Below are 56,305 nucleotides of genomic sequence, written 5' to 3' on the forward strand. Positions count from 1 at the left end.
GTGCGTGGTGGTCACCCCCAACCACACCCCCCACTGTTGGTTTGTGGGTTTCTTAGTCCCCCCCCCCCGGGGGGGGGGGGGGGGGGGGGGGCGCCCCCCGCGAGCGTAGCGAGCCAGAGGTAGAGCGCCGCCTTCGGCGGCTACCCACCCCCGGCCCCTCCCTAAAAGGAAGGGGAGAAGAACGGCCGCTTCCGGCCTCTCGCTTCGTCATCCCGGACTTGATCCGGATCCACTGCGGCGTCGAAGTCGTGGACCCCGGATCAAGTCCGGGGTGACGAAAAAGGTTAGGGAGTGGCCGATAATGGACATTTGAAATTTGTCCGTGCTGCCTAAGCCACTCTGGATTGCTTCGCTTCGCTCGCAATGACGGGAAGGCGGCTTACGCCGCCTGCTTCGCCCGCTCGGACATTTCCTGATTGAGCATTTCCGCCAGCAGGAAGGCGAGCTCCAGACTCTGCCCTGCATTCAAACGCGGATCGCAATGCGTGTGATAGCGGTCGGCCAAATCCATCTGGGTCACGTCCATCGCGCCGCCGGTGCACTCTGTGACATTCTGGCCGGTCATCTCGATATGGATGCCGCCGCCATGCGTGCCCTCGGCGCGGTGGACGGCGAAAAAGCCGCGCACTTCGGCGAGGATGCGCTCGAACGGACGCGTCTTGTAGCCGTTGGGCGTCTTGATGACATTGCCGTGCATCGGGTCGCACGACCAGACGACGGGGTGCCCCGACTCCTTCACCGCGCGAACGAGCTTGGGCAGGTGGGCTTCGATCTTGTCATGGCCGTAGCGGGTGATCAGCGTCATGCGGCCCGCGACATGGTTCGGGTTCAGCGTGTCCAGCAGGCGCAGCAGCGCGTCGGGGTCGAGGCTCGGGCCGCACTTCATGCCGACCGGATTGCCGATACCGCGGAGGTACTCGATGTGCGCGGATCCCTCGAAGCGGGTGCGGTCGCCGACCCACAGAAAGTGGCCCGACGTGTCGTACCAGCCGCCGGTCAGGCTGTCCTGCCGCGTCAGCGCCTGCTCATAGGGAAGCAACAGCGCCTCGTGGCTGGTGTAGAAGCTGGTGCCCTTGATCTGCGGCACCGTTTCGGGGGTGACCCCGCATGCTTCCATGAAGGCGAGCGCTTCGGAAATCCGCGCCGCGGTTTCCTGATATTTCTTCGCCCACGGGCTGCGGTCCATGAAGTCGTGTGTCCAGGCATTGACCTGCCGCAGGTTCGCATAGCCGCCGTTCGCGAAGGCGCGCAGCAGGTTCAGCGTCGCCGCCGACTGGTTATATGCCTTGACCATCCGCTGCGGATCGGGCGCGCGGCCCGCGGCTTCGAAGGCGATGTCGTTGATGATGTCGCCGCGATAGCTGGGCAGCGACACGCCATCGACATCTTCCATGTCGGCCGAGCGTGGTTTCGCAAACTGGCCCGCCATGCGGCCGAGCTTCACCACCGGCATCTTCGATGCGAAGGTCAGCACGACCGCCATCTGGAGCAGCACGCGGAAGGTGTCGCGGATGTTGTTCGGATGGAATTCGGCAAAGCTTTCGGCGCAATCGCCGCCCTGGAGCAGGAACGCCTTGCCCTCGGCGACGCGGCCGAGATCGGCCGTCAGGTCGCGCGCCTCACCGGCAAACACCAGCGGCGGATAATTGCTCAGCTCACGCTCGGCGGCCGCGAGCGCGGCGTCGTCGGAATAGGTCGGAAGCTGGCGGGCTTCGTGCGAACGCCAGCTATGCGGCTGCCATGGTTGCGTCATCTTGTTACGTCTTCTGTGTTTCCGAGCGCCAAAATCGACTCGCGCGCCGCCATGGCGCGAATGCACCCTGGAAGCAAGAAGGCGTAAAATTAGCATTATGGAACGATTTGCGCACCTGTGCTTTTCTTGATTGGCGGAAACTGGTAGTTTGCGCCGGTTTTGAATGGGCGCAGCCGGGAGCGCGTCCAAGGCGTTCGGTAATCGGTAACGTTATATAGCTAAGTGTCCCAACTGCGGGACCGCGACGCGAAACGACTTGGTTATGGCGAATTTCAATCCGGCTGTATTCGGTTATGGGGCATTGCTGCTGTTGCTCGCAGCCTCCTTTGCCGTACGCCTCGATCATTTCCGCCTCGGCGTCGCGGCGGCGGCGCTGCTTGCCCTTCCGCTCACCCTCTTCAGCCCGGGCGGTTTTGGTTATGCCGCGCTTGTCGCGGCCATTCTGCTCGTCAATCTCGGCCTCGCGGCGCGGATCTGGTTCGGCGAAGCCACGGTCCGTTTTTCGGCCGAGGAGCAGGCGCTTCGCCGCCAGCATTTCGAAGGGCTGAGCCCGTCCACGGCGCGGCGTCTGATCGATCAGGGGCACTGGATTTCGGCGCGCCGCGGCGAAGTGCTGATCCGGGAAAACCAGGCGGCACCCAGCCTTTTCCACCTTGCCGAGGGTGAAGCGCTGATCCAGCGCGACGGGATCGAGGTCGGCACCGTTTCCGACGGCACGCTGATCGGCGAAGCGACGGTGCTCGATGGCGGCCATGCCACGGGCACGGTGTCGCTCGCCACCAATTCGCGGCTGTGGTTCGTACCCGCCGCGTCGCTGCGCGCCTTCCTTGCCGCCAATCCCGATATTGCGGGCTCCCTCCATGAAGGTTTTGCGCGGGCGCTGCGCGGAAAGCTGGCCAATGCGAACGCCCGCATTGCCGACATGCCGCCGCTGACATAGGATTAGCGCTCTTTCGCCTCGAATATGTAACCGGCAAAGGCTATCCTCGGCATATGACACTGACACTCTACGGCATCCCGAACTGCGACACGGTGAAGAAGGCGCGGCGCTGGCTCGACGAGCATGGCATCGTGCATCGCTTCCACGATTTCCGGAAGGACGGGCTCGATCCCGGCCGGCTGCAGGGCTGGATCGACACGCTCGGCTGGGACAAGCTGCTCAACAAGAGCGGGACGACCTTTCGCAAGCTTCCCGATGATCAGAAGCAGGGGCTCGACGCCGCGACGGCCAAGGCGCTGATGCTCGATCAGCCGGCGATGATCCGCCGCCCCGTCGTCGAAACCGAGGATGGCCTTTCCGTCGGCTTTGCGGCCGATGACTGGCAAGCACGTTTTGCGGCATGACGTACCGGGTCGCGGCGCTGCTGGCGATGCTGCTGCCGCTCGGTTGCAGCGCTGACGTGGTGACCGCGCAGACCACCCTCGACGGGCGCCCGCCGATCGTCATCGCGCACCGCGGTGCGTCGGGCGAGCGTCCCGAACATACGCTGGCGAGCTACCAGCTCGCGATCGAGCTCGGTGCCGATTATATCGAGCCCGATCTGGTGCTGACCAAGGACGGCGTCCTCGTCGCGCGGCACGAGAATGAGATATCGGAAACCACCGACGTCGCCGATCATCCCGAATTCGCCAGCCGCAAGGCGACGAAGACGATCGACGGCCACGCCGTGACCGGCTGGTTCACCGAAGATTTCACGCTCGCCGAACTCAAGACGCTGCGTGCCCGCGAACGGCTGCCGAAGCTGCGTGGCACCGCATATGACGGGAAATACGAGATCCCGACCTTCGAGCAGATACTGACCCTGCTGGCGGAGGCGAACAAGGGACGGGCGGAGCCCGTCGGCGTCTATCCCGAGACCAAACATCCGGCCTATTTCGCGTCGATCGGGCTGCCGCACGAAGCGCCGCTGCTCGCGATTCTCGACAAATATGGCTATCGCGGGCGCCATGCGCCGGTTTTCATCCAGAGTTTCGAGGTCGGCAACCTCAAAGCGTTGCGCGCGAAGAGCGAACTGCCGCTGATCCAGTTGATGGACGCCGAGGGCGGTCCCGCCGACGATCCGGCGCTGAGCTATGCCGCCATGGCGTCACCCGCCGGGCTGAAAGCCGTCGCCGCCTATGCCGACGGCATCGGCCCGTTCAAGGAAATGGTCATTCCCCGCAGTGCGCTGGGCACGCTCGGCGCGCCGACCTCGCTCGTTCGCGACGCCCATGCGGCGGGGCTGAAAGTCCATCCCTGGACCTTTCGCCGCGAAAATTACTTCCTGCCGCTGGGCGACAAGGGCGGGATCAACCCGGCCGGGCATGGCGATCTGGCGGCGGAGATCGACGCCTATCTGAAGGCGGGCATCGACGGATTGTTCAGCGACAATCCGCGCGAGGCCGTGGCAACGGTGAAGAAAGGATCGACACGATGACCGAACGCGCCCTGGGCCACAGCGGCCTGTCGATCCGCCCCTTTGTCCTGGGCGGCAATGTGTTCGGCATGACCGCCGACCGGGCGGCGAGCTTTGCCATCCTCGACCGTTTCGTCGAACAGGGCGGCGGGATGATCGACACCGCCGACGTCTATTCGGCGTGGGTTCCGGGGCACAAGGGCGGCGAATCCGAGACGATGATGGGCGCGTGGCTGAAGGAAAGCGGCGCGCGCGAGCATATCATGGTCGCGACCAAGGTCGGGATGATGCCCGGCGGGTTGAAGCCCGACAGCATCCGCGCCGCGGTACAGGGATCGCTCGATCGGCTCGGCGTCGACGTCATCGACCTGTATTTCGCGCACAAGGACGATCCCGACGTGCCGCTCGACGAAGTGCTCGGCGCGTTCGGCGAGTTGATCGACGCGGGCACGGTGCGGTCGATCGGGGCGTCGAACTATAGCGCTGAGCGGCTCGCTGAGGCGCTGCGCGTTGCGGACGCCAAGGGTCTGCCGCGCTTCACCGCGATGCAACCCGAACTCAACCTGCTCGACCGCGACCAGTATGAAGGTGCGCTGCAACAGCTTTGCATCGACGAAGGGCTGGGGGTCGTCACCTATTTCAGCCTCGCATCGGGATATTTGTCGGGAAAATATCGCGGCGCCGGCGATCTGGGCAAGAGCCCGCGCGGCGCGCGCGCCAAGCCCTATATGGAGGGCAAGGGGCCGTCCGTGCTGGCGGTGATGGACCGGATCGCCGGAGAAACGGGTGCCAGCCTGTCGCAAATCGCGCTGGCGTGGGTCGCGGCGCAGCCCGGCGTCACCGCGCCGATCGCGAGCGCGACGTCGGTAGAGCAACTTGACGACATCCTCGCAAGCGAAGACCTGGCATTGACCGGCGACCAATTGGCGGCGCTGACGGAGGCTGGCGCCTAGAGCAAATCCCGCGCCGACGGGAAAGGCGGATAGCGTTGGCAATGGCGGGTGCGATGGGCTAAGCCCCCGGCCCATGTCTACACTCCCCAAAACGCTCACCTACGACGCGTCGACCAGCCGCGCCAATCCCACGCCGCAACCGATGAAGCGGCTGACCGTACCGCGGATTCGCCAGCGCAAGGGCGGCGAGCCGATCGTGATGCTGACTGCCTATACCGTGCGCATGGCGCAATTGCTCGACCCGCATTGCGACATGCTGCTCGTCGGCGATTCGCTGGCGCAGGTGATTTATGGTCTGCCGCACACGGTCGGTGTGACGATGGACATGATGGCGCTGCACGGCGCGGCGGTGGTTCGCGGCAGCTATCACGCCGCGGTGATCGTCGACATGCCTTTCGGCAGCTATGAAGGTAGCCCCGAACAGGCGTTCAATAACGCCGCGCGCCTGCTCAAGGAAACCGGCGCCGCGGCGGTGAAGGTCGAGGGCGGCAAGGTGCTGGCCCCGACGATCGAATTCCTCACCCAGCGCGGGATTCCCGTCATGGGCCATGTCGGGCTGACGCCGCAGGCGGTCAATATCCTCGGCGGCTATGGCGTGCGCGGCAAGAGCGAGGAAGAAGCGCGTTCGATCGTCGAGGATGCGGTCGCGGTCGCACAGGCTGGCGCCTTTTCGATCGTCATCGAGGGCGTGCTCGAATCGATCGCGATCGAGATCACGGGCAAGGTCGATTGCCCGACCATCGGCATCGGTGCGTCGGCCGAGTGCGACGGCCAGGTGCTGGTGACCGACGATATGCTGGGCATGTTCGAACGCGTGCCGAAGTTCGTCAAGCGCTTCGGTGACATGGCGGGCGTCGTCGATAGCGCGGTGAAGGACTATGCCGACGAGGTCAGGTCCCGTTCATTCCCCACCGCCGATCAGACCTACGCCGGTTGATGCCGCGCGGTGCCGACCGGCGCGCCAAGTGAATCGCTTGGCGTTTTTCGGTGTCGTCGCTAAAGGAAGCGACCGGCCCGGGGCCGCGAATATGTTATGGAGGTTTGATTGGCCCTGAGCCCGACGAACAACGCCGCGCTGTTGCAGGAAGTCGACGAGGCCGTCCGCAAGGATCGGCTCGATACGATCATGCAGCGCTATGGCCGCTGGATCATCGGTGCCGTCCTTGCCGGTCTGCTCGCCTTCGGCGGCTATCTTTACTGGTCGCACCGGCAGGATGTCGCGCGCGGCGAAAATGCCGAAATCCTGCTCGGGGCGCTCGACAAGGCCGGAACCAATCAGCCGCGTGCCGCGACGAGCGAGCTCAAGACGCTCGAAGCCGGCAACGCGCCCGCGTATCGCGCCGCGGCGCTGATCGAACAGGCGAATATGAAGGCGCAGACGGGCGACCTTAAAGCCGCCGCCGCCTTGATGGCCAAGGTCGCGGCCGACACGAAGCTCGACAAGGCGATGCGTGATCTCGCGCTGATTCGCCAGACCGCGTTCGAATTCGACACGCTGAAGTCCGAAACGGTGATCGCGCGCATGAAGCCGATGGTCGATGCCAAGGATCCGGCGTCGAGCTGGTTCGCAAGCGCCGCCGAACTGTCCGCCATCGCGCATTACCAGCTTGGTCATTATGATCAGGCGGGCGCGCTTTATGGCCGCATCGCCAAATCGCCGAACGCCGGCAAAACACTGCAATCGCGCAGCGTCCAGATGGCGGGCATGCTGGGCGTCGATGCGGTGACCGACGGAGCGGCCGCGAGCGCCGCAGCAGAAAAGAAGACGGCGGCGCAAAGCGCTGCCGGGGACCAGAAAGGCGAAGCCGCGCCCAAGGCAGCGGCTGCCGCAAAAGTTGAGGAAAAGAAATAATATGCTGAAAAGGCATTACGCACTTTATGCGGCGCTGTTCGCGCTGCCGCTGGCCGGCTGCGGCGTGTTCAAGGGCAATGGGGGCCCGAAGACTCCGACGGTCGGCGATCGCGTTTCGATCCTGTCGAACGACAATAGCGTCAAGGTCGATGCGGCCACCGAATCGATCGCCGTCGTCCTGCCCGAACCCGCGGTCAATGCGAACTGGAGCCAATCGGGCGGCAACGCGTCGAAATCGATGGGCCATCCGGCGCTCGCGGCGACGCGCAGCCAGATCTGGGAAGCCAGCATAGCCGGAGGCAACAAGAAGCAGCGCCTGGCGTCGTCGCCGGTGATCGCCGACAATCGCCTGTTCGTCGTCGGAACCGATGCCGTCGTCACCGCTTTCGCCGCCGACACCGGTGCGAAGCTGTGGAGCGCCTCGATCGGCAGCACGGGCAAGGATTATAAGGATTCGCTGTTCGGCGGCGGCGCCGGGGTCGATGGCGATGTGGTCTATGCCACCAGCGGCGCGGGTGATGTCGCGGCGCTGAAAGTTGCCGACGGATCGGTGATCTGGAAGGTGAAGCCGGCGGGGCCGCTGCGCGGCGCGCCGACGATCGCCTTCGGCGGCGTCTATGTCATCAGCCAGGACAATCAGATTTTCGCGCTGAACACCGCCAATGGCGCGGTGCAGTGGCAGGCGACCGCCTCGCTCGAAGCCGGCAGCATCTTCGGCGCCGGCTCGCCCGCGGCGGGGCAGGGGACGATCGTCGCCGGCTTCTCGTCGGGTGAAGTCCAGGCCTATCGCTACGAGAATGGGCGCGACCTGTGGGAAGATGCGCTGGCGCGCACCTCGATGGCGCTTTCGGTATCGACCTTGTCCGACGTCGATGCCGATCCGGTCGTCGATCGCGGCCGCGTTTTCGCGCTCGGTCAGGGCGGCCGCATGGCGAGCTATGAACTCGTCACCGGGCAGCGGAGCTGGGAAATCTCGATCGCCGGCATCTCGACGCCCTATGTGGTCGGCGAGTGGGTCTATGCGATGACCGACGACGGCAAGCTGCTGTGCGTCGCGCGCGGGACCGGCAAGGTTCGCTGGCTGCAGCAGCTGGCGCGTTTCCGCGTCGAAACCGAAAAGAAGAAGAAGGATCCGATTCGCTGGACCGGCCCGGTGCTCGCGGGCGGCCGTCTGATCGCGGTGAACAGCGAAGGCCAGCTTGTCGAATTTTCGCCGACCGACGGTTCGACGCTGGCGACGACCGAATTCAAGTCGCCGCTGTCGCAGTCGCCGGTGGTCGCGAACAATATTTTATATATTCTGGCAGACGACGGACGTCTCACGGCCTGGCGCTGACGAGATACAAACTCTTGATACCATTGGTCCTGAGGAGGGGCTGAGCTTGTCGAAGCCCCGTCTCGAAGGATGCGCAGCTTATCGCCCTTCGAGATGCCATTTCGGCAAGGTCAATGGCTCCTCGGGACAAACGGATGTATTGGGGTCGCGGTGACGCGAGACAATCATGCCGATTGGCGAAGGATAGGATAATAAAATGCCGCGATCCGCAACGATCGCCATTGTCGGCCGGCCGAATGTCGGCAAATCGACGCTGTTCAACCGGCTCGTCGGCAAGCGCCTCGCGCTCGTCGACGATCAGCCGGGGGTGACGCGCGACCGGCGCGAAGGCGACGGCAAGCTGCTCGGGCTCGAATTCCGTATCGTCGATACGGCGGGCTTCGAGGATTATGATGCCGCGACGCTGCCCGGCCGGATGCGCGTGCAGACCGAAAAGGCGGTACGCGAGGCCGATGCCGCGCTGTTCATGATCGACGGTCGCGCCGGGGTGACTCCGCTCGACGAGGAAATCGCGCGCTGGCTGCGCAGCGAGGACACGCCGATCATCCTCGTGGTCAACAAGGCCGAGGGCAAGCAGGGCGAAAACGGCCTGATGGAAAGCTATTCGCTCGGTTTCGACAATCCGATCGCGCTCAGCGCCGAGCATGGCGAGGGCGTGGTCGACCTGTTCGATGCGCTGCGTCCGATCGTTGAGGGCTATGATGCGGTCGATGCCGAGGCCTTGCCGTCGCTGGCGGAAGGCGAAGACGATGAGGACGCGCCGCTCGGCCCGATGAAGCTTGCAATCGTCGGCCGCCCGAATGCGGGCAAGTCGACGCTGATCAACCGCATGATCGGCGAGGATCGCCTGATCACCGGACCCGAGGCGGGCATCACCCGCGACTCGATCCGCGTCGACTGGCAATGGGACGACGGCGGCGAGGTTCACGAGATCCAGCTGTTCGACACCGCGGGGATGCGCAAGCGTGCCAAGGTACAGGACAAGCTGGAGAAATTGTCGGTCGCCGACGCGCTCCATGCAGTGGACTTCGCCGAGGTCGTCGTCCTTTTACTCGATGCCACGAAAGGGCTGGAGGCGCAGGACCTGCGCATCGCCGACCGGGTGCTGCAGGAAGGGCGCGCGCTGATCGTCGCGCTCAACAAATGGGACGTTGCCGAGAATCCGTCGTCGCTGTTCAACGGCGTGCGCGGGGCGCTCGACGATGGCTTGTCGCAGGTCAAGGGCGTGCCCGTGCTCAGCATTTCGGGCGCGACCGGAAAGGGCATCGATACGCTGGTACGCGTCGCGTTCGAACAGCGCGCGATCTGGACCAACCGCGTGTCGACCGCGCGGCTCAACCGCTGGTTCGAAGGCGCGGTCGATGCCAACCCGCCGCCGGCGCCCGGGGGCAAGCGGATCAAGCTGCGCTATATCACGCAGGCGCGTACGCGTCCGCCGACCTTCGTTGTCTTCGGCACCCGCACCGACGCGCTGCCGGGAAGCTATGAGCGTTACCTGGTCAATGGCATGCGCAAGGAATTGGGTTTTCAGGGCGTCCCCGTCCGGCTCAATTTCCGCAATTCGCGCAACCCTTATGACGAGTGATGCGATTGGAGACTGAGGGGACGCTGATCGTCGATGCGCGCGGCATGCGCTGTCCATGGCCAGCGCTGCGGCTGGCGCGCGCCATGCGGGAGAGGGTCGACGTCTTGCTGATTGCCGATGACCCGCAGGCAGGGCGCGAAATCGCGGCGCTTGCGGATGAGCATGGCTGGCAAATCGACTCCGAAATCGGTGTCGATGCCACGGATCGCTGGCGAATCCGTCGCGGCTGATCCAAATGGATGCGATTTTCGCGGCCGGGCACCGCGGTTGTAACCTCTTTTTTACCGACTTTGGCGCATGGGATATGGGGGCTCATGGACCAAATATTGCCAAGGAACGAAAGAGTGGACGAGATCCTGATCGATTGGGATGAGTTTCGCGCCACGCGTACCCAGTTGGGTGCCGCGTTCGTGCGGATTCTCGGCTATTTTCGCGAGGACGGTATCAAATCGGTCGCGGCGATCGAGGACGCGATGCGCGCCCGCGATGCAAGGGGACTCGTCATGCCGGCACACACGCTGAAAAGCGAAGCGCGGCAGTTCGGCGCCGAAAAGCTTGGCGCGCTGTCCGAGGATATCGAGATTTTCGCGCGCCACTGCCTCGAAAGCCAGATCAGTCCCGAGGAATATCTGCCGCGCGTCGTGACGCTGCGTCCGCTATTCGAAGAAACGCTCGCCGCGCTCGAACGCGAAGCCAATCCGCTGGTCCAGCGCCGGACGACCGGTTTCGGCCGCGCCGTCGGTTACTGAGCGGGCGCCCGCCGCCGCCGCATCGGCTGCAACGACCCGCGCGCGCAGCTGCGCCACAGCCATTCGAGCGGACCATAATGAAAACGCTCGAGCCACGGTTTCGACCACAGCAGCATCAGCCCCCAGGCGCCGACGCACAGCAGGTAGAGCGTCCAGCGGTCGACCGATCCGAACAATCCCAAGCCATAGCCGTAAAAGATCGTCGTCATCAAAATGCTGGTGCCGAGATAATTTGAAAAGGCCGCGCGGCCCGCCGCTGCGACGCGGGCCAGCCACGCGCTCCCGCGGGCGCGATCGATCAGCAGCACGAGCAGGGCGGCATAGGCGATCGTCATCAACAACCGCCCCGGCTGCGCCCAAGCCGTAAAGGCGTTCATCGTGACGATATAGTCGAAGCCTGAATCCCACTGGAGCCAGGCGACAAACAGCGTGAAGAGCAGCCCCGGCGGCAGGCAGAAGAGCGCGACGCGCCGGTAGTCACGGGCCGTCCACGCCCCGGTCAGGAAGCCGTTTTTGAACAACGCCATGCCGAGCATCATCAGCGGCAGCGTTTCGAGCAGAGACATCAGCACCCCGATGAAGGGGTTGGCGGCATGGTCCAGCCGGGCATCGAGCATCGGCAGATAGTTTCCGCGGTAGAGTGCCAGTTCGTCGGCGACCTCATCGTCGATCGCGGCATATTCGCCGCGCAATTCCTGACCGGCCGCAGCGAACGGCGATGCGGGATCATCGGAAAAGCTGGCGAGGGCAAGCTGGCTGCCGAAGAAGAGCGACGTCAGCAGCACGCCGAGCGTGAACAGGCTGATCGCCCATCGGATCAGCCGCCGTGCTTCCCATTGGCGAAAGCCGAACGCGAGGCACCCGACGCTGGCGTAGAGGAACAATATGTCGCCCCACCAGATGAAGAGGTAATGGCAGAGGCCGAAGATCGCGAGCCACGCCATGCGGCGGTAATGGACCGATCCCGCATCCCGCCCGCTCGCTTCGGCGCGATCGACGATCAGCAGCAAGCTGGCGCCGAACAGGATCGAGAACAGCCCGCGCATCTTGCCGTCAACCAGGATGAAGCCGAGCAGCCAGGCGAGGATGTCGGCCGATGTTTCGCCGCCATAGGCGCGCGGCGTGACATAGGCCATTTCGGGCATCGCGAAGGCGACGATGTTCATCGCCAGGATGCCCATCACCGCAAAACCGCGCAGCGCGTCGAGGGTGATGAGGCGTTCGCCCGCAACGTCTTGATCTTCGCGCATATCGCCCATCTCCTCTATTGTGAAAATATAGCAGTCCAGCACGCGCCACGCTCAGCGCCCGCAAATCCTTATTGACATATATGTCAGTAGTGCTAGATGGACAGCATCAACTGATTCGAACGAGAGCGACCATGACTCCGACCATCTTCTCCCATCCCGACCGCCAGCCGGCCAAATTCCGCCCGTTCAAGGCGTTCGCCCATTTCCGCAAGCTGATCGCGGACAAGGAAGACACCGAACAGGTGTTCCACATCTTCGAAAATCTGCCGCGCAAAGGCTTTTTCGACGATGCGCGGGCGTTCGTCGAGAGCGATCAGGGCAAGCGCCTGATGGAAAGCGAACCCTATCTTCCCGACCTGCTCGACGACCATAGCTGGATCGATGCCCTGCCCGAGGGCAGCGTCGGCCACGCCTATGTAACCTTCATGCGCCGAGAAGGCCTGTCGGCCGCAGGGCTTGTCGCCGAAAGCGACAAGATGGGCCGGGCGAAGTTCGACGACCAGCTGCAATGGTATTCGAACCGCCTGCGCGACACGCACGACCTGTTCCACATCCTGACCGGCTATGGCCGTGACGCGCTCGGCGAACAATGCGTGCTCGGCTTCACCTATGGCCAGACGGGCAATTACGGCAATTTCTTCATCGCCTATGCCGGTGGTTATGAAGTGAAGCGCAGCATCAAGAGCGATGCGCCGGTGATGGGCGCGATCCGCCAGGGCCAGCGCCACGGCAAGGCGTCGCAGGCGATCATCGAGCAGGATATCCGCTCGCTGCTCGCCGAACCGCTCGACGCCGCGCGCGCGCGCCTGGGGATCGGCGAGCCGACGCTGTATCAGGAAGCGCACCGCGCTTACCGCAACCGCGGCATCGATCCGTACAACTTCCTCGCGGCGAAGGCCGCGATGGCTTGAACGTTTTTCCTCCCTGCGCGGCAGGCGGGGGGAGGGGGACCGCTCGCAGAGCGAGTGGTGGAGGGGCGGCGTCATAGCCCCTCCGTCAGCGGCGATGCCGCTGCCACCTCCCCATCGCTTCGCGACAGGGAGGATTTATTAATCCAGCTTCGCGATCAGCGCCTGCGCGGCCGCGGGGTTGCGGACTTTCGCGCCGGATATGAAGAAGAGATAGACGTCGCGGTCGCCCTTGGCCCAGTCCTTGGCCTGCTTCGCCCATGTGTCGAGCGCCTTGTCGTCATAGCCGGTTTCGACGTCCTCCTGCGATCGCTGGAGCCGGGCGTAGGTGAAGTCGGCGGTCTGTTCGTCGATGCAGGGAAACTCGTCGCTGTCGGCATAGACTAGTGCGATGTTGCGCTCGCGCAGCATGTCGATGAAGGCCGGATCGCGAAAGCTTTCGTCGCGGACCTCGATCGCATGGCGCAGCGGCAATCCATCCTGGCTGTCGGGCAGCAGGTCGAGGAACCCCGCAAAATCATCGCGGTCGAACTTCTTCGTCGCCATGAACTGCCAGTGGATCGGGCCGAGCCGGTCGCCGAGGCGGGTCAGCCCCTGCGTCAGGAATTTCTCGATCGATCCGGCGCCTTCTTTCAGCACCTTGCGATTGGTGGTGAAGCGTGACGCCTTGACGCTGAATTTGAAACCGTCGGGTACTGCGTCCGCCCAATTGGCGAAGGTTTCGGGTTTCTGGCTGCCATAATAGGTGCCGTTGATCTCGATCCCGGTCAGATGCTGCCCGGCATATTCGAGCTCGCGCTTCTGCGCGAGGCCGGCGGGGTAAAAGGGGCCGCGCCACGGCTCGAAGGTCCAGCCGCCGATGCCGATGTGGATGCTCATACGCTTCTCACCTCCGTGCCAAATAACAGCTCGTCATTGCGAGCGTAGCGAAGCAATCCAGAGCATGCGTACGCCACTCTGGATTGCTTCGCTACGCTTGCAATGACGTTTTAAGCGAGCGCCGCGTCGGCTCCCATCAGCGTCGGAAAAAACCCCTCATGCGCTTCGCGCAGTTCGGCGAGCGTCACCTGATGGTCGCTGCCTTCCAGTTCGAAGACGATGCGGTCCTTGATTGTGCGCCCAACGGGATCGACCGGCACGTCGGCGCGGCCGGCGGCGTCGAGGAAGTCGGCGAGGCAGGTGTCGCAGACGGTGACCAGATACAGCCCCTGATCCTCGCCGAAGAAGCTTTCGGCGACGCCAAAGGGCTGTTCTTCGCTGACCAGCACGCCGATGTTCGACTTCAGTGCCATTTCGGCAAGCGTCACCGCGATGCCGCCGTCGGAGACGTCATGGCAAGCGGTGATCCAGCCGGCATTGATCGCGCCGCGGATGAAATCGCCGGTGCGCTTTTCGGCGCGCAGGTCGACGGGCGGCGGCGGGCCTTCCTCGCGGCCGAGGATTTCGCGCAGCCACACCGACTGGCCGAGATGGCCGGCGCGTTCGCCGACCGCGAGTACGATATCGCCGGTGCGCTTGAAGCCGATGCCGACCGCCTTGTTCCAATCCTCGATCACGCCGACACCGCCGATCGCGGGGGTCGGCAGGATCGCGCTGCCGCCGCCGGTTGCTTTCGATTCATTGTAGAGGCTGACGTTGCCCGAGACGATCGGATAGTCGAGCGCGATACACGCCTGCGCCATGCCGTCGAGGCAGCCGGTGATCTGGCCCATGATTTCGGGGCGCTGCGGATTGGCGAAGTTGAGGCAATTGGTGATCGCGAGCGGCGTCGCGCCGACCGCGCTGATGTTGCGCCAGGTTTCGGCGACCGCCTGCTTGCCGCCTTCGACGGGGTCGGCGTAGCAATAGCGCGGGGTGCAGTCGGTCGACATCGCGAGCGCGCGGTTGGTGCCGTGGATGCGCACCAATGCGGCGTCGCCGCCGGTCTGCACCGTGTCGGCGCCGACCTGGCTGTCATATTGCTCCCAGATCCAGCGGCGGCTGGCGATATCGGGGGTGCCCATCAGCGCTTTGAGGTCGGCAGCGACATCCTGCGTCTCGGGGACGTTGGTCAGTTCGGCCTGCTTCGGCGTCGGCACATGCGGGCGGTCATAGAGCGGTGCGTCGTCGGCGAGCGGGGCGAGCGGGATGTCGCAGACGATCTCGCCATGATGTTCGAGCACCATGCGGCCGGTGTCGGTGACGGTGCCGATAACCGCGAAGTCGAGTTCCCATTTGTGGAAGATCGCGGCGGCGAAATCCTCGCGGCCGGGCTTCAGCACCATCAGCATGCGTTCTTGGCTTTCGGACAGCATCATTTCATAGGCCGTCATGCCGGTTTCGCGCTGCGGCACATCATCCATTTTGAGCTGGAGGCCTACGCCGCCCTTCGACGCCATCTCGACCGACGACGAGGTGAGGCCCGCGGCGCCCATGTCCTGGATCGCGACGATCGCGTCCGACGCCATCAGTTCGAGGCACGCCTCGATCAGCAGCTTTTCGGTGAAAGGGTCGCCGACCTGGACGGTCGGGCGCTTTTCTTCGGCATCCTCGCCGAAATCGGCCGACGCCATCGTCGCGCCATGGATGCCGTCGCGGCCGGTCTTCGAGCCGACATAGACGATCGGATTGCCGACGCCCGACGCGGCCGAATAGAATATCTTGTCTTGCTCGGCGACGCCGACGGTCATCGCGTTGACCAGGATATTGCCGTCATAGGCCTTGTGGAAATTGACCTCGCCGCCCACCGTCGGCACGCCGACGCAATTGCCGTAGCCGCCGATGCCGTGGACGACGCCCGAGATCAGATGCTTCATCTTCGGATGGTCGGGGCGGCCGAAACGCAGCGCGTTGAGATTCGCGACCGGGCGCGCGCCCATGGTGAAGACGTCGCGCAGGATGCCGCCGACCCCGGTCGCCGCGCCCTGATAGGGTTCGATATACGACGGGTGGTTGTGGCTCTCCATCTTGAAGATGGCGGCGAGCTTCTTGCCGTCCGGCCCTTCGCCGATGTCGATGACGCCGGCATTTTCGCCAGGACCGCAGATCACCCAGGGCGCTTCGGTCGGCAGTTTCTTGAGGTGGAGGCGCGAGCTTTTATAGCTGCAATGCTCGGACCACATGACCGAGAAGATGCCGAGTTCGACGAGGTTCGGCTCGCGCCCGAGCGCGTGCAGGACGCGATCATATTCTTCCGGAGACAGGCCGTGCTCGGCAACGATCTCGGGGGTGATGACGGAGGCGGGCGCGGTTGCGGTCTGGGTCATGGCGCGCCTTTAGCGATCCAGGCGCGAAACGAACAGACCCCATGATGCATTTTGCACTATGGGGTCTGCGGTCGGAGAGCGGGTTCAGCGCGAAGCGAGCGTCGCCGTCCCGGCCTGGAGCGATTCGACGTCGCGCAATGCGAAGCTCACCTGCTGCGAACCGACGGTGCCGCGGACACGGTGCTGACCGACACGAAGCGTGAACGGCTTGCCAGTGCGTTCCTCGACGCCGCTGATCACGCGCGTGTCGCCAACCTGAGTGACGGTGTAGCTGTAGACCGCGCCCTTATGTTCGAAACGCTGGGCCGGCGCATCTTTCGCAAGAACGGCACCGGGCGCGAGTGCGAGCAGGCCGACGGCGGAGAGAATGAAGTTTTTCATGGTGATGCAAGTCCTTGTCGGTTGAACAAAACTTGCCTTCGAGCCCCTCTCTTCTTGTGCGATGCAACATGAATGGTGGCGCGGATATCGGCAATTGCAAAATGTGGAACCGGGATTGCGCTGAAGGGAAGGGGCAGAGCTTTCTGAGATGAATGTCCGGGAACGGCCCCTGCCCACCCAAAGCCGCCGTCCGTCTCCGGCTAACAGAAGCCGTAACACATGAAGCGCCGGCCTATGACGTCGCGCTTGACCGCATGGGGTCGAAAGGGCCAAAGCAGGTGGATGACGGATACCCCCGACACCGCTGCCGCCGCGATTGCCTCGCTGTCGTTCGAAGCCGCGATGGGCGAATTGGAGACGATCGTGCGGCGGCTCGAAAGCGGCGACGTCAATCTCGAGGAATCGGTGGCACTTTATGAGCGTGGCCATGCGTTGCGGGCGCATTGCGAAGCGCGGCTCGCCGCGGCGCAGGCGCGCATCGAACAGGTCAGCCTCGGTGCCGACGGCCAGCCGGCGGGAACCACAAGCTTCGGCGAAAGCTGACCGGTGGCAGCGCGTATCGACGGCGATCCCGCCCCGGCTGCGCATTTGCTGCGGACCGCGCAAGCCGATGTCATGGCAGGCATCGATCGCCTGTTCGATCAGTGGCTGCCCGTCCCCGCCGATCCGCGCGAACGGCTGTATCAGGCGATGCGCCATGCCGCGATCGCGGGCGGCAAAAGACTTCGTCCGCTGCTGGTCCGTGCGGCCGGCGACCTGTTTCACGTCGACCGGATGCTCAGCCTGCGCGTCGGTGCGGCGGTCGAGGCGATGCACGTCTATTCGCTGATCCACGACGACCTGCCGTGCATGGACGACGACGACCTGCGCCGTGGCAAGCCGACGGTGCACAAGGCGTATGACGAGGCGACCGCGGTGCTCGCGGGCGATTCGCTCCACGCGCTAGCGTTCGAGTGGCTGTGCGATCCGGCGACGAGCGCCGACCCGTTCGTGCGCGGCGAGCTTTGCTGCGAACTCGCACGCGCTTCGGGACCGGCGGGCATGGCGGGCGGCCAGATGATGGACCTGGCGGCGGAGACGTCGGATTTCGACCTGCGCACCGTGACGCGGCTCCAGCAACTCAAGACCGGGGCGCTGATCGCCTTTTCGGTCGAGGCGGGCGCAATCCTGGCGCGGGTTCCGGCCGAGGGACGCACGCCGCTGCGCGGTTATGCGCGCGATATCGGGCTCGCGTTCCAGATCGCCGACGACATCATGGATGTCGAGGGTGATGAGGCGTTGGCGGGCAAGGCGCTGCACAAGGATGATGCGGCGGGCAAGGCGACCTTCGTCACCCTGATGGGCATCGAGCGCGCGCGCGAACAGGCGACGGCGCTGGTCGAGCAGGCGATCGGGCACCTGTCGGGTTATGGCGAAGAGGCGGCGCTGCTCCGCGCGATCGCACGCTATGTGGTGGAAAGGGACCATTGATGCGCATTGGGGTTTATCCCGGGACATTCGATCCGATCACGCTCGGGCATATGGACATCATTCGCCGCGGCGCGAAGCTGGTCGACCGGCTCGTCATCGGCGTCACCACCAATATCGCCAAATCGCCGCTCTTCGACGATGACGAGCGGATCGAGATGGTACGGAACGAAGTCGCGGACATCGGCGGCGACATCCGCGTCGTCGGCTTCAACGCGCTGCTGATGGACTTTGCGACGCGCGAAGGGGCGAGCGTCATCGTTCGCGGGCTTCGCGCCGTCGCCGACTTCGAATATGAATATCAGATGGCGGGGATGAACCAGCAATTGAACGACCGGATCGAAACGGTGTTCCTGATGGCCGACGTCGGATTGCAGCCGATCGCGTCGCGACTGGTCAAGGAAATTGCGATTTTCGGCGGAGATATTCACAAATTCGTGACCCCGGCGGTGCGCGAGGCGGTGGTGAGCCGCATCGCCGAGCGGGGTTTGCGCCAGGGTGAGGGGTGATGTCTCGCTTATGGGTGAACTCTCCCAATCATTGAGCGTTCAGCTTTTTCCCGCTAGGGCGCGCTGACAGGGCGCAAACCGCAATTATGACAAAGGCCGATCCCGCATGAAATTCATCTCCCGCCCCTTGATCTTGACGGCGATGGCGCTCGGTCTTGCGGCTTCGGCCATCGCGCAGGAAGCGCCGCCGCCGCCGGGACCGACCCCCGAAGGCAATCCGGCACCGGCCGAAATCCCGGCTCCGCCGCCGCCCGCGGAAACGCCGCCCGTTGAGGCGCCTCCTGCCGAAGCCCCTCCAGCGGATGCTCCCGCAGCGGCCGATGCGACGCCCGCGGTCGAGCCGCCGGTGATCCCGGCAATGGCGCCCGAACAATATATGGGCGTTCCCGAGTATATGCTCGACATCGACCTTTCGACCGGCGGCCGGGTGGTCATCCAGCTCTATCCCAATGTCGCGCCGAACCATGTCGAGCGCGTCAAGCAACTCGCGCGCGCCGGCTTTTACGACGGGGTCAAGTTCCACCGCGTGATCGACGGCTTCATGGCGCAGACGGGCGATCCGACCGCGACCGGGCAGGGCGGCTCGCAGCTTCCCGACCTGAAGGCCGAATTCAACCCGACGCCGCACCTCCGCGGTACCGTGTCGATGGCGCGCGCCGAGAGCGAGGACAGCGCGAACAGCCAGTTCTTCATCATGCTCCAGCCGCGCTTCGCGCTGGATCGCCGTTACACCGTCCTCGGGCGCGTCGTGTCGGGGATGCAATATGTCGATGCGATCCAGAAGGGCGAGCCGCCCGCGATGATGTCGCGCATGGTGCAGGTGTCGGTTGCCGCCGACAACAAGCCGGTGCCGCCGGCGTCGATGCTGACCGAGACACCGCCCGCGCCGTCGCCGCCCGCGGTCACCGTCGACGAGCTCAACGCCCCGATCAAGCAGTAAGCGCGGCGGCGCGCCCGAGAGCCTACGCTAGACCATGCGCGTCGACGCCTTCGATTTCGATCTCCCAAACGACCGCATCGCGCTGCGGCCCGCACGGCCGCGCGATGCGGCGCGCATGCTGGTCGTCGCCGGTAACGAGGTGGCCGATGCAGGGGTGAGCGACCTGCCGGCATGGCTGCGCCGCGGCGATTGTCTGGTTTTCAACGACACCCGCGTCATCCCGGCGCAGCTCGCGGGGCGCCGCGGCGAGGCCAAGATCGGCGCCACCCTGCACAAGCGCATCGACCTACGCCGGTGGCAGGCTTTCGTGCGCAACGCCAAACGGCTGCGCGTCGGCGAGACGGTCGATTTCGGTGCTGGGGTCGAAGCGATCGCCGAGGAGCGGCTGGCCGACGGCAGCTTTATCCTGGCATTCGGCGGCGACGAGCCGGTCGAGGTGCTGCTGGAGCGTGCCGGCACGATGCCGCTGCCGCCCTACATCGCAGGCAAACGCGCCACCGACGATGCCGACCGCGCCGATTACCAGACGATGTTCGCGCGCGAGGACGGCGCGGTCGCGGCGCCGACCGCGGCGCTGCATTTCACCCCGGCGCTGCTGGCGGCACTCGCCGACGCCGGGATCGCGACCGAGACGCTGACATTGCATGTCGGCGCCGGCACCTTCCTGCCGGTGAAGGCTGACGATACCGAAGACCATGTCATGCACGCCGAATGGGGGCGGATCGAGGCCGATGCCGCGGCGCGGCTCAACGCGGTGCGCGCCGCCGGCGGCCGCGTGATCGCGGTCGGCACGACCAGTCTGCGCCTGCTCGAAAGCGCGGCGCAGGATGACGGTATGATCGCGCCGTTCGCGGGCGATACGTCGATCTTCATTACCCCCGGCTATCGCTTCAAGGCGATCGACGGGCTGATGACCAATTTCCACTTGCCGCGCTCGACCCTGTTCATGCTGGTCAGCGCGTTGATGGGGCTTGAGGTCATGCAAGCCACCTATGCGCACGCCATCAAGAATGAATATCGCTTCTACAGCTATGGCGATGCGAGCCTGCTGCTTCCCGCCGCATAGGGCGGCCGGTCGAAACATCGCCGGCGCCCCGAAATCGCGCCGATGACGAAATAGGAACATATAGAGAACATTTTCTCTTTCCTACAATATTCCAGCATCATAGCCTCTTTGCATTCCAACACGAAACGGCGCTTTTTGGCGCGAATCAGGGGAATGCTGATGAAGAAGATCTGGCTGCCGGCGCTCGCGCTGGCGTTACTGGGACCGGCAGCGGCGATGGCCGCCGAGACCATTACCTATAGTTATGACGGCAAGGGCCGGGTGGTGAAGGTCGTCCGCACCGGCACCGTGAACAACAATGTCACCGTCGAATATACCCACGACAAGGCCGACAATCGCACCCGATTGAAGACGACCAATTCCCCCAATCCTCCGCCCTGAGGCCGCCTGCCGGCGTCCCAGCAGCTTTTTGAACAGAGGAAATCAACATGCAATCCAATGATAAAAAGGGCGCCCGCCGCGCCCGTCGCTTTCTGTCGTCCGCAGCATGGCTGCCGTTCGCGGTGCTCGCCCTGGGCGTGCCGTCGCACGTGCAGGCGCAGGATACGCCTGAACCTTATCGCAATGACGACGTCTATGGCGTCGACCTGACCACCGGGAGCTTCAATGTGAAGCTCCCCGAAGGCTCGATCGGTCCAGCCGACGGCGGCGTGTCAATGATTCGCTATCATGGCAAGGGCGGCTACGAGGATAATTGGGCGGGGGCGCTGTATCGCAATACCGTCGGCGGTCAGCAGCAGATTGTCATCACTTTTGGCAATATCTCCGAGAAATTCACGTTTGTCGGTAGTGCTTGGGTCGCCGCCAAGGCCAATGGAGCGATGCTGACCGAAGTCGCACATTCCGACAATTATAATAAAGAATATCGTTATCGCTCGGCCGATGGGACAGAGATCGTCTTCAAATCGCCCCCTCTGATTGCGTCACTGACCGAGACATCGGGTTCGGTTACCTATCGTTGCGAGGACACGGGGACGATGACCTCCAATTGCGCGCTTCCGGTATCGGTCACGCAACCCGATGGGCAAAAGCTGATCCTCGATTGGGATACGATCAAGCGCAACATGTCGGTGGGTCAGCCCCAGCAGGAGAGCGACTATATCGTTTACATCCGCTTTGCTGGCGCGTCTTCGGCATCGAGCTATCAATTCGACGTTGGTTATCAAACCAACGGGCCTTTCCTCGGTGCCCCTCCTGCGGCTTGGTACGTGCGAACGGGAACGACATTTTCCGACCTCACCCAGACGATGGTTCCGACGGACAAGCCCACGGCGACCTATAGTTATCCCGCGTCCAACATACTTGAGGTAACCACGGCGAGCGGTGAGGTCTGGCGATTTACCCGGCTTTCGGGGTACAATCGGATTATCGGCATCCAGCGTCCCGGCGCGACGAGCGATACGACCACAATCACTTACGACGCCAACGGAAAGGTCGCATCTGTCACCGAAGACGGCGTGACGAAAACCTATAGCTGGGGGACATCGGGCTCCAACACGGTCGTCAATACGACCGAAGGTGGAACCGATACGGGCCAAGCTGTCTCGAACCCGGCCGTCGGGCAACCGACCACCGTGACCAACGGCACGTCGCAGACCGTCACCTATCAATATGACACGGCGGGCCGCCGCACGCGCACGACGATGCCCGAAGGCAATTATGTTCACACGACCTATGACGCGCGCGGCAATGTTACCGAAACGCGCGCGGTTGCGAAGTCGGGCAGCGGGCTTGCCGATATCGTGACCACAGCGAATTTCGATGCCAGCTGTACCAATGCGGCGAAGTGCAACAAGCCGAATTGGACCCAGGACGCGCTTGGTAACCGCACCAACTATAGCTATGACGCGACGCACGGGCAGGTGACGAAGGTCCAGTTGCCGTCGCCCACCGCCGACGCGGCGGGGACCGAGACCGGGGTACGCCCCGAAATCAATTACACCTACACCGCCAAGAAGGCGAAAATCCTGCAGGGCGGCGTGCTCGTCGATTCACCCCAGACGCAATATAAGGTCACGCAGATCACCACCTGCGCGACCGCGGCGACCTGTGCCGGCACCGCGAACGAGACGAAGGTGACGATCGCATACAACAACAACCTGCTTCCGAGCAGCGTGACCACCGCGGCGGGCAACGGGTCGGTGAGCGCGACGACCGCCTATAGCTATGACCCGCGCGGCCATGTGGCGAGCGTCGACGGGCCGCTCGCGGGCACCGACGACACGACCCATTATTTCTACAGCGCGATGAGCTTGCCCGTGGGGGTCATCTATCCCGATCCCGACGGCGCCGGTACGCGTCCGCGCCCGGCCGAGCGGCGAAGCTATGTCAACGGGACGACGCTGCAGTCGGTCGCGACCGGCACGGTCACGGGGACGGCGCTGACCGACCTCACCGGCATGACGGCGCTGCAGACGGTGAGCTACAGCTATGATGCCGACAAGAAGCTGGTCAAGGAAGTGACCGCGACCCCGTCGGGCACGGTCGGTGTCACCCAGTACAGCTATGACGGCAAGAAGCGGCTGCAATGCACCGCGGTGCGCATGAATCCCGCCACCTGGGCGGCGTTGCCGGCGAGCGCATGTACCGCGGCGACGGCGTCGACAACCTATGGTCCCGACCGGATCACGCGCACCAGCTATGATGCGAACAACCGGCCGACCAAGGTGGAAAACGCCGTCGGCACCACCGCCGCCGCCGACGAGGTGCGCAGCGCCTATACCGCGAACGGGCAGGTCGATTATGTGATCGACGCCGAAAGCAACCGCACCACCTATGTTTACGATGGCCACGACCGGCTGTCGCAGACGCGCTACCCATCGACGACGAAGGGGACAAACGCCAGCAATGCGAGCGATTATGAGGGGCTGAGCTATGATGCACGGAGCAGCGTCACCCAGCGCCGGCTGCGCGACGGCACGACGATCGACTATAGCTATGACGACCTCGGCCGGCTGACGACGAAGAATCTGCCGGGAACCGAACCCGACGTCACCTATGCCTATGACTATATGAACCGCGCCACCGGAGTGACGCAGGGGGCGCAGACGCACAGCTTTGCTCTCAATGCGCTCAGCCGGGTGACCAGCCAGACGGGGCCGCTGGGCACCACCGGCTACAGCTATGACGCCGCGGGCCGGCGGTTGACGATGAGCTATCCGGGCGGGGTGCTGACGGTCAATTACGACTATGACACTGTCGGCAATGTCATCAAGATCCGCGAAAATGGTGCGACGAGCGGGGTCGGCGTGCTCGCCGCCTATGCCTTCGACAATCAGGGGCGGCCGACGAGCGTCACCTTCGGCAACGGATCGGTGCAGAGCCTGACCTATGGCACGAGCACCGCGACGCAAACCAACGGGCGGGTCGAGACGATCACCAACAATCTTGGCGGCGCGGCGACGACGCACGACCTGACGCAGACCTTCGCCTATAATCCGGCGGGGCAGATCCAGAGCGTCGTGCGCAGCAATGATGCCTATGCCTGGGGTGCGCATTATAATGTCGACCGTCTCCACACGATCGACGGGCTCAATCGCATCGCCAGCGCGGGCTTTACCTATGACACGCGCGGCAATCTGACGAACGACGGGACGAGCGCTTATGCCTATACCGCCGAAAACCTGCTCAAGACCGCGCCGGGCAGCACCAGCCTGGTCTATGACCCGCTCGGGCGGTTGTATGAGACGGTGAAGTCGCCGGTGACGACGCGCTTCCTTTACGACGGCATCGACATGATCGGCGAATATGACGCGGCGAACGCGGTGCAGCGCCGCTATGTCCACGGCCCCGGCATCGACAACCCAATCGTCTGGTACGAAGGCGGGGCGATCAGCAATATGACGCGGCGCTTCCTGATGGCCGACGAACGCGGCAGCGTGGTGAGCGTGACCGACAGCGCGGGCGCGACGGTGGGGCTCAACAGCTATGACGAGTTCGGCATTCCGGCGGCGACCAATATCGGGCGGTTCGGCTATACCGGACAGGCGTGGCTGCCCGAGGCGAAGCTGTGGTATTACAAGGCGCGGATGTATTCGCCGGTGCTGGGGCGGTTCTTGCAGACCGATCCGATTGGATATCGGGACGGGATGAACTGGTATAATTATGTCGGCGGCGATCCGGTAAATTTTAACGATCCGACGGGGCTGTGTGCCATGGGCGTATCTTTGCCTTATGGAGAAGATATGTGCTATGATCCTAGGGGATTTAGCCTTGAGGATTGGTACAAGATTGCGGGTTTCGGCGACGATATCGTTGTAAATGGAACAAGGCCACGCCAGGTCGATGGCTCTCCTCCTTCAGCAGCGATTGACGACGGCTACGATGGTGACGAGATTGTTGTAATCGCTCAGCAAACAAAATTTGATAAGTTCAAGAAATGCGCTGCCGATCAGTTCGGCTTATCTGATCTGGCGGCGGTGGGAGCGATTGCCGCTGGGCAGCCCATTCCGGGGACTAAGCGTTTTGTGACGCCGGGAAGCTCAAGAGGAACATCTCTTGCGGGCATGGGAGCCGATAAGGTGTTTGGGAAAGCGAGACTGCCGGTGCGGTTACCAACGATCGTCGGCGGACCGGGCACGGGACGCGCTTTGGCAATTGCCGGGACAAAGTCGGTAGCAAGGTTTGGTGCAAGAGCAGTTCCCTTTGTCGGTTGGGCGCTGCTCGCATATGATGCGGTTAGTGTCGCCGCCTGTACTTTTGGAGACGATTGATATGTCAGCGCTTTTTCAGAAAATTTTGGCGGTTCCATTTTCGTGGAGACAAGCCGTGCTTTCAAGAAAGCGTCTCCCTCTCTCTGAAACAGAGTTTTGTGAAATAGTACATCAAAGCGGTGGACATAAAGAAGCGGCATTATTTATTTGGAATTATTTAGAAGATTGGATATATATTCGTAATTTTACACCATATCCCGACGATGATTTTCAAAGTATTTATGGAATTGCTGAAGAGGAGAGGGATGAGGATTTGATATTGAGATTGCTTGAGAGTGTTGGTTTGAGCCAAAATTCTTCAGAGATTTATTTTGTTTCAGATCCTGCAAATCCTCTTTCTCTAGCAAGGTGCATAAAAAATATTGAAACATTAAGTAAAAATGTATAGTATGCAATTACGGCGACAGGTGCAACTACTCCCAAATTTGGGGAGATGGAGTGCCTGTCGCCTTGTTTCGACGTTCGCGTTCCTGCTCCGATTGATCCGATCCGGCGACGACACCGGCTTGACCGTTTGACCTTCCTTCGGCGGGTCGGCCAATCGCCGGCATAGCCCGGCTTCCCCGCATCGTTCTTCCCGGCATTCCGCATCACGTGACCTAGCGGGCAATCGCCGCGAGCGCGTCTTCTTTGAGGATGGCGATTATGCGCTTTACCTCGATCTGCTCGCGGACGCGGCGAGGAGGGCGGTAGTAGCGATGTGAGCCCGCTGATCCGTGGTGGACCATCCACCCCCGCCAGCCCCCGTCAACCTAAGCCTAAGCCGGAAAATTTCTAATGTCCGTCGCGCGGGGTGGTGCGTCTATAGGCTCATGCTCCTTTATTCGCAGGATATGCCGGCCGCTCATGCAGCCCTCGATAGACCAGCTCGACCTGGGGCGCCGCTGGCGTCCGGCGCTCCTGTCCTATTTCCTCCGCCGCGTGCGCGATCATGCCGAGGCCGAGGATCTGACGCAGGAATTGATCGCGAAGCTGCTGAAACATGACGGCGACGAATATGCCTCGCCCGAAGCCTATATCTTCCAGATGGCGTCGAACCTGCTCGCCGACCGCGCGCGGCGGCAGAAGGTGCGCGCGCAATATCGCGAATTCGTCAGCCGCAGCGAGGATGCGGGGGTCGACCCGATCGATCCGTTCCGCATCACCGCCGGCCGCGCCGAACTGGCCGAGCTGGCGCGGGCGCTGGGCGCGCTGCCCGAACGGACGCAGACGATCTTCATCCTCTATCGCCTCGAAAATCTGTCGCAGGACAAGATTGCCGAGAGTTTCGGCATTTCGGTGAGCGCGGTGAAGAAGCATGTCGCGCGCGCGATGGCGGGGCTGATGAAAGCGATGAGGGCCGCGCCATGAGCTCTGCCGACGACGCGATCGAAGCCGCGGCGCTGTGGTGCGTGCAACTGTCCGAGGGCGAATTGGGCGAGCAGGAATGGCGCCGGTTCGAGGCGTGGCTCGAAACGCCGGGCCACGCCGGCCTGCTCGAGGATGCCACCGCGGTCTGGCAGGCGTCGGGCGCGATCGGCGACTGGCCCGGGGTCATCGCGCTGAGGACCAAGGCGCTCCATCGCTTCGGCAAGGCGAAGGAACGGCGCTCGTTCGCCCCTTCATCGGCGCGGTTCGGATGGGCGATGGGCTATGCGGCGGCGTTGCTGCTCGCGGTGACCGCGAGCCTCGTCTGGTACGGCAACCGGCCGCTGCAATATCAAACCGGGATCGGCGAGCGGCAGGTCATGGTGCTCGGCGACGGATCGCACGTCTCGCTCGACGCGGTGACCGCGATGAAGGTGCGGATGAAGGACGAGACCCGGCAGGTCGAACTGGTCGGAGGCCGTGCCAAATTCGACGTCGCAAAGGATCCGCTCCGGCCATTCACGGTCGCGGCCGGCGACAAGCTGATCGTCGCAGTCGGCACCTCGTTCAGCGTCGAACTGATCGACGGCCAAGTCCGGGTCGTGCTCTACGAGGGGCAGGTCGAGGTCCGCGATCGCTCGGATACGACGCGCGCCGCGGGCGCGGCGCGGCGGCTGGTGATGACCCCGGGCAGCGAACTCGTCGGGGCGGTGGGCTCGGCCCAGCCGCCGCAAGTGTCGCGCCCCGACCTTTCGCAATCGCTGAGCTGGGAACAGGGACTGGTCAATTTCGACGCCGAACCGCTGGGACGCGCGGTCGAACAGATGAACCGCTATTCGGCCAAGCATATCCGGCTCGCCGATCCGGCGCTGGAGGAGATCAAGGTCGACGGCGTCTATCGCGCCGGCGATCTCGACGCCTTTGTCGAGGGCATCACCGCGCTGCATCCGGTCCGGCAGAAGACGACCGGCGACGAGATCGTGCTGGAAGGTCGATGACGAATGCCGGGGAGGGGACGGCGCTGTATCAGCGTCAAGAAGATTTACGATTAAAATCTGCCGGACCGTCAAATTTACCCAATCGCAATCGATTATCGCCATAATGGTTCAAAGAGTGGGGACCAGTAAGAGTTTGATTGATGGAAATGCCAGCGCGGATTGAATCCGGCGACGGGGGGGACGTCGCTGCCGACGCGGTATCGCGCGGCTTTTTCGGCAAACTGGGCTCGCGGATCGCGGGACAACGGGTCGGTGCGCCCAGTCTCGCGACGCACGAAGCCCTGCTCCTGCTACAGAATTACGAGGAAAGCGGGCAGGGCTGGTTCTGGTCGACCGACGCCAAGGGGCGGATCACTTATATCACCGATTCGGTAGCGCGGCTGATGGGGCGCGCGAGCGGGCAGCTCGCAGGCACCACCTTTACCGAATTATTCCTACCGGTCGACAGTCAGGGCGAACGCCAGCGGACCTTGCCCTTCCTGTTTACCAGACAGTCGAAGTTCGACGAACTGCCGCTGCGCAGCGCGTTCGAGGGCGATGATCGCTGGTGGGCGGTGTCAGGGCGGCCGCAGTTCGACAACAGCGGCAATTTCGCCGGTTATCGCGGCAGCGGCATGGATGTCACCGCGCGGCGCCGATCGGCTGAGGATGCGTCGCGACTTGCGCTCTATGATTCGCTGACCGGCCTGGCGAACCGGTTCAATATTTCGAAAACGCTCGAAACGACCCTGGCGGCTTTTGCCGCGCAGCAGCGTTCGTGCGCGATCATGCTTCTCGACCTTGACCGTTTCAAGCAGGTCAACGACACGCTCGGTCATCCGGCGGGCGATGCGCTGCTCAAGCAAGTCGCCGAACGCTTGCTCAAGATCGTCGGCGACAAGGAAATGGTCAGCCGGCTGGGCGGCGACGAATTCCAGATCATCCTTCCCGACGAGGAGGATCGCGGCAAGCTGGGTGACACGGCGGCGGACATCATCGCCAGCCTGTCGCAGCCCTATTCGGTCGAGGGCAGCCGCTGCATCATCGGCGCGTCGGTCGGCGTCGCGATCGCGCCCTTCGACGGGACGAGCAGCGACGATCTTGTCCGCAACGCCGACCTGGCGCTCTATGCCGCGAAGGGGAGCGGCCGCGGCCGATTCCGCTTCTATTCGAGCGACCTGCATCAGGCAGCCGAGGATCGCCGCGGGCTGGAGGATGATTTGCGCGACGCGCTGGCGCGCGGCGAGATGGAACTCGCCTATCAGCCGGTTGTCCATTCCATGTCGAACATGGTGACGGGGGTCGAGGCGCTCGCCCGCTGGAACCATCCCGAGCGCGGGATGATTTCGCCGGCCCTATTCGTGCCGATCGCCGAAGAGGCCAATATGATCTGGGTGCTCGGCGAGTGGGTGCTGCGCAAGGCGTGCGAAGATGCGGCGACCTGGCCCGGCGATATGCGCGTCGCGGTGAACGTCTCGCCGATCCAGTTCGCGAACGAAGATCTGCCCCGGATCGTCGCCAGCGCGCTCGCGGCGACCGGCCTTTCGCCCGAGCGGCTCGAGCTCGAGATCACCGAAAGCGTGTTTCTGGGCGATTCGGCCGAAACCGCGCGCATGTTCAAGGCGCTGAAAGGGCTGGGCGTCCGGCTCGCGCTTGACGATTTCGGCACCGGCTATTCGTCGCTCGGCTATCTGCAATCGGCACCGTTCGACAAGATCAAGATCGACCAGAGCTTCGTGCGCGGCGCGACGGTCGCGGGATCGCGCAACGCGGCGATCATCGCGGCGATCGTCGCGCTCGCCGAAGCGCTGGAGATGGAAACGACCGCCGAGGGCATCGAGTCGCTCGACCAGCTCGACCTTGTCCGCAAGCTGGGCGTCAGCCATGTCCAGGGCTATGTGTACAGCAAGGCCGTACCGCAGGCCGAGTTGCTGAGCCATGTCGACGCGCGGTCGTGGACGATCAAGCCTGCCGGACCGGCGAAGCAGCGTAACGACCGCTTCCAGATGTTCCGCAAGGCGGGCGCGATCCACGACAATCATCGCTACGCCGTCGTCATTCGCAACCTGTCGGCGACGGGCGCCTTCATCGAGGGTATTATCGACGTCCCGATCGGCACCCGCTTCGTGATCGATTTCGGCGAGGGCCAGCTTGCGACGGCGACCGTGCGGCGCTCGATGAAGCATCAGCAGGGTGTCGAATTCGAACAATCGATGGTCAGCGACGGCGATGGCGGGCTGTGTACGCGCCATCGCGTCTCGCCCTATCTGATCGCGGCGGCGACGCAGCACTCGGGCGGATTGTCGGTGCCGCTGTTTTCGACCACCAGCGACTATACGGGCAACTAGGACATACTCTAAACCGGAACCCGCCGCCCACCGGTCCGTTTCTTCTCCGACCATCGATGCACGGAGATGAAAATGGCAGAGACGAAAATTTTCGCGCGGCTGAAGGCCGATCACGACCGGCACCGCAAATTGCTCGATCAGATCGATGAGACGCAGGGTGACAGCCCCGAGCGCGAAAAATTGTTCGAGGCGTTTCGCGTCGAGGTGACCGCGCACGCCGCGTCCGAAGAAATGTCGCTCTATGCGACGATGCTCGCCGATCCCGACCTGCGCGAGGATGCGCAGCACAGCGTGTCCGAGCATAAGGAAATCGACGACATGCTGACCGAGCTCTATGAAATGGACTTTGGTTCGACCGGCTGGCTGACGCGCTTCCGCACGATGAAGCACCGCTACCTCCACCATATCGACGAAGAAGAGGAAGAGATGTTCCCCGCCGCCGAGAAGGAACTGTCCGACGCGCGGAAGAAGGAACTGATCAAGATCTTCGAAAAGGAAAAGCCGAAGGAAAAGGCCAAGGCCGCGGCTGAGGAACCGTCGAGCGAAGAGGCGCGGGACTAACATCCAATCCTCCCTGCGGCGTAGCCGTGGGGAGGGGGACCGTCGCCGCAGGCGATGGTGGAGGGGCAGCGACGTCGCGTCATGGCCCCTCCGTCAGCGCTTCGCGCTGCCACCTCCCCATCGCTGCGCGACAGGGAGGATTTTATCGTCGTCTCGACTTTTCGTGCGCGCCCCGCCATAGGCGCGCGCCATGACCGACAGATTCGCTTTTCAGGTCGCCGCGACCGACGGCGCCGCGCGCACGGGCGTCATCCGCATGCAGCGCGGCGAGATTCGGACGCCCGCCTTCATGCCTGTCGGGACCGCCGCGACGGTCAAGGCGATGCGCCCCGCCGAAGTCCGCGCGAGCGGCGCCGATATCATCCTCGGCAACACCTATCACCTGATGCTCCGCCCCGGTGCCGAGCGGATGGCGCGGCTTGGCGGCTTGCACAATTTCATGGGCTGGGACCGGCCGATCCTGACCGACAGCGGCGGCTATCAGGTGATGAGCCTGTCGGCGCTGACCAAGCAGAGCGAGGAGGGCGTCGCGTTCCAGAGCCATCTCGACGGGTCGCGGCATATGCTCTCCCCCGAACGCTCGATGGAGATCCAGCGCCTGCTCGGCAGCGACATCGTGATGGCGTTCGACGAATGCCCGCCCAACGGCGTCGATGCGAAGCGCGCGGAAGCGAGCATGGCGCGATCGATGCGCTGGGCCGCGCGCAGTCGCGCGGGCTTCGATGCCGGCGGAGACCATGCGGAGCGGTCGGCGCTGTTCGGCATCCAGCAGGGCTCGCTCGACGAGAAGTTGCGCGCGCGGTCGGCCGCAGCGCTGACCGACATCGGGTTCGACGGCTATGCGATCGGCGGACTCGCTGTCGGCGAGGGCCAGGAAGCGATGTTCGGCGTGCTCGATTATGCGCCGGCCCAGCTACCCGCCGACAAGCCGCGTTACCTGATGGGGGTCGGCAAGCCCGACGATCTGGTCGGGGCGGTCGCGCGCGGGGTCGACATGTTCGATTGCGTGCTGCCGACGCGGTCCGGCCGCAACGGCCAGGCCTTTACCTGGGACGGACCGGTCAACATCCGCAATGCGAAGCACGCCGAGGATCCGGCGCCACTCGATCCCGATTGCCAATGCCCGGTGTGCACGACCTGGTCGCGCGCCTATCTGCACCACCTTGTCCGCGCTGGCGAGATGCTTGGCGCGATGCTGATGACGCAGCATAATCTGCACTTTTATCAGACGCTGATGCAGCGCATGCGCGATGCGATCGCGGCGGGCGCCTTCGCGGCGTTCCAGGACGATTTCGCGGCGCGCTATAGGAAATAGGCGATTATATCCTTCGCAAGCTGAAGACGAATTGTCCGGTTTCGGCCGATTGCCGCCATTACCCTTCGTCGTCACCCCGGACTTGATCCGGGGTCCCGCTTGAAGTCCAAGCCGGATTATGCGGTCAAAAAGCGGGATCCCGGATCAAGTCCGGGATGACGAAGGTGAGTGGGGCTCATGGCAGCTCCCCACGCTAATTGTGACATCCCCTCGCGGGGACAACGCAAAGGCCGGGATCAGTTTAATTTACTGAGAAGGTCGAGCATCGACTGCGGAATCGATTCGTCGACCGCAGAGTCGTACGCCCGGCGCAGCGCGACGTTCACGTCCTGCGCTTTGCGGGGGTTTTTCTTTTCGGCATCTTCTCCGGCCGGCTTTTGAGGCGACGAACCGGGTTTAGACGACATTATCGGAGCATCCGCTGGGCATAGGACCTTGTGCTAAACGCGCGTGCGCCAAACTGCAATGCGCGTTTGTTCCTTCGGCGTGAAACTATTTCGCGGCTAAATCGTTCCGCTACGGCGCAATTTATCGTAGGCAAGCAAGGCCGCGGTGGTCATTCGCATGGTTTCGCGCGGGTTTCGAGGCAGGCCAAGGCCTGTATCAGGAGGTTTATTATGTCATTGGGTCAGGCGATCGGGCCGCATCTTCCCTATCTGCGGCGCTATGGCCGCGCGATTTCGGGGAGCCAGCAGAGCGGTGACGCACTCGTCGCGCGCCTGCTCGAAACGCTGGTCGCCAATCCCGGTGCGGTCGATACCGGCAGCGATCTTCGCATCCAGCTTTACCGCATGGTCCACGACAATTTCGGTCTGATGAACGAGCAGGCCTCGACAGCCGGCGAGACGGCGCCCACCGACATCGCGATCGCCGACGCCCGGCTGCGGCGCATTCCCTCGCTCGCGCGGCAGGCGCTGCTGTTGACGGCGGTCGAGGGGTTCAACGCCGAAGACACCGGCCGCATTATCGGCCGGGATGCCGCGACGGTCGACGCGCTGATCGCCGAGGCCACCGACGAGATCGATCGCCAGACGCGCGCGCGCATCCTGATCATCGAGGACGAGCCGATCATCGCGATGGACATTGAAATGATCGTCCGCGACCTGGGTCACGACGTCGTCGCGGTCGCGACCACGCACCGCGAAGCGGTCGAGGAAGCGCAGAAGCACAAGCCTGGCCTCGTGCTCGCCGACATCCAGCTCGCCGACAACAGCTCGGGGATCGAGGCGGTGCAGGAAATCCTGACCGATGTGAAGCTCCCCGTCATTTTCATCACCGCTTTCCCCGAACGGCTGCTCACCGGCGACCGGCCCGAACCGGCGTTTCTGCTTACCAAGCCCTATCAGCCCGCGACGTTGCGCGCCGCAATCTCGCAGGTGCTGTTCTTCGACGAAAGCACCGTTCCGGCTTAGTCTCCGCCGTCTTAAAAACCGTCATTGCGAGCGCAGCGAAGCAATCCAGGGTGTGACAAGCCGCTCTGGATTGCCTCGCTGCGCTCGCAATGACGAGGGGGGTTGCGGCCTTGCGGACGGCAAGCGATAGCGGCTTCCAATGACTGCCACCGACGCTTCCAGCCGCCAGTCGGCGCTCGACCGGCTCAATGCCCACGCGCCCTTCCTTGCGCGGCTGGCTGAGCTCAATCCTGACGACGTCCAGCGTTTCCTGAGCGAGGGAACCGATGCCGCGCTCGCGCCGGTGGCGCCGCCGCGGGTCGATGACGATATCATGCGGACGCTCCGGCAATGGCGCGGGCGGATGGCGTTGCTGCTCGCGCTCGGCGATCTGTCGGGCGAGCATGATGTGGCGACGACGACGCGGCTGCTGTCGGCCTTCGCCGATCAGGCGTGCGACGCGGCGCTCGCCGCCGCCTTTGCCGAGCGCGTGCCGGGCGAGGAAGCGCGCGGGCTGGCGGTGATCGCGCTCGGCAAGCTCGGCAGCCACGAACTCAACTATTCGTCGGACATCGACCCGATCCTGATCTTCGATCCCGAAACGCTGCCGCGGCGCTCGCGCGACGATCCTGATGAAGCGGCGGTGCGGATCGCGCGGCGGATGGTCGAGATTTTGTCGGCGCGCACCGGCGACGGCCATGTGCTGCGCGTCGATCTGCGCCTGCGCCCGCATCCCGAGGTGACGCCGATCGTGCTGCCCGAAAGTGCGGCGATTTCCTATTATGAATCCGAAGCGCTGGCGTGGGAGCAGGCGGCGTTCATCCGCAGCCGCGCGTCGGCGGGCGATCGTGCGCTGGGCCAAAGCTTCCTGTCGGCGATCCAGCCTTTCATCTGGCGCCGCAGCCTCGATTTCCGGCAATTGAAGGAAATCGGCGCGATGAGCGACCGCATCCGCGACCATTTCGCGCAGGGGCAGGCCTTCGGCCCCGGATATGACCTGAAACGCGGGCGCGGCGGCATTCGCGAAATCGAATTTTTCGCGCAGGTCCATCAGCTGATCTATGGCGGGCGCGATCCTTCGCTGCGCGTTCCGGCGACGGTCGACGCGCTCGCGGCGCTGGCCGTGGCGGAGCGGATCGAAGCCGATGTCGCGGACCGATTGTCGGGCCATTATGCGACGCTACGCCGGATCGAGCACCGGCTGCAGATGATCGAGGACCAACAGACGCATGGCCTGCCGACGCAGCCCGCGGCGCTCGACTGCGTCGCGCGGCTCGACGGTCATGCCGATGGTGCGGCGCTGCTCGCGGCGCTCGCACCCGTGGTCGCCGATGTGGGCGCCTGTTACGACCGCCTCGTCGCCGAACGTGCGGTGACGACCGGCCTGCCGAAGGGCGAGGGCGAACTTGCGGCGCAGCTGATGGCGGCGGGCTTCGATCCGCCCGACGCGGCGCTGCGCACGATCGCCGAATGGCGCGGCGGCAAACAGCGCGCGCTGCGTAGTCCCGCCGCCCTCGACGCGCTCGAAACCGTGCTTCCCGAATTGATCAAGGCGCTCGGCGCCGCACCCGACCCGCAGGGCGCGCTGCTGCGCTTCGACAAGCTGGTGTCGGGGCTGCCGAGCGCGATCAATTTCTTCCATCTGCTTGCGGCGCAGCCCGCGTTGGCGAAGATCGCGACGCGGGTGCTGTCATTGGCGCCGACGCTGTCGGACGCGCTCGCGACACGTGTCGAACTGATCGAGGGGCTGATCGACAGCCGCGCTTTCGAGGCCCCCGCCGATACCGATCAGCTCCGCAGCGAATGGGCGCCGGGGCTGGCAGGGCTCGACTATGAACGGCTGCTCGACCGCGTCCGCGACCGGGTCGGCGAACGGCGCTTTGCCTATGGCGTGCAGCTCATCGCCGGCGCCGCCGACCCGCTGGTCATCGCGCGCGGCTACGCCGATCTGGCCGAGGCGGCGCTCGGGGTGCTCGCCGATGCGGCGGTCGCCGAGTTCGTTGCGGCGCATGGGCGGATCGCGGATAGCGAACTCATCGTGCTCGCGCTCGGGCGGCTCGGGGGCAGGGCGCTGACGCACGCGTCGGACCTCGACCTCATCTATCTCTTCACCGGCGATCATCTCGGCGAAGCGGACGGACCGCGGCCGCTCGGCGCGACAATCTATTACAACCGGCTTGCGCAGCGCGTGACCGCGGCAATGTCGGTGCCGACCGCGGCGGGCAAGCTCTATGATGTCGACACGCGATTGCGTCCCCAGGGCGCGCAGGGTCCGCTCGTCGTCACGCTCGACAGCTTCGAACGCTACCAGCGCGAGGAAGCCTGGACGTGGGAGCATATGGCGCTGCTCCGCGCGCGGCCGGTCTATGGCTCGGCCGCGGCGAAGGCCGAGGTGCAGCGCATCATCGACGCGTTGCTGACGATCGACCGCGACCCCGCGAAACTGGCGCAGGATGCGGCCGAAATGCGGGGAAAGATCACCGCGCACAAGCCGCCAAAGGGCGCGCTCGACATCAAGGGCGGGCCGGGCGGCCTCGTCGACCTCGAATTCGCGATGCAGGTGACCCAGCTTGCCAGCGGATCGTGCCACGACCCCAATATCGGCGCCGCGCTCGCGTGCCTGAAGGGCGCCGGGCTGGCGCCGCCCGAAGTTTGCGAGGCGCACGGGCTGCTCGCGCGCATGCTCGTGATGCTGCGCCTGACCGCGCCCGAGGGCGAACCCGCGACCGCGGCGGCGCGGCAGCTCGTCGCCAGCGCGTGCGGCGAGCCCGGCTGGCCGCAACTGCTTGCCGCGCACGACGCGGCGCGGCAGGAGGTCGCGGACTGGTGGGCCTCGATTCGGCCCGCCGCAATGGATCAGCAGGAGATGGAAGCATGAGCGCATTGGCGATCGGGGATGCGATTCCCGCCGTGAAACTCGCCGACGCCGACGGCGCGGCGATCAACCTCAAGGCCATGAAGGGCGCACCGCTCGTCGTCTATTTCTATCCCAAGGCCGACACCCCCGGCTGCACGGTCGAGGCGCAGGATTTCACTCGCCTCGCGCCCGAATTCGCCCATCTGAACGCGCAGGTGCTGGCGGTGTCGCGCGACGCGCCGGCCAAGCTCTGCAAATTCCGCGACAAATATGGCCTGACCGTCCGCCTCGCCTCCGACGAGGATGGCGCGGTGTGCGAAGCGTTCGGCACCTGGGTCGAAAAGCAGAATTACGGCCGCACTTATATGGGAATCGAGCGCTCGACCTTCCTGTTCGGCGCCGACGGCAAGCTCGCGAAAGAGTGGCGCAAGGTGCGCGTGAAAGGGCATGCCGAAGCCGTGCTGGAGGCAGCGAAAGCGCTTTAAATGACCACGCTCGGCGAAGCTGCGCGCGCGGTGCTGCTGACGCCGGACCCACATGACAAGCGCCGCGCGGCGCGTGCGCTGGCGCGGGCTTGGCGGCAGGGGCGGCTCGACCATCGTTGCGACGTCGCCATGCCGGACCAGCCCGCCTGGCCCGCCGCGCCCCAACTGCTGCCCCCGAATCAGATGCCCAGCCGCCGCAAGGGCGGGTCCGAACGCGGGCGGATCGCATTGATCCACGCGCTCGCGCATATCGAATTCGTGGCGATCGATCTTGCCGTCGACCTCATCGGCCGGTTCGGAGGCGAATTTCCGCGGCGGTTCGTCGATGACTGGGTCGCGGTTGCCGCCGACGAGGCGATGCATTTCGCGCTCCTCGACCGGCGCTTGCGCGCGCTCGGCAGCTATTATGGTGCGCTGCCAGCACATGCCGGGCTGTGGGAGGCGGCGCAGGCGACCGCCGACGATGCGCTGGCGCGGCTCGCGATCGTGCCGATGGTGCTCGAAGCGCGCGGGCTCGACGTCACGCCCGCGACGATCGACCGGTTTCGCGGCGCCGGGGACGAGGTTTCGGCGCGGATTTTGGCGCGAATCTATTCCGACGAAATCCGCCATGTGAGCGCGGGCACAGTCTGGTTCGGCTGGATGTGCGATGAACGGGGATTCAATGTCGTCGAAACGTGGCAAAGCCTCGTAAAATCGCGCTTTCGGGGTTCTCTTAAACCACCGTTCAACGACTCGGCGCGCCACGACGCCGGTTTAACGCAAGAATTCTACGCAGTTATTGCTTCGTAAGGATTGCGACAGCACACGTAGCTTCGCGGGGGATGAGCAATCATCCAACACCAACAAAAACCGGCGCCAAGCCCTTTTCGGACTTTGGCGACATGGCAAATGCGGGGTCGTTCGTTTTGATTAACACTCTTCTGACGCAGAAGTTGCATCAAGTCGCAATTGTCTGCGCGGCAGCATGTTTCGCAACGGCTACGCCGGCCGTTCACGCCGCCGAAACCAGCGCGGATGCCAGCATCAACGTTCCCGACGAGCCCGATGACGACAGCTTCACCGCAGGCCTGCCTGCGCCGAGCGAAGATACCGAGGCCCGCGCGATCTTCCAGGCGTGGAAGCGTCTCGACACCGGCCTCGCCGCGTCGATCGGCGTTTCGGTGCCCTCGCGTCGCCCGATCGAGCAGATGTCGCTCTCGTCTTCCTATGGCATGCGCACGCACCCGATCACGGGCAAGGTCGCGCGCCACAATGGCATCGACATTCCCGCACCGGCCGGCACGCCGATCTACGCGACCGCCGACGGCATCGTCGGCCGCGCCCAGCGCCTCGGCGGCTACGGCAATTATGTCGAGGTCGAACATGGCAACGCGATCCAGACGCGCTACGGCCATATGTCGTCGTACATCGTCACCCCGGGCCAGTCGGTGAAGAAGGGGCAGGTCCTCGGCTACGTCGGTTCGACCGGCCGCTCGACGGGTAACCATCTTCATTATGAAGTCCGCATCGAGGGCGCACCGGTCAATCCGATGCCCTTCGTTCGGTCGGATTCGATGGCGATCGCCGCGCTGACGGGCGACAAGCTCGCGATGGGCGGTCCCGAGTAACAGGATTCAGGGTCGGAGAGGAGGGGGCGTCCGCCGGCCAGAGGCCGGGGCGCCCTTTTCATTTGCGACGGAGCGCCTATCTTGTGCGCATGGCCACGCAGCTCTCCGATATCACCCTTTCGCCCGCCGCCGCGGCGCGCGTCCGCTGGATCGCCGACCGCAAGGGTGAGATCGCCGCCGCGCTGCGCCTCGCCGTCGATGGCGGCGGCTGCTCGGGCTTCACCTATCGCTTCGGCCTCGCCGAAAGCATCGACGCCGATGACATCGTCACCGAAACCGACGGCGTGAAGCTGGTCGTCGATCCGATCAGCATCGATTTGGTGCGCGGTTGCATCGTCGATTTCGTCGACTCGCTCGGCGGATCGTCGTTCAAGGTCGAAAATCCGAATGCCGCATCGGGCTGCGGCTGCGGGTCGAGCTTCTCGATTTAAGCACATTCTTTTCGTCATGCGGAAACAAGTTCAGGGTGACGAAGGGGCTGGGATCAGCCCCGGCTTGCTGCCATAGGTGGGCCATGAAAATCGCGACCTTCAACATCAACGGGATCAAGGCCCGTCTGCCGCGTCTCGTCGAATGGCTCGAGGAAACACAGCCCGATATCGCCTGCCTGCAGGAATTGAAATCGAGCGACGAGACGATGCCGACCAAGGAGATCGAGGCGGCGGGTTACGGCTTTCTCTATCACGGCCAAAAAGGCTTCAACGGCGTCGCGATCCTCGCCAGGGGGACGCAGCCGGTCGAAGTCCAGCGCGGGCTGGCCGGCGAGGTGGAGGACGAACAGTCGCGTTATCTGGAAGCCGACGTCCATGGGCTGCGCGTCGCATCGATCTATCTTCCCAACGGCAATCCGCAGCCGGGACCGAAGTTCGACTATAAGCTGCGCTGGATGGCGCGGCTGCGCGAGCGGGCGAAGGGGTTGCTGGCGAGTGAAATCCCGGCGATCCTGACCGGCGATTACAATGTCATTCCGCACGACGACGATGTGTGGGATCCGCGGGCGATGGCGACCGATGCGCTGATGCAGCCCGAATCGCGCGACGCGTGGTTCCGCATGCTCGGCGACGGCTGGACCGATGCGATCCGCAGCCGTCATCCGGCGGGGGGCGTCTGGACCTTCTGGGACTATCAGGCCGGCGGCTGGCAGCGCGACCATGGCTTTCGCATCGATCACCTGCTGCTCAGCCCCGCGCTCGCCGACCGGCTGGTCGATGCCGGAGTCGACAAGGATCATCGCGGCCGTGAAAAAGCGAGCGATCACGCGCCGACCTGGGCGGTGCTTTCCTGATCGGTTAGTTCAGCGGTTTGTCGTAAATCTGGTAGACGCGGTTAATCTTGGCGTCGATTGCCTCGGCGACCGCGTTCATGCCCTGATTGTCGTCGAGCACCCAGCCGATATCGCCGACCTTTGCGGCATAATCGCGCACCGCGTCGCGGCGGATGAATTCGATCATCATGAAGGCAAGCGTGCTCGCCATCCGGCTGTTCTGCAGTTTCTTCGCAACGCCCATGAGGGGGACGCGCAGGGTATGGCTTTTGGGCTTGCGTAGCCACCACAAGAGCCGCGCCCAGTTGAACGGCAGCAGCGACCCGTCCATGTCGATCAGCTTTTCGTTGATGTTCGGCAGTACGATCATGAAGGCAACGGGTTCGCCATCGACCTCGGCGACGCGGATCAGATCCTCGAACACAATATCTTTCAGCTTCTTGCCGACATAGGCGATTTCGCTGTCGGTCAGCGGGACGAAGCCCCAATTGTCCGACCATGCATCGTTGAGCAGGCCCATGATCAACGCCGCTTCGGCGCCGAATTTCTTCTTGTCGACCTTGCGGATGCGGATGCGCGCATTCTTCTCGCCCGCCGCGACGATGCGGTTCACCAGCGGCGGGAAGCCGTCGACGATATCGACCGCATAGTTGATCAGCTGCTTGACCGGCCGATAGCCCGCGGCTTCGATCCAGCCGCGATAGAGCGGGCTGTTGTGGCCCATCATGATCGTCGGCGGCCGGTCGAAACCCTCGATCAGCAGGCCGGGTTCGTCCCAGATCGAAATCGACAGCGGGCCGAGCGAGCGGTGCATGCCCTGGCCGCGCAGCCAATCCTCGGCGGTGGCGAGCAGCGCCTGCGCGGTCGCCTCATCCTCGGCCTCGAGCATTCCCCAGTTGCCGGTCCCCGGGCCCATGCCCTGTTCGGCCGGCTGCGCCAGCGCGAGATCGTCGATATGCGCCGAGATGCGGCCGACGGTCCGCCCATTGCGGCGCGCGAGGAAATATTGCGCCTTGCCATGTTCGAACCACGGATTCTTGCCGGGGGTGAGCAGGCCGTAGACCTCGCCCTTCAGTGGCGGAACCCATGCCGGGTCGCCGCGATTGAGCCGGAAGGCGAGCTCGACGAACTCGCGCGTGTCGCCCTTGGTCTCGACGGGATAGATGGTAATCGGGCCGTCCGAATGTCCGCTCATGCTGGTTTCCTGAAAGGGGCGTCCTATATGATTGGCGACGCATTAGGGCATTGATGTGGCACTGGCGAGCCGCATTCGGCCATTTTGCTGCCACGAAAATATGATGAAGATCGGGCTATGTTAGCGATGAACACCCCTGCCGACCGGCCGTCGGCGAACCCTGCTGTCGACCGGCTGTCGGCGCCGCAGGCGGCCGCGATGCCGAAATCCGCGATCGCCGATGATATGGCGATGATCCGCGCGGCGTCCGAGCTGACGCGTGACCTGACCGCGCCCAGCCCGCGCATCTACTGGACCGACTTTCTTGCGTCGGCCTTCGTCGGCTATGCGGCGGTCGCGGCGGCGATCTTTGCGCCGTCGACCGCATTGATGCTCGTTGCGGCGCTGGTCGCTGTGCTGGCGCTCTACCGGGCGGGCAGCTTCATCCACGAAATCACGCATATCCGCAAAAATGCGCTGCCGGGTTTCCGCCTCGGCTGGAATATCGTGCTTGGCGTGCCGTTGCTGATCCCGTCCTTCATGTACGAAGGCATTCACAGCCTGCACCACAACCGGACCAAATATGGCACGGTCGACGATCCCGAATATCTGCCGCTCGCGCTGATGAAGCCGTGGACGGTGCCGCTGTTCGTCGTCACGGCGACGCTGGGGCCGCTCGCGCTGCTGCTGCGCTATGCGGTGCTGACCCCGTTGTCGTTCCTGATCCCGCCGCTGCGCCGGGTCGTCGTCGAACGCTATTCGGGGCTGATCATCAACCCGATGTTCCGCCGCAAGCCGCCCGAAGGCGAATTCCGCCGCCAGTGGGCGTGGCAGGAGGGCGGCGCCTGGGCGTGGTCGACGTTGCTGATCGCCGCCGGCGTCCTTGGCTGGGTGCCGCTGCGGGCGCTGCTGATCTTCGGTGCGATCGCCGCCGCGACGCTTGTCCTCAACCAGATCCGTACGCTTGTCGCGCATCTCTGGGAAAATGACGGCGACGTGCTGACCGTGACCGCACAGTTCCTCGACAGCGTCAACGTCCCGCCGCCGGGACTACTCCCCGAACTCTGGGCGCCGGTGGGACTGCGCTATCATGCGCTGCATCACCTGCTGCCCGGCGTTCCCTATCATGCGCTGCCTGAGGCGCATCGCCGTCTGAAGGACGCGCTGCCGACTGATTCGCAATATCATGGGGCGAATTATGCGGGCTTGCCGGGGCTCGTCGTACGGCTGGTCGCGGGTTCGGCGCGGGGCGGGGCGGCGGGCTGAATCGACGAAAGCGGGCCCGCCCGGCGGATGGCGGCTTTGGGGTGGGGAGCGGCCGTTGGCTACCCATCGATAATCGTCGCCCCCGCGAAGGCGGGGGCCGCCGTCGGCCTGGCGCAAGGTTGCCAGCGGCCCCCGCCTTCGCGGGGGCGACGGTTATTTAGCTAGGGTCCGCTATCGGCCGTTAGCGGTCATTTTCCCAAAGGCTTGTCGGCCTTATTCCTCGGTCCGGATTAAGATCATCTCGCCGATCAGCGCGAAGAGGATGAATGGTCCCCAAGCGGCGAGAAACGGCGTGTAGGCGCCCAGATCGCCCATCGCGAGCGCGAAATTGTCGGCGACGAAATAGGCGAAGCCGAGCGCCATGCCGAGGATCGCGCGCACGAACAGCTTGCCCGAACGCGCGAGACCGAATGCCGCGACCGCGCCGAGCAGCGGCATCAATATCGCCGACAGCGGCCCCGAAATCTTGTGCCACAGCACGCCCTTCAACGCATCGACCGGACGCCCGGCGGCTTCGAGATCGGCGATCGCCGACTGGAGCTGGAGGAAGGGCAGTTCGTCGCCATCGACCTGCGCGAGGGTGAACTGGTCGGGCCGCACCCCCTTCGCCGCGACGATGTTGCCGAGCGGTTCGAGCGTTCCCGAGCGGCGCAGGAAGCGCTTCGCATTGGTAAGTTCCCAGCCGCCGGCGACCGCGCGCGCGCTGTCGGCCGACAGGATCGACGACAGGACGCCCTGGGTGCGTTCGTAGATCGCGACCTTGCCGAGCACCACCGCGCCGCCGCCCGTCTGCACCGTCTGGGCATTGATCAGATCGTCGCCGGCGCGCACCCAGATGTTGCTGCGCAGCCCGTTGTCCTTTGGAACCTGCGCATATTGCACCTTCTGCCAGGCGCTGAGCGCGGCGTTTGACCGCGTCACGATCCGCTCGTTGAAGACAAAGCTGATCCCGGCGACGAGCAACGCCGCGAGGAACAGCGGCGCCAGCACCTGATGCGCCGACATGCCCGACGCCTTCATCGCGATCACCTCGCTGTTCTGGTTGAGCGTGATCAGGGTCAGGATCGTGCCGAGAAGCACCGAAAACGGCAGGAAGGTCTCGATAATCTGCGGCAGGCGCAAGCCCACATAGCGCCACACATCGCTGTCGCTGTTGCCGGCGACCGCCAATATCTTGCCGCTCTCGCCCAGCAGGTCGAGCGTTTGCAGGATCAGCACGAGCGCGAACAGGATCGCGAAGCTGCGGATGAGGAACAGGCGCCCGACATAGAATGCCATCGTACGCGAGGGGAAGAAATGAAGCTGGTGCATCAGGCGATCTTGGGCTTGCGCTGGAACATGGTGAGGAAGCCGCGGATTTTCTGGCCAGCCTTGGCCGCGACGCGTTCGAGCGCGCCGATTGGCTGGCCGCCGGGAACGTGGGCGACAGTATAATACATCCACACCGCGAGCGCCGCGAACAGGAGGAAGGGCACCCAGAGCGCGAGGATCGGGTCGACGGTGCCGCGCGCGCCCAGATCCTCGGCATATTGGTTGATCTTGTGCTGGGTGACGAGGAGGACGATCGACAGGAAGACGCCCAGGGACGAGGTCGATCGCTTCGGCGGGATGGCGAGGGCGATCGCGATCAGCGGGATCAGGAACATCGACATCACCTCGACGATGCGGAAGTGGAAATTCGCCCGCAGCTCCAGCCTTGTGGCTGCCGATTCATTCTTGTCCTTGCCCGCGACGAACAGTTCGGGAATCGTCATCTCGCGATCGGCGCCGCCACGGGTGCGGAACGCCTCGATCTTGGGGAGTGGGATCGGCAGGTCGTGGTTGTCGAAACTCAGCACGCGCGGGACCGAGAATTTGGGCGATTCGTGGATCAGCACCCCCTGCGTCAGCCGCAGGATGATCGTGTTCGGATCGTCGGTCGCGAGGAATTGTCCCCGCGACGCGGTCGCCGACACGCTCTGCCCGTCCTTTTGCTCGCCGCGCACGAAGATGCCGCGCAGGCTGCGCCCGTCATTAAAGCTTTCCTCGATCCGCAGCGTCATGCGGTCGCCCAATTTGGTGAATTCGCCGACCTTGATCGAGGCACCGAGCGCACCCGAGCGCAGTTCGAATTGCAAGCCTTCATAGGCGTAGCGCGCCACCGGCTGGATAAAGCCGACGATCGCGAGATTGAGCGCCGCGAGCGCGATGGCGTAAGCGAACGGGACGCGCATCAGGCGCCCGAAACTCATGCCGACGCCCTTCAGCACGTCGAGTTCGCTCGACGTCGCGAGTCGCCGGAAGGCCAGCAGGATGCCGAGCATCAGCCCGATCGGGATGCCGAGCGAGAGATATTCGGGAATCAGATTGGCGAGCATCCGCCACACGACGCTGACCGGCCCGCCTTCGGTGGCGACGAAATCGAACAGCCGCAGCATCTTTTCGAGCACGAGCAGCATCGCCGACAGGACGAGCGTGCCGAGCATGGGAAAGAAGATGAGCCGCGAGATGTAGCGGTCGATGGCAGGTAGCTTATTCAATCTTTCGTCGCCCCATCACCATGATTTGGCCGCAAATGGTTCCGATATGCCGTTTCAAGGGCGACAGGGACCCGTGTCGGCATATGCTTTTTGCGTCGCCGACGTGGCTATAACCTCTGGAGGTATTGAGGTCATGTCGAAAATTTTACCGGCGTCGCTCTGCGTTGCGTTGCTCGCTTTCGCCGTGTCGGCGCAGGCGGAAGGCCGGATCATCTCGAACGACCTGTCGAAATGCAGAAGCGGCCCGTCCACCCTGGTGCAGATCAGCGGCGTCAAGGCGTCGAGCGGCAAGATTCGCGTGCAAAGCTATCGAGGAACGGCGGCGGACTGGCTTGCCAAGGGACGCTGGCTGACCCGGATCGAGGTTCCCGCGCGGGCGGGCTCGATGACCGTTTGCGTGCCGCTGCCCGAAGCGGGCGTTTATGGCATTGCGGTGCGTCACGACGTCAACGGCAACGGCAAGACCGACCTGACGTCGGACGGCGGCGGGATGTCGAACAATCCCAGCATCAACGTCTTCAACCTCGGCAAGCCGAGTTACAAGAAGACGGCTTTTTCGGTTGGAGATGCGCCCAAGACGATCTCCATCTCGATGAAATATATGTAAGCGGGAATGGCCAGCGTCGCGCTCCTTTCCAATCCGCGTTCGACCGGCAACCGGGCCCTGTTGCCGCGCGTTCGCGAATATTGCGCCGCGCATCCCGATATCTTCCACTATGAAGTCGAGGACGTCGACCAGATCGGCGAAGCGATCCGCACCATGGCGATGGTCAGCCCGCGCATCATCGTCATCAACGGCGGCGACGGGACGGTCCAGGGGGCGCTGACCGAACTTTATTCGGGCGGGCATTTCGGTGGCTCGCCGCCGCCGGTCGCAGTGCTTCCCAACGGCAAGACCAACTTGATCGCGCTCGATCTGGGCGCCGAAGGCGATCCGCTCAAAGCACTCGAGCGCGTCATCGAACTTGTCGAGAGCGGCCGGCTCGAGGAGCATGTCGTCGAACGCCAGCTGATCTCGCTCGACAGCGGCGACGACGCCGCGCGGCCGGTGCTCGGCATGTTCCTGGGCGGCGCCTATCTCGCCGACGTCATGCTTTATTGCCGCAACCGCATCTATCCGCTCGGGCTGCCGAACGGCGTGTCGCACTTCCTCGCCGCGGTCCTCGGGCTGTTCGCGATCATCTTCGGGCTCGGCGGCGGGCGCCTGCCGCCCAAGCCCGAGCCGATGACGGTGTCGTTGGTTCGTCAAGGCGAGTTCAAAGGCAAATTCTCGCTGCTGATCGTCACGACCTTGGAAAAATTGCTGCTCAGTATCCGCACCAGCGACGGCGGCGGCACCAACGGCCATATGAAATTGCTCGCGACCGAAAGCAGCGCCGGCGCGATGCTGCGCATGATGAGCGCGACGTGGCGCGGCACGCTGGGGCACCGCCCGCTCGAAGGCGTCCATTTCCAGCAGGGCGACGAGATTCGCATCGAGGGAGAGCGGTCGAACGTGATTCTCGATGGCGAGATTTTCCAGGCGAAGAGCGGCATGCCGATCATTCTCACGTCGACCCAGCCGGTGCCCTTCCTGCGCCTCGCCGCCTGAGCATGACCGACATCAGCGAACTCGTCCGCGCGGAACTATCGATTCCGGTCGATCCCCGCGTCGCCGCGATGGCCAGGGCGCTGGCGGCCGAATATCCGGGCAGTGCGCGCGCGGTGCTTTTCTACGGCAGTTGCCTGCGCGAAACGCAGCTCGACGGGCTGATGCTCGATTTCTACCTGATCGTTTCGGACTATGGCGACGCCTATCCGAAACGCTGGCAGGCCATCGCCAACCGGCTGATCCCGCCCAATGTCTTTCCGTTCCAGCACGACGGGCTGATCGCCAAATATGCGGTGCTGAGCGAAGCCGACTTTCACCGTCTGAACGGTTCCGGGACGCGCAATGTGTCGGTCTGGGCGCGTTTCGCGCAGCCGTCGCGGCTGGCATGGGCGGTCGACGATACCGCGCGGGGCCGCGCCATCGCGGCGGTGTCGCGTGCGGCGCCGGCCTTGCTCGCGGCGGCCGGACCCGTCGCTGGCGAGGATATGCTCGACTGGTGGCGGCGCGCCTTTTCGCTGACCTATTCGGTCGAGCTGCGCGCCGAACGGACGAGCCGGGCGCAGTCGGTCGTCGATGCCGATGCCGAACGCTATGCGCGCTTCAGCGCGCCCGCGATCGCCGCCATTCCCGCCGATGCGCAGGGCGGCGGCTGGGCACGCCGGCGCATCGAGGGCAAGGCGCTCAGCATCGTGCGGCTGGCGAAGGCGAGCCTGACCTATGCGGGCGGCATCGATTATCTCGCGTGGAAGATCAATCGCCACGCGGGCACGAAGATCGAGATCAAGCCGTGGCAGCGGCGCTGGCCGTTGCTCGCGGCGCTGACCCTGGTGCCGCGGTTGATGCGGAGCGGTGCGATTCGCTAACCCTTAGCCGGACGGCTAACTCGCCAGCCGCTGGCCTTCGTCCGCCCGCGCGTCACCGCGGCGGCGGATCGCCTGATCGAGCGCGCTCAGCGTGAAGGGCTTGCGCAGCACGTCATGGTCGCCAAAACTCGCAACCTCGCTGGCGTCGCCGGCATAGCCCGTCACGAACAGCACCGACAGTCCGGGCCAGCGCTGCTTCAATTGCGCCACCATTTCGGGGCCAGTGAGCTCGGGCATCAGCACGTCGGAGAGAATGAGGTCGAAGCCGCCCCCCTCGGCGATCTGCCCTTCGACCAGCGCCTCGGCTTCCAGGGGATTTCCGCACGCGACGGGCTTGTGCCCCAGTTCGGCGACCGCATCGACGGTTGCCGCGAGCACGCGCTGGTCATCCTCGACGACGAGAATGCTGAGCGCGTCGGTGAGGGTCGGCGCTGCGACCTGATCATCTGCGTCGGCCTGAGCCGTGCCCGCCTCGCCGGCGCGGGCGACCGGCAGCAGCATCGCGACGCGGGTTCCTTCGCCCTCGGTCGATGTGATCTGCACCTCGCCCCCCGACTGGCGGCAGAAGGCGAAGACCTGGCTCATACCCAGCCCGGTACCCTGGCCGGCGGGCTTGGTGGTGTAGAAGGGGTCGAACACGCGTTCGAGCACCTCGGGGGACATGCCGCAGCCCGAGTCGATGACCTGCACCGCCAGCGCCGCAGTGTCCTCCTCCTCGTCGCGTAGCGTCCGGATCGTCAGCGATCCATGGCCGTCCATCGCATCGCGCGCGTTGACCGCGAGATTGAGCAGCGCATTCTCGAACTGGCGCCGGTCGAGCCGGCACGCGAGGTCGGCCGCCTCGAGGTCGAGGGTCAGCGCAATGCGGTCGCCGATCGTGCGCTCGATCAGCTCGGCGAAGGCGGCGATGCAGTCGTCGACCATAGTGATTTCCGGCCGCGCCGGTTCGGACCGCGCAAAGGTGAGCAGCCGCCGCGTCAGGTCGGCGGCGCGATTGGCGCCGTCGAGCGCGTTGGCAAGGTGGCGTTGCGCCTTGTCGGGCGCGTCGGACAGCCAGCGCTGCGACAATTCGATGCCGCCGACGACAACCGCGAGCATGTTGTTGAAATCATGCGCGATACCGCCGGTGAGCTGGCCGACGGCTTCCATCTTCTGCGCTTGGCGCAGCTGTTCCTCGGCGGCCGCCCGCTCGCCCATTTCGGTGCGTAGCGCCACGTTCGCCTGTTCGAGCTCGGCGGTGCGTGCGTCGACCGCGGCTTCGAGCTGCATCGCCCGGTCGCTTTCGGCAATCTGGTCGCGCCGCGCGGCGCGGCGTTCGGTTTCGGCGCGGATGAGCGAGAAGGTCGCGCCGATCGCGATCACCGCCGCCACCGCCCCGAGCAGCGAAAAGAGCAGCATCGCCTGGCTGAGGCTCGCGCGGTCGGCCGCGGCGACCCGATTGCGTTCGCGCAGCAGGGTGCGTTCGTTGCTGATGATCTGGGTCAGCAGCTTGTCGATCCGGCTGAGCCCCTGTCCCTTGCCGGCGGCATAATATTTGGAGATGGCGGCGACGGTCTGGTTATAGTTCGCGCTGAGCGCCGCGTCGCCGAGCTGCGTGCTGCGGCTGTTCATCTCCTGCGTCAACTGTTCGACCAGCGCCACCTGCTGGGGATTGTCGCGCACATTGCGCTTGAGCTGCGCCAGAAACTGGCGCGCGCGCGCCCATTGATATTCGTAGACGCGGCCGTCTTCCTTCTGCAGCCCGACGGCGAAGCGGCCGAGCGCGGCCTCGGCCCGCGCGAGCGCCGCGTCGACCGACCGTGTTTGCGAGATGACTTCGAGGCTCTGCGTCTGCCAGCCGAGCGAGCGATCGTAATTGTCGTTGGCGCGCGTAAGCAGCAGGACGAGCGCCGCAACGACCCCGACCAATATGGTCGCGACGCCGATCGTCAGCCAGAAGCGCAGGCGCTCCCGGCGGCTTTCGGTCTCGCTATCGAAATCCCGCTCGAACACGCGCCGTCTTTACCGGACAAGCGCCGCCTCGCAAAGCTACGAAGCGGGCGGCGCGCGCGGGCCGCTTCGGTTCATCCCGAAAAGGAATCCGCTGGTCGGCGGAAGCGATCGGTTCAGCCGATGATCCGGGCGCGCTTGCCGGCGCGTTCGAAGCGCGCGAGAATTTCGGTGACCTGTTCGCTCGAATGCTCGGCGCAGAGCGAACAGCGCAGCAGCGTCATGCCCGCAGGGGTCGCCGGCGGACGCGCAAGATTGACGTACAGCCCTTCCTCGAGCAGCGCTTCCCACATCATCGCGCCGCGTTCGAGGTCGGGCATGATGACCGCGATGATTGCCGACTGCGGCTCTTCGGTGCCCAGCGTGAAGCCGAGGTCACGCAGGCCTTTATGCAGTGTCTTGGAATTTTCCCACAGATGCGCGCGCTTGTTCGACCCGTGCATCAGCTTGCGGATACTCGTCGCGGCGGTCGCGACGACGCTCGGCGGCAGCGAGGCGGTGAAGACATAAGGACGGCAGACGAGCCGCAGGATTTCGAATTTCGGATGATTCGACACGCAGAAGCCGCCGACGGTGCCGACGCTCTTGCTGAACGTGCCGATGATGAAATCGACATCGTCGATCACCCCCTGCGCCTCGGCGACGCCGCGGCCATGTTCGCCGATGAAGCCCATCGAATGCGCCTCGTCGACCAGCACCATCGCGCCGTTTTCCTTGGAAACGCGGATCATTTCCTTGAGCGGCGCGATGTCGCCGAGCATCGAATAGACGCCTTCGAGCACGACGAGCTTGCCAGCTTCGGGGGGCAGCCGCTTCAGCCGCTTTTCGAGCGCCTCGACGTCGTTATGGCGGAAAGCGACGATTTCGGCATTGCCCATCGCGCAGCCGTCATAGATCGACGCATGGCTGTCGATGTCGAGGATGACATAGTCGCCCTTGCCGGCGATCGTCGAAATGATGCCGAGGTTCGCCTGATATCCGGTCGAGAATACCATGGCATGGTCCATGGCGTAAAATTCCTTGAGCGCGTCCTCGCATTCCCTGTGGCCCTGATAGGTCCCGTTGAGGACGCGGCTGCCGGTGGTGCCGCTGCCGAACCTGTCGAGCGCCTCCTTGCCCGCGGCGATGACGTCGTCGTCGAACGTCATGCCCATATAATTATAGGTGCCGAGCAGGATCGTCTCGCGCCCGTTGCAGATCGCGACGGTCGGCGAGATCACCTTTTCCATGACCAGGCTGAACGGATCGGTGACCCCGGTGGCGAGCAGATCCTCGCGCTGCTGGATCAGCGGGTCGAATTTGGAGAAAAGGTCGGTCATTTTTTCCATCCCACATCCGTTTGCCCTGAGGAGGGGCTGAGCTTTGGCGAAGACCCTTCTCGAAGGGCCGTTCGAGACGCCATTTCGACAAGCTCAATGGCTCCTCAGGCCGAACGGAAGTTTAAACTAGCCCTGCAGCTTCTCGACCGCGGCGACCAGCTGGCCGACGGTTTCGATCTCGGCCTGCATGTTCATGCTGATGATGATGTCGAACATGTCCTCGACCTCGGCGACGAAATCCATCACCGTCAGGCTGTCCCACTCGAGGTCGCCGGCAAAGGTGGTGGCGTCGGTCAGTTCGACACCCTTCTTGTTGAATGGGCCGATCAGGCCGAAAATCTGGTCGCGAAGGGCGGTGCTCATGCAGGTACGTCCCGTAAAGAAATAAGATTGCGCGCGGGAATGCCGCGCCGCTGTCCGATTGGCAAGCGAATGCGGCGGGAACAGGGCAGCATCTTGCCGGTTACGGCACTTCATGGCATCCCTGTGGCGGGTCGCTGACGGGGTAACAGGGCAGGGGCAGCTTGGCATGGACAGCGCAGAAACAAAGACGTCGCCGGCACCTTCGCCGATTTCCTTTCCGCCGAACGCGGTGCACCTCGTGCGCACCAACCAGCAGATCACGATGCAATTGTCGCAGATGGCGGATCAAAAAGCGTCGATCCTGATGGGGGCGACCTTCGTCGTCTTCACCCTCGCCATCGGGCAGGCGCGCTCGGGCGGCGGGAGTTTGGCGATGCCGCTCGCGATCCTTGCGACCTTTTCCTTCCTGTCGGCGCTGTTCGCGATTTCGGCGGTCCTGCCGCGGGTCGGGAAGGCGCCGCCGGTGGTCTACAAGGACGGCAAGGATCACAGCAACATCCTCTTCTTTGGCCGGTTCGCGCAGATGGACGAGGATGAATTCATCGCGGCGGTGAAGGCGCGGCTGCGCACCGAGGACGACCTGTACGAGACGATGCTGCGCGATACCTATCAGAATGGCGTCGTCCTCGCGCGGCGCAAATATCGCTATCTTGCCTATGCGTACCGGCTGTTTGTGGTCGGGCTGACGCTGACCTTCATTGCATTCGGGGTTGAGATGGCGATCCTGTGGCGGGGGTGAAGACAGGCCGCGGTTGAAAACTTGATTGTCGACGGCTGGTTTCGGCCAGTAGTTATCCCTGCTCTTTTCGTCACCCCGAACTTGATCCGGGGTCCCGCTTGACGTCGAAAACTGCCGGATGTCCCAAAAAGCGGGATCCCGGGTCAAGCCCGGGATGACGAATTAGGGCAGGAAGTGACCGGTTGCCGCGGTATCTAGCGTGTACCCCGGCGAAGGCCGGGGTCCAGGGCGGTACCAGGCAACGTCAGCTTTTGGGCGCCCTGGACCCCGGCCTTCGCCGGGGTACACAGTGAGGAACCAAAAGGTTGCTCCCTACCCCAAAGTCGATACTCCGCACCCGTCGTTGTGGCCTTTTTGCAACCCCCCGCGCCCGAAAGCGGATGCAGTGCCGTACCGCACTTGAACCGCCGCACCCCCGCGCCTATCCGGGCCGGCTATGCTGCAACAAGCCAGCCCTTTGACCGCGGAAACTTCGCAGGGTCTTCGCGCGGAATTCCGCGCGACGCTCGCGCTTGCGGTCCCGCTCGCGGCCGCGAACCTGCTTCAGATGATGGTCCATGCGATCGACGTGATTTTTGTCGCACGGCTTGGCGACGCGGCGCTCGCCGCCTCGTCGCTCGGTGTCGCGATCTTCGGCCTCCTGCTCTGGACCGGCTCGGGCCTGATCGGCGCGTCGGCGCCGCTGATTGCCGCCGAACTCGGGCGCCGCAAGCATGCGGTGCGCGAAGTCCGGCGCACGGTGCGCATGGCGCTGTGGCTCGCGGCGCTGGTGTCGATCCTGTTCATGGGCATTTGCGCCGCGGGCGGGCCGATCATGCTCGCCACCGGGCAGCCGCCCGAAACCTCGGCGCATGCAGCCAGCTTTCTGCTGATCCTGATGTGGGGCTTGTTCCCGATGATCGCAGCGGCGGTGCTGCGTATCTTCGTCTCGGCGCTCGGGCGCGCAACGATCGCGACCGCGATCACCTTCGGCGCGCTGTTCGTCAATGCGCTCGGCAATTGGGTGCTCGTGTTCGGGCATCTCGGCATGCCCGCGCTTGGTCTGCACGGCTCGGCGATCTCGAGCGTGATGACCAGCGTCCTCATGCTCATCGCCTATATCGTCGTCATCCAGACCGACCGGCGGCTGCGGCGCTATCATCTGTTCGGCAATTGGTGGCGCAGCGAATGGACGCGCTTTTTCGACATGCTGCGCATCGGCACCCCGATCAGCCTCACCATTTTGGCTGAGGCGGGGCTGTTCACCGGCGCCGCCTTCCTGATGGGGCGGATCGGCGAGGCCGAGCTTGCCGGGCACACCATCGCGCTGCAGGTCGCGGCGCTTGCCTTCCAGATTCCGTTCGGTGTCGCGCAGGCGGCGACGATCCGCGTCGGGCTGGCCTATGGCGCGCGCGATCATCGCGGCATCGCACATGCGGGGACCGCTTCGCTCGTGCTCGGCATCGGCTTCATGGGGTTCACCGCCTTGTTGATGTGGCTGTTCCCGACGCTCGTGCTGTCAATTTATGTCGACGTCCACGCGGCGCGCAACGCGGCGCTCGTCGGCTTCGCGCTGCAATTCCTTGTCGTCGCTGCCGCTTTCCAGCTCTTCGATGGCGCGCAGGCGGTCGCGGCGGGTGTGTTGCGCGGGCTGCAGGATACACGCATCCCGATGATCATCGCGATCTGCGGTTACTGGATCGCGGGATATGGCACTGCCATCTACCTCGGTTTCTGGACGCCGCTGCAGGGGGTTGGCGTGTGGATCGGGCTTGCCGTCGGGTTGATCGTCGTGTCGGCGGTGCTGCTCGCGCGCTGGCGGATGCGCGGCCGTCTCGGCCTGCTGCCGGCGTAATTTTCCACTGGCGTGGAAAGGCGGCACCGGCCCGCTCCCCCTCCCGGCCTCCCTGACGATAGTAGCCTATGGGAGGCCGGGAGGGGGAGCGGGCCGGTGCCGCCCAATGTTTCAGCTTTGCTGAAACGACATCTGACGCAAAAACTTCGCAAGAATCTTGTAGCGCGGCGCTTGACGCCTATCTGACTCCCACCCATATGGCGGCGTGTTAGCACTCACGCCCTGTGAGTGCTAAACGACATCATTTCCATCTCTGGAGGGATATTCATGCAATTTCGTCCGCTGCACGACCGCGTGCTGGTCCGCCGTATCGAAGCCGAAGAAAAGACGGCTGGCGGCATCATCATCCCCGACACCGCCAAGGAAAAGCCGCAGGAAGGCGAAGTCGTCTCTGTCGGCACCGGCGCCCGCGCCGACGACGGCAAGGTGACTCCGCTCGACGTCAAGGCGGGCGATCGCATCCTGTTCGGCAAATGGTCGGGCACCGAAGTCAAGGTCGACGGCGAAGAGCTGCTGATCATGAAGGAATCGGACATTCTGGGCGTCATCGCCTGAACCGTCTCCGCGTCCCCCATGGACGCGATTTCAGTGTGAAGTTGCGCAGTTTTCTGCGGATTTAAAGGAATAAGCACATGGCTGCTAAAGACGTAAAATTCAGCCGCGACGCGCGTGAGCGTATCCTGCGCGGTGTCGACACCCTCGCCGACGCGGTGAAGGTTACCCTCGGTCCCAAGGGCCGCAACGTCGTGATCGACAAGAGCTTCGGCGCGCCCCGCATCACCAAGGACGGCGTCACCGTCGCCAAGGAAATCGAACTGAAGGACAAGTTCGAGAATATGGGCGCCCAGATGCTGCGCGAAGTCGCATCGAAGGCGAACGACAAGGCCGGCGATGGCACGACCACCGCGACCGTACTCGCCCAGGCGATCGTGCGCGAAGGCATGAAGTCGGTTGCCGCCGGCATGAACCCGATGGACCTGAAGCGTGGCATCGACCTTGCGGTCACCAAGGTCGTCGAAACGATCAAGGGCCAGTCGAAGCCGGTTTCGGGCACGTCTGAAATCGCCCAGGTCGGCATCATTTCGGCCAATGGCGACAAGGAAGTCGGCGAGAAGATCGCTGAAGCCATGGACAAGGTCGGCAAGGAAGGCGTGATCACCGTCGAGGAAGCCAAGGGCCTCGATTTCGAACTCGATGTCGTCGAAGGCATGCAGTTCGACCGTGGCTATCTGTCGCCCTATTTCATCACCAACCCCGAGAAGATGCTCGTCGAGCTCAGCGATCCCTATATCCTGATCTTCGAAAAGAAGCTCTCGAATCTGCAGGCGATGCTGCCGATCCTCGAAGCCGTGGTCCAGTCGGGTCGCCCGCTGCTGATCATCGCCGAGGACATCGAAGGCGAAGCACTCGCAACGCTGGTGGTCAACCGCCTGCGCGGCGGCCTGAAGGTCGCGGCCGTCAAGGCACCGGGCTTCGGCGATCGCCGCAAGGCGATGCTGCAGGACATCGCGATCCTCACCGCCGGTGAAATGATCAGCGAAGATCTGGGCATCAAGCTCGAGTCGGTCACGCTGAACATGCTCGGTCAGGCCAAGCGCGTCACCATCGACAAGGACAACACCACCATCGTCGACGGTGCCGGTGAAGCCGATGCGATCAAGGGCCGCGTCGAACAGATCCGCGCGCAGATCGAAACGACGACCAGCGACTATGACAAGGAAAAGCTGCAGGAACGTCTGGCGAAGCTCGCCGGCGGTGTTGCCGTGATCAAGGTCGGCGGCGCGTCGGAAGTCGAAGTGAAGGAACGCAAGGATCGCGTCGATGACGCGCTGCATGCGACCCGCGCTGCGGTCGAAGAAGGCATCGTCCCCGGCGGCGGTACGGCGCTGCTGTACGCGACCAAGGCGCTCGAAGGCCTGGCCGGCATCAACGAAGACCAGACCCGCGGCATCGACATCATCCGTCGCGCGCTGCAGGCTCCGGTCCGCCAGATCGCCGAAAACGCGGGCTTCGACGGCGGTGTCGTCGCCGGCAAGCTGTTCGACCAGAAGGACACGAGCTTCGGCTTCAACGCCTCGACCGACGTCTATGAAGACCTCGTCAAGGCCGGTGTCATCGACCCGACCAAGGTCGTCCGCATCGCGTTGCAGGATGCCGCCTCGGTTGCCGGTCTCTTGATCACCACCGAAGCCGGCATCGCCGAAACCCCCGACGACAAGCCCGCCATGCCCATGGGCGGCGGCGGCATGGGCGGCATGGGCGGCATGGATTTCTAAGTCCAGACCGTTCGGCGCTCCGTCGACAGAAAGAGGGCCGGGGCAGCGATGCTCCGGCCCTTTTGCTTGGATGGGTTTCCTGTTTTTCGTCACCCCGGACTTGACCCGGAGTCCATTCGGGCAGGCGTGGTCGTGGATGCCGGATCAGGTCCGGCATGACGAAGGAGACATTGCCAGTTCACCTCGCCGCGCATAGCTAAGGCGTTATGAGCCTCTTCCTCACTCTCGCCCTTGTCGCCGCCGATCCGCCCACGCCGCCAGTCGAGCGCTGCGGCTATCGCATCGTCCGGAGCTATCCGCACGATGCGACGAGCTTCACGCAGGGCCTGTTCTGGGACGGCGGACATCTTTACGAAGGCACGGGGCAATATGGCAAATCGCGCGTCGCCCGGCTCGACCTCAAGACCGGCAAGGCGCTGGCCCAGACCAGGCTTCCCGCCGACCAGTTCGGCGAAGGGATCACGCGGTGGAAGGACCAGATCGTCGGCGTGACCTGGCAGGGCGGCGTCGGCCATCGCTGGGCGATCAAGGATCTGAAGCCGCTCGGCAACTTCACCTATGAAGGCGAGGGCTGGGGACTGACGATGGTCGGGAACAGCCTGGTGCTGAGCGACGGCACCCCCGAATTGCGCTTCCTCGACCCCGCGACGATGAAGGAACAGAAGCGGGTCACGGTGCGCTTCGGCGGCCGGCCCATCCCGATGATCAATGAACTGGAGACGATCGAGGGGCAGGTCTGGGCCAATATCTGGATGACCGACTTCATCATCCGCATCGATCCCGCCACCGGCGACGTCGCTTCGCTCATCGACCTGTCGGGGCTCAAGGCCGATGCGGGCGCTGCAGGCGACGACAGCGTGCTCAACGGCATCGCATGGGACGCGAAGCAGAAGCGGCTGTTCGTTACCGGAAAATATTGGCCCAAACTCTACGAGATTGCGCTCGCCGACTGCCACTAGCGCAGGAGCGCTGCCTCCATTCGCGCCGCCGCGGCGTCATAGACGCGCGCCTTCAATCCCGCGGTGACCGCTGCGGGCGCACGGGCGGGGTGGCCGCCGGCGAAGGGCGGGGCGGGGTCATATTCGATTGCGAGCTGAATCGCCTGCGCGACGGCG

53 protein-coding genes (1 of these 53 cut by a window edge) are annotated in these 56,305 nt (G+C 64.3%); 40 read left to right on the forward strand and 13 right to left on the reverse strand.

Annotated elements, in window-relative coordinates:
- Positions 1-379: 379 nt before the first annotated feature.
- A complete protein-coding gene (locus FHR22_RS00005; RefSeq protein WP_166937680.1) occupies positions 380-1,753 on the reverse strand; it encodes a class II 3-deoxy-7-phosphoheptulonate synthase in 1,374 nt (457 codons plus the stop codon).
- Between the two features lie 262 nt (positions 1,754-2,015).
- On the opposite strand from FHR22_RS00005, the gene FHR22_RS00010 reads away from it, so the two are divergent.
- From FHR22_RS00010 to FHR22_RS00055, 10 genes are all read left to right on the forward strand, one after another.
- Complete coding sequence (locus tag FHR22_RS00010; RefSeq protein WP_166937681.1) at positions 2,016-2,693, forward strand: Crp/Fnr family transcriptional regulator; 678 nt, start codon at positions 2,016-2,018, stop codon at positions 2,691-2,693.
- A gap of 53 nt (positions 2,694-2,746) precedes the next feature.
- A complete protein-coding gene (locus tag FHR22_RS00015; protein WP_166937682.1) occupies positions 2,747-3,097 on the forward strand; it encodes an ArsC family reductase in 351 nt (116 codons plus the stop codon).
- Positions 3,094-4,170, forward strand: coding sequence for a glycerophosphodiester phosphodiesterase (locus FHR22_RS00020; RefSeq protein ID WP_166937683.1), 1,077 nt, complete (start codon positions 3,094-3,096; stop codon positions 4,168-4,170). The genes FHR22_RS00015 and FHR22_RS00020 overlap by 4 nt, the downstream gene beginning before the upstream one ends.
- On the forward strand, positions 4,167-5,102 hold the full coding sequence (locus tag FHR22_RS00025) for an aldo/keto reductase (protein ID WP_166937684.1): 936 nt from the start codon (positions 4,167-4,169) through the stop codon (positions 5,100-5,102). The genes FHR22_RS00020 and FHR22_RS00025 overlap by 4 nt, the downstream gene beginning before the upstream one ends.
- A gap of 73 nt (positions 5,103-5,175) precedes the next feature.
- Positions 5,176-6,039, forward strand: a complete 864-nt coding sequence (gene panB, locus FHR22_RS00030; RefSeq protein WP_166937685.1) for a 3-methyl-2-oxobutanoate hydroxymethyltransferase — start codon at positions 5,176-5,178, stop codon at positions 6,037-6,039.
- A gap of 108 nt (positions 6,040-6,147) precedes the next feature.
- Positions 6,148-6,954, forward strand: coding sequence for a tetratricopeptide repeat protein (locus FHR22_RS00035; protein ID WP_166937686.1), 807 nt, complete (start codon positions 6,148-6,150; stop codon positions 6,952-6,954).
- A gap of 1 nt (position 6,955) precedes the next feature.
- Positions 6,956-8,290, forward strand: a complete 1,335-nt coding sequence (locus tag FHR22_RS00040) for an outer membrane protein assembly factor BamB family protein (RefSeq protein WP_166937687.1) — start codon at positions 6,956-6,958, stop codon at positions 8,288-8,290.
- 196 nt (positions 8,291-8,486) lie between these two features.
- Positions 8,487-9,875 carry a ribosome biogenesis GTPase Der gene (gene der, locus FHR22_RS00045; RefSeq protein ID WP_166937688.1) on the forward strand — a complete coding sequence of 463 codons (1,389 nt, stop codon included), beginning with the start codon at positions 8,487-8,489 and terminating at the stop codon, positions 9,873-9,875.
- Positions 9,875-10,105, forward strand: coding sequence for a sulfurtransferase TusA family protein (locus FHR22_RS00050; protein ID WP_166937690.1), 231 nt, complete (start codon positions 9,875-9,877; stop codon positions 10,103-10,105). Before der ends, FHR22_RS00050 begins: the two co-directional genes overlap by 1 nt.
- Before the next feature lie 84 nt (positions 10,106-10,189).
- On the forward strand, positions 10,190-10,624 hold the full coding sequence (locus tag FHR22_RS00055) for an Hpt domain-containing protein (protein ID WP_166937692.1): 435 nt from the start codon (positions 10,190-10,192) through the stop codon (positions 10,622-10,624).
- Here FHR22_RS00055 and FHR22_RS00060 read toward each other — a convergent pair.
- Positions 10,618-11,874 (reverse strand): DUF418 domain-containing protein, encoded by a 1,257-nt coding sequence (locus FHR22_RS00060; protein ID WP_166937694.1) that lies wholly within the window; start codon positions 11,872-11,874, stop codon positions 10,618-10,620. The genes FHR22_RS00055 and FHR22_RS00060 overlap by 7 nt on opposite strands.
- A 131-nt stretch (positions 11,875-12,005) precedes the next feature.
- Between FHR22_RS00060 and FHR22_RS00065 the strand changes: the two genes are divergently transcribed.
- A complete protein-coding gene (locus FHR22_RS00065) occupies positions 12,006-12,785 on the forward strand; it encodes a Coq4 family protein (RefSeq protein WP_166937696.1) in 780 nt (259 codons plus the stop codon).
- A gap of 138 nt (positions 12,786-12,923) precedes the next feature.
- On the opposite strand, the gene FHR22_RS00070 is transcribed toward FHR22_RS00065, so the two are convergent.
- The 3 genes from FHR22_RS00070 to FHR22_RS00080 all read right to left on the reverse strand — a co-directional run bounded on the left by FHR22_RS00070 (position 12,924) and on the right by FHR22_RS00080 (position 16,408).
- Positions 12,924-13,661: a DUF72 domain-containing protein gene (locus FHR22_RS00070; protein ID WP_166937698.1), complete on the reverse strand. Its 738-nt coding sequence runs from the start codon at positions 13,659-13,661 to the stop codon at positions 12,924-12,926.
- Positions 13,662-13,771: 110 nt separating this feature from the next.
- The gene (purL, locus tag FHR22_RS00075; RefSeq protein ID WP_166937700.1) at positions 13,772-16,027 is read right to left on the reverse strand and encodes a phosphoribosylformylglycinamidine synthase subunit PurL; all 2,256 of its coding nucleotides are present in this window, start codon (positions 16,025-16,027) and stop codon (positions 13,772-13,774) included.
- Positions 16,028-16,111: 84 nt separating this feature from the next.
- Positions 16,112-16,408, reverse strand: coding sequence for a hypothetical protein (locus FHR22_RS00080; RefSeq protein ID WP_166937702.1), 297 nt, complete (start codon positions 16,406-16,408; stop codon positions 16,112-16,114).
- A gap of 282 nt (positions 16,409-16,690) precedes the next feature.
- Here FHR22_RS00080 and FHR22_RS00085 point away from each other — a divergent pair, with 282 nt between their 5' ends.
- The 13 genes from FHR22_RS00085 to tgt all read left to right on the forward strand — a co-directional run bounded on the left by FHR22_RS00085 (position 16,691) and on the right by tgt (position 31,650).
- Positions 16,691-16,951 carry an exodeoxyribonuclease VII small subunit gene (locus tag FHR22_RS00085; RefSeq protein ID WP_166937703.1) on the forward strand — a complete coding sequence of 87 codons (261 nt, stop codon included), beginning with the start codon at positions 16,691-16,693 and terminating at the stop codon, positions 16,949-16,951.
- A 72-nt stretch (positions 16,952-17,023) separates the two neighbouring features.
- Positions 17,024-17,878: a polyprenyl synthetase family protein gene (locus FHR22_RS00090; RefSeq protein WP_208417505.1), complete on the forward strand. Its 855-nt coding sequence runs from the start codon at positions 17,024-17,026 to the stop codon at positions 17,876-17,878.
- Entirely contained in the window at positions 17,878-18,384 is a 507-nt protein-coding gene (coaD, locus tag FHR22_RS00095; RefSeq protein ID WP_166937707.1) for a pantetheine-phosphate adenylyltransferase, read from the forward strand. Before FHR22_RS00090 ends, coaD begins: the two co-directional genes overlap by 1 nt.
- Before the next feature lie 106 nt (positions 18,385-18,490).
- On the forward strand, positions 18,491-19,324 hold the full coding sequence (locus FHR22_RS00105) for a peptidylprolyl isomerase (protein ID WP_243853395.1): 834 nt from the start codon (positions 18,491-18,493) through the stop codon (positions 19,322-19,324).
- A gap of 34 nt (positions 19,325-19,358) precedes the next feature.
- The gene (gene queA, locus FHR22_RS00110; protein WP_166937709.1) at positions 19,359-20,390 is read left to right on the forward strand and encodes a tRNA preQ1(34) S-adenosylmethionine ribosyltransferase-isomerase QueA; all 1,032 of its coding nucleotides are present in this window, start codon (positions 19,359-19,361) and stop codon (positions 20,388-20,390) included.
- 159 nt (positions 20,391-20,549) lie between these two features.
- The gene (locus FHR22_RS00115) at positions 20,550-20,771 is read left to right on the forward strand and encodes a hypothetical protein (protein WP_166937671.1); all 222 of its coding nucleotides are present in this window, start codon (positions 20,550-20,552) and stop codon (positions 20,769-20,771) included.
- 47 nt (positions 20,772-20,818) lie between these two features.
- Positions 20,819-25,102, forward strand: coding sequence for an RHS repeat domain-containing protein (locus FHR22_RS00120; RefSeq protein ID WP_166937711.1), 4,284 nt, complete (start codon positions 20,819-20,821; stop codon positions 25,100-25,102).
- Position 25,103: 1 nt separating this feature from the next.
- Positions 25,104-25,490 carry a hypothetical protein gene (locus tag FHR22_RS00125; protein ID WP_166937713.1) on the forward strand — a complete coding sequence of 129 codons (387 nt, stop codon included), beginning with the start codon at positions 25,104-25,106 and terminating at the stop codon, positions 25,488-25,490.
- A gap of 458 nt (positions 25,491-25,948) precedes the next feature.
- Entirely contained in the window at positions 25,949-26,452 is a 504-nt protein-coding gene (locus FHR22_RS00130; RefSeq protein ID WP_208417425.1) for an RNA polymerase sigma factor, read from the forward strand.
- Positions 26,449-27,447, forward strand: a complete 999-nt coding sequence (locus FHR22_RS00135) for a FecR family protein (RefSeq protein WP_166937717.1) — start codon at positions 26,449-26,451, stop codon at positions 27,445-27,447. Before FHR22_RS00130 ends, FHR22_RS00135 begins: the two co-directional genes overlap by 4 nt.
- Positions 27,448-27,587: 140 nt before the next feature.
- Entirely contained in the window at positions 27,588-29,774 is a 2,187-nt protein-coding gene (locus FHR22_RS00140) for a putative bifunctional diguanylate cyclase/phosphodiesterase (RefSeq protein ID WP_166937719.1), read from the forward strand.
- A 72-nt stretch (positions 29,775-29,846) separates the two neighbouring features.
- Positions 29,847-30,335 carry a hemerythrin domain-containing protein gene (locus FHR22_RS00145; RefSeq protein ID WP_166937721.1) on the forward strand — a complete coding sequence of 163 codons (489 nt, stop codon included), beginning with the start codon at positions 29,847-29,849 and terminating at the stop codon, positions 30,333-30,335.
- Between the two features lie 190 nt (positions 30,336-30,525).
- Positions 30,526-31,650 carry a tRNA guanosine(34) transglycosylase Tgt gene (gene tgt, locus FHR22_RS00150; protein ID WP_166937723.1) on the forward strand — a complete coding sequence of 375 codons (1,125 nt, stop codon included), beginning with the start codon at positions 30,526-30,528 and terminating at the stop codon, positions 31,648-31,650.
- Positions 31,651-31,886: 236 nt separating this feature from the next.
- On the opposite strand, the gene FHR22_RS00155 is transcribed toward tgt, so the two are convergent.
- Positions 31,887-32,057 (reverse strand): NepR family anti-sigma factor, encoded by a 171-nt coding sequence (locus FHR22_RS00155; protein ID WP_166937725.1) that lies wholly within the window; start codon positions 32,055-32,057, stop codon positions 31,887-31,889.
- Positions 32,058-32,267: 210 nt separating this feature from the next.
- Here FHR22_RS00155 and FHR22_RS00160 point away from each other — a divergent pair, with 210 nt between their 5' ends.
- The 7 genes from FHR22_RS00160 to xth all read left to right on the forward strand — a co-directional run bounded on the left by FHR22_RS00160 (position 32,268) and on the right by xth (position 39,278).
- The gene (locus tag FHR22_RS00160; protein WP_166937727.1) at positions 32,268-33,062 is read left to right on the forward strand and encodes a response regulator; all 795 of its coding nucleotides are present in this window, start codon (positions 32,268-32,270) and stop codon (positions 33,060-33,062) included.
- A 139-nt stretch (positions 33,063-33,201) separates the two neighbouring features.
- Positions 33,202-35,919: a bifunctional [glutamine synthetase] adenylyltransferase/[glutamine synthetase]-adenylyl-L-tyrosine phosphorylase gene (locus tag FHR22_RS00165; protein WP_166937729.1), complete on the forward strand. Its 2,718-nt coding sequence runs from the start codon at positions 33,202-33,204 to the stop codon at positions 35,917-35,919.
- On the forward strand, positions 35,916-36,383 hold the full coding sequence (gene bcp, locus FHR22_RS00170) for a thioredoxin-dependent thiol peroxidase (RefSeq protein ID WP_166937731.1): 468 nt from the start codon (positions 35,916-35,918) through the stop codon (positions 36,381-36,383). The genes FHR22_RS00165 and bcp overlap by 4 nt, the downstream gene beginning before the upstream one ends.
- Positions 36,384-37,175 (forward strand): ferritin-like domain-containing protein, encoded by a 792-nt coding sequence (locus FHR22_RS00175; protein ID WP_166937733.1) that lies wholly within the window; start codon positions 36,384-36,386, stop codon positions 37,173-37,175. It abuts the gene before it with no gap.
- A 143-nt stretch (positions 37,176-37,318) separates the two neighbouring features.
- On the forward strand, positions 37,319-37,993 hold the full coding sequence (locus FHR22_RS00180; RefSeq protein ID WP_243853396.1) for a M23 family metallopeptidase: 675 nt from the start codon (positions 37,319-37,321) through the stop codon (positions 37,991-37,993).
- Positions 37,994-38,082: 89 nt separating this feature from the next.
- Entirely contained in the window at positions 38,083-38,424 is a 342-nt protein-coding gene (gene erpA, locus FHR22_RS00185) for an iron-sulfur cluster insertion protein ErpA (RefSeq protein ID WP_166940566.1), read from the forward strand.
- Positions 38,425-38,507: 83 nt separating this feature from the next.
- Complete coding sequence (gene xth, locus FHR22_RS00190; protein WP_166937737.1) at positions 38,508-39,278, forward strand: exodeoxyribonuclease III; 771 nt, start codon at positions 38,508-38,510, stop codon at positions 39,276-39,278.
- 4 nt (positions 39,279-39,282) lie between these two features.
- On the opposite strand, the gene FHR22_RS00195 is transcribed toward xth, so the two are convergent.
- Positions 39,283-40,452 (reverse strand): N-acetyltransferase, encoded by a 1,170-nt coding sequence (locus tag FHR22_RS00195; RefSeq protein WP_166937739.1) that lies wholly within the window; start codon positions 40,450-40,452, stop codon positions 39,283-39,285.
- 126 nt (positions 40,453-40,578) lie between these two features.
- On the opposite strand from FHR22_RS00195, the gene FHR22_RS00200 reads away from it, so the two are divergent.
- Positions 40,579-41,697, forward strand: a complete 1,119-nt coding sequence (locus tag FHR22_RS00200; protein ID WP_425057422.1) for a fatty acid desaturase family protein — start codon at positions 40,579-40,581, stop codon at positions 41,695-41,697.
- Between the two features lie 213 nt (positions 41,698-41,910).
- Here the strand turns inward: FHR22_RS00200 and lptG are convergent, their stop codons facing one another.
- Positions 41,911-43,008 carry an LPS export ABC transporter permease LptG gene (gene lptG / locus FHR22_RS00205; RefSeq protein WP_166937743.1) on the reverse strand — a complete coding sequence of 366 codons (1,098 nt, stop codon included), beginning with the start codon at positions 43,006-43,008 and terminating at the stop codon, positions 41,911-41,913.
- On the reverse strand, positions 43,008-44,216 hold the full coding sequence (lptF, locus tag FHR22_RS00210; protein ID WP_166937745.1) for an LPS export ABC transporter permease LptF: 1,209 nt from the start codon (positions 44,214-44,216) through the stop codon (positions 43,008-43,010). The genes lptG and lptF overlap by 1 nt, the downstream gene beginning before the upstream one ends.
- Before the next feature lie 133 nt (positions 44,217-44,349).
- Between lptF and FHR22_RS00215 the strand changes: the two genes are divergently transcribed.
- From FHR22_RS00215 to FHR22_RS00225, 3 genes are read left to right on the forward strand one after another with little or no spacing between them, the layout of a single operon-like run.
- Positions 44,350-44,823 (forward strand): DUF2141 domain-containing protein, encoded by a 474-nt coding sequence (locus FHR22_RS00215; RefSeq protein WP_166937747.1) that lies wholly within the window; start codon positions 44,350-44,352, stop codon positions 44,821-44,823.
- 6 nt (positions 44,824-44,829) lie between these two features.
- Positions 44,830-45,807, forward strand: coding sequence for a diacylglycerol/lipid kinase family protein (locus FHR22_RS00220; RefSeq protein ID WP_166937749.1), 978 nt, complete (start codon positions 44,830-44,832; stop codon positions 45,805-45,807).
- A gap of 2 nt (positions 45,808-45,809) precedes the next feature.
- Positions 45,810-46,670, forward strand: coding sequence for a hypothetical protein (locus FHR22_RS00225; RefSeq protein ID WP_166937751.1), 861 nt, complete (start codon positions 45,810-45,812; stop codon positions 46,668-46,670).
- A 15-nt stretch (positions 46,671-46,685) separates the two neighbouring features.
- Here FHR22_RS00225 and FHR22_RS00230 read toward each other — a convergent pair whose 3' ends face one another.
- From FHR22_RS00230 to FHR22_RS00240, 3 genes are all read right to left on the reverse strand, one after another.
- A complete protein-coding gene (locus tag FHR22_RS00230) occupies positions 46,686-48,662 on the reverse strand; it encodes an ATP-binding protein (protein WP_166937753.1) in 1,977 nt (658 codons plus the stop codon).
- Between the two features lie 113 nt (positions 48,663-48,775).
- Complete coding sequence (gene spt / locus FHR22_RS00235) at positions 48,776-49,978, reverse strand: serine palmitoyltransferase (protein ID WP_166937755.1); 1,203 nt, start codon at positions 49,976-49,978, stop codon at positions 48,776-48,778.
- 126 nt (positions 49,979-50,104) lie between these two features.
- On the reverse strand, positions 50,105-50,341 hold the full coding sequence (locus FHR22_RS00240) for an acyl carrier protein (protein ID WP_166937758.1): 237 nt from the start codon (positions 50,339-50,341) through the stop codon (positions 50,105-50,107).
- A 166-nt stretch (positions 50,342-50,507) separates the two neighbouring features.
- Here FHR22_RS00240 and FHR22_RS00245 point away from each other — a divergent pair, with 166 nt between their 5' ends.
- From FHR22_RS00245 to FHR22_RS00265, 5 genes are all read left to right on the forward strand, one after another.
- Positions 50,508-51,080 (forward strand): Pycsar system effector family protein, encoded by a 573-nt coding sequence (locus tag FHR22_RS00245; RefSeq protein WP_166937760.1) that lies wholly within the window; start codon positions 50,508-50,510, stop codon positions 51,078-51,080.
- Positions 51,081-51,516: 436 nt separating this feature from the next.
- Positions 51,517-52,914, forward strand: a complete 1,398-nt coding sequence (locus FHR22_RS00250; RefSeq protein ID WP_166937762.1) for an MATE family efflux transporter — start codon at positions 51,517-51,519, stop codon at positions 52,912-52,914.
- 267 nt (positions 52,915-53,181) lie between these two features.
- Positions 53,182-53,469, forward strand: a complete 288-nt coding sequence (gene groES, locus FHR22_RS00255) for a co-chaperone GroES (protein ID WP_011540765.1) — start codon at positions 53,182-53,184, stop codon at positions 53,467-53,469.
- Between the two features lie 77 nt (positions 53,470-53,546).
- A complete protein-coding gene (groL, locus tag FHR22_RS00260) occupies positions 53,547-55,190 on the forward strand; it encodes a chaperonin GroEL (protein WP_166937764.1) in 1,644 nt (547 codons plus the stop codon).
- Positions 55,191-55,396: 206 nt separating this feature from the next.
- The gene (locus FHR22_RS00265; RefSeq protein WP_166937766.1) at positions 55,397-56,149 is read left to right on the forward strand and encodes a glutaminyl-peptide cyclotransferase; all 753 of its coding nucleotides are present in this window, start codon (positions 55,397-55,399) and stop codon (positions 56,147-56,149) included.
- Here the strand turns inward: FHR22_RS00265 and FHR22_RS00270 are convergent.
- Positions 56,146-56,305, reverse strand: partial view of a DJ-1/PfpI family protein gene (locus FHR22_RS00270; protein WP_166937768.1) — the final stretch only. Its footprint extends 533 nt past the window's final position; 160 of the gene's 693 nt are visible here — the last part of the coding sequence; its start codon lies beyond the right edge, outside the window — the gene reads right to left on this strand; it ends in the stop codon at positions 56,146-56,148. The genes FHR22_RS00265 and FHR22_RS00270 overlap by 4 nt on opposite strands.

The organism is Sphingopyxis panaciterrae (assembly GCF_011762125.1).
GTDB lineage: Bacteria > Pseudomonadota > Alphaproteobacteria > Sphingomonadales > Sphingomonadaceae > Sphingopyxis > Sphingopyxis panaciterrae.

What these genes read in the sequence shown, in the direction of transcription:
- FHR22_RS00005 (WP_166937680.1), bottom strand. Translation starts at nt 1,753, where the DNA reads ATGACGCAACCATGGCAGCCGCATAGCTGGCGTTCGCACGAAGCCCGC.
- FHR22_RS00010 (WP_166937681.1), top strand. Translation starts at nt 2,016, where the DNA reads ATGGCGAATTTCAATCCGGCTGTATTCGGTTATGGGGCATTGCTGCTG.
- FHR22_RS00015 (WP_166937682.1), top strand. Translation starts at nt 2,747, where the DNA reads ATGACACTGACACTCTACGGCATCCCGAACTGCGACACGGTGAAGAAG.
- FHR22_RS00020 (WP_166937683.1), top strand. Translation starts at nt 3,094, where the DNA reads ATGACGTACCGGGTCGCGGCGCTGCTGGCGATGCTGCTGCCGCTCGGT.
- FHR22_RS00025 (WP_166937684.1), top strand. Translation starts at nt 4,167, where the DNA reads ATGACCGAACGCGCCCTGGGCCACAGCGGCCTGTCGATCCGCCCCTTT.
- panB (WP_166937685.1), top strand. Translation starts at nt 5,176, where the DNA reads ATGTCTACACTCCCCAAAACGCTCACCTACGACGCGTCGACCAGCCGC.
- FHR22_RS00040 (WP_166937687.1), top strand. Translation starts at nt 6,956, where the DNA reads ATGCTGAAAAGGCATTACGCACTTTATGCGGCGCTGTTCGCGCTGCCG.
- der (WP_166937688.1), top strand. Translation starts at nt 8,487, where the DNA reads ATGCCGCGATCCGCAACGATCGCCATTGTCGGCCGGCCGAATGTCGGC.
- FHR22_RS00050 (WP_166937690.1), top strand. Translation starts at nt 9,875, where the DNA reads ATGCGATTGGAGACTGAGGGGACGCTGATCGTCGATGCGCGCGGCATG.
- FHR22_RS00055 (WP_166937692.1), top strand. Translation starts at nt 10,190, where the DNA reads ATGGACCAAATATTGCCAAGGAACGAAAGAGTGGACGAGATCCTGATC.
- FHR22_RS00060 (WP_166937694.1), bottom strand. Translation starts at nt 11,874, where the DNA reads ATGCGCGAAGATCAAGACGTTGCGGGCGAACGCCTCATCACCCTCGAC.
- FHR22_RS00065 (WP_166937696.1), top strand. Translation starts at nt 12,006, where the DNA reads ATGACTCCGACCATCTTCTCCCATCCCGACCGCCAGCCGGCCAAATTC.
- FHR22_RS00070 (WP_166937698.1), bottom strand. Translation starts at nt 13,661, where the DNA reads ATGAGCATCCACATCGGCATCGGCGGCTGGACCTTCGAGCCGTGGCGC.
- purL (WP_166937700.1), bottom strand. Translation starts at nt 16,027, where the DNA reads ATGACCCAGACCGCAACCGCGCCCGCCTCCGTCATCACCCCCGAGATC.
- FHR22_RS00080 (WP_166937702.1), bottom strand. Translation starts at nt 16,408, where the DNA reads ATGAAAAACTTCATTCTCTCCGCCGTCGGCCTGCTCGCACTCGCGCCC.
- FHR22_RS00085 (WP_166937703.1), top strand. Translation starts at nt 16,691, where the DNA reads ATGACGGATACCCCCGACACCGCTGCCGCCGCGATTGCCTCGCTGTCG.
- FHR22_RS00090 (WP_208417505.1), top strand. Translation starts at nt 17,024, where the DNA reads ATGGCAGGCATCGATCGCCTGTTCGATCAGTGGCTGCCCGTCCCCGCC.
- coaD (WP_166937707.1), top strand. Translation starts at nt 17,878, where the DNA reads ATGCGCATTGGGGTTTATCCCGGGACATTCGATCCGATCACGCTCGGG.
- FHR22_RS00105 (WP_243853395.1), top strand. Translation starts at nt 18,491, where the DNA reads ATGAAATTCATCTCCCGCCCCTTGATCTTGACGGCGATGGCGCTCGGT.
- queA (WP_166937709.1), top strand. Translation starts at nt 19,359, where the DNA reads ATGCGCGTCGACGCCTTCGATTTCGATCTCCCAAACGACCGCATCGCG.
- FHR22_RS00115 (WP_166937671.1), top strand. Translation starts at nt 20,550, where the DNA reads ATGAAGAAGATCTGGCTGCCGGCGCTCGCGCTGGCGTTACTGGGACCG.
- FHR22_RS00120 (WP_166937711.1), top strand. Translation starts at nt 20,819, where the DNA reads ATGCAATCCAATGATAAAAAGGGCGCCCGCCGCGCCCGTCGCTTTCTG.
- FHR22_RS00125 (WP_166937713.1), top strand. Translation starts at nt 25,104, where the DNA reads ATGTCAGCGCTTTTTCAGAAAATTTTGGCGGTTCCATTTTCGTGGAGA.
- FHR22_RS00130 (WP_208417425.1), top strand. Translation starts at nt 25,949, where the DNA reads ATGCAGCCCTCGATAGACCAGCTCGACCTGGGGCGCCGCTGGCGTCCG.
- FHR22_RS00135 (WP_166937717.1), top strand. Translation starts at nt 26,449, where the DNA reads ATGAGCTCTGCCGACGACGCGATCGAAGCCGCGGCGCTGTGGTGCGTG.
- FHR22_RS00140 (WP_166937719.1), top strand. Translation starts at nt 27,588, where the DNA reads ATGGAAATGCCAGCGCGGATTGAATCCGGCGACGGGGGGGACGTCGCT.
- FHR22_RS00145 (WP_166937721.1), top strand. Translation starts at nt 29,847, where the DNA reads ATGGCAGAGACGAAAATTTTCGCGCGGCTGAAGGCCGATCACGACCGG.
- tgt (WP_166937723.1), top strand. Translation starts at nt 30,526, where the DNA reads ATGACCGACAGATTCGCTTTTCAGGTCGCCGCGACCGACGGCGCCGCG.
- FHR22_RS00155 (WP_166937725.1), bottom strand. Translation starts at nt 32,057, where the DNA reads ATGTCGTCTAAACCCGGTTCGTCGCCTCAAAAGCCGGCCGGAGAAGAT.
- FHR22_RS00160 (WP_166937727.1), top strand. Translation starts at nt 32,268, where the DNA reads ATGTCATTGGGTCAGGCGATCGGGCCGCATCTTCCCTATCTGCGGCGC.
- FHR22_RS00165 (WP_166937729.1), top strand. Translation starts at nt 33,202, where the DNA reads ATGACTGCCACCGACGCTTCCAGCCGCCAGTCGGCGCTCGACCGGCTC.
- bcp (WP_166937731.1), top strand. Translation starts at nt 35,916, where the DNA reads ATGAGCGCATTGGCGATCGGGGATGCGATTCCCGCCGTGAAACTCGCC.
- FHR22_RS00175 (WP_166937733.1), top strand. Translation starts at nt 36,384, where the DNA reads ATGACCACGCTCGGCGAAGCTGCGCGCGCGGTGCTGCTGACGCCGGAC.
- erpA (WP_166940566.1), top strand. Translation starts at nt 38,083, where the DNA reads ATGGCCACGCAGCTCTCCGATATCACCCTTTCGCCCGCCGCCGCGGCG.
- xth (WP_166937737.1), top strand. Translation starts at nt 38,508, where the DNA reads ATGAAAATCGCGACCTTCAACATCAACGGGATCAAGGCCCGTCTGCCG.
- FHR22_RS00195 (WP_166937739.1), bottom strand. Translation starts at nt 40,452, where the DNA reads ATGAGCGGACATTCGGACGGCCCGATTACCATCTATCCCGTCGAGACC.
- FHR22_RS00200 (WP_425057422.1), top strand. Translation starts at nt 40,579, where the DNA reads ATGAACACCCCTGCCGACCGGCCGTCGGCGAACCCTGCTGTCGACCGG.
- lptG (WP_166937743.1), bottom strand. Translation starts at nt 43,008, where the DNA reads ATGCACCAGCTTCATTTCTTCCCCTCGCGTACGATGGCATTCTATGTC.
- FHR22_RS00215 (WP_166937747.1), top strand. Translation starts at nt 44,350, where the DNA reads ATGTCGAAAATTTTACCGGCGTCGCTCTGCGTTGCGTTGCTCGCTTTC.
- FHR22_RS00220 (WP_166937749.1), top strand. Translation starts at nt 44,830, where the DNA reads ATGGCCAGCGTCGCGCTCCTTTCCAATCCGCGTTCGACCGGCAACCGG.
- FHR22_RS00225 (WP_166937751.1), top strand. Translation starts at nt 45,810, where the DNA reads ATGACCGACATCAGCGAACTCGTCCGCGCGGAACTATCGATTCCGGTC.
- spt (WP_166937755.1), bottom strand. Translation starts at nt 49,978, where the DNA reads ATGACCGACCTTTTCTCCAAATTCGACCCGCTGATCCAGCAGCGCGAG.
- FHR22_RS00240 (WP_166937758.1), bottom strand. Translation starts at nt 50,341, where the DNA reads ATGAGCACCGCCCTTCGCGACCAGATTTTCGGCCTGATCGGCCCATTC.
- FHR22_RS00245 (WP_166937760.1), top strand. Translation starts at nt 50,508, where the DNA reads ATGGACAGCGCAGAAACAAAGACGTCGCCGGCACCTTCGCCGATTTCC.
- FHR22_RS00250 (WP_166937762.1), top strand. Translation starts at nt 51,517, where the DNA reads ATGCTGCAACAAGCCAGCCCTTTGACCGCGGAAACTTCGCAGGGTCTT.
- groES (WP_011540765.1), top strand. Translation starts at nt 53,182, where the DNA reads ATGCAATTTCGTCCGCTGCACGACCGCGTGCTGGTCCGCCGTATCGAA.
- groL (WP_166937764.1), top strand. Translation starts at nt 53,547, where the DNA reads ATGGCTGCTAAAGACGTAAAATTCAGCCGCGACGCGCGTGAGCGTATC.
- FHR22_RS00265 (WP_166937766.1), top strand. Translation starts at nt 55,397, where the DNA reads ATGAGCCTCTTCCTCACTCTCGCCCTTGTCGCCGCCGATCCGCCCACG.